This window comes from Streptomyces sp. NPDC043870 (assembly GCF_056435785.1).
On sequence record NZ_JBWKDT010000004.1, the window covers coordinates 204429 to 260476 of the forward strand.

General features: G+C 70.6%; 54 protein-coding genes, 1 tRNA gene, 1 pseudogene and 1 riboswitch (2 of these 57 cut by a window edge). Of the genes and pseudogenes, 19 read left to right on the plus strand and 37 right to left on the minus strand.

The genetic code is table 11. The annotated features are described in order from the left end of the window. Together AC0699_RS07340 and AC0699_RS07345 are read right to left on the minus strand one after the other, a co-directional pair. Positions 1–72: the beginning of an ABC transporter ATP-binding protein gene (locus tag AC0699_RS07340; RefSeq protein ID WP_478656776.1), read on the minus strand. The gene continues 1743 nt to the left of window position 1, outside the view; the window shows 72 of its 1815 coding nt (coding positions 1–72); the start codon lies at positions 70–72; its stop codon lies beyond the left edge, outside the window. Between the two features lie 507 nt (positions 73–579). Then, positions 580–653 (minus strand) — tRNA-Pro (locus AC0699_RS07345). Between the two features lie 125 nt (positions 654–778). Here AC0699_RS07345 and AC0699_RS07350 point away from each other — a divergent pair. Further along, entirely contained in the window at positions 779–1501 is a 723-nt protein-coding gene (locus AC0699_RS07350; RefSeq protein ID WP_478656778.1) for a transketolase, read from the plus strand. 38 nt (positions 1502–1539) lie between these two features. Further along, a complete protein-coding gene (locus AC0699_RS07355) occupies positions 1540–2451 on the plus strand; it encodes a transketolase family protein (RefSeq protein WP_478656781.1) in 912 nt (303 codons plus the stop codon). A 20-nt stretch (positions 2452–2471) separates the two neighbouring features. Here the strand turns inward: AC0699_RS07355 and tgmB are convergent, their stop codons facing one another. Further along, positions 2472–3410, minus strand: a complete 939-nt coding sequence (tgmB, locus tag AC0699_RS07360) for an ATP-grasp ribosomal peptide maturase (protein WP_478656784.1) — start codon at positions 3408–3410, stop codon at positions 2472–2474. Between the two features lie 15 nt (positions 3411–3425). Continuing rightward, positions 3426–3617, minus strand: coding sequence for a putative ATP-grasp-modified RiPP (tgmA, locus tag AC0699_RS07365; RefSeq protein WP_469766632.1), 192 nt, complete (start codon positions 3615–3617; stop codon positions 3426–3428). 677 nt (positions 3618–4294) lie between these two features. Between tgmA and AC0699_RS07370 the strand changes: the two genes are divergently transcribed. Then, the gene (locus AC0699_RS07370) at positions 4295–4645 is read left to right on the plus strand and encodes a DUF6191 domain-containing protein (protein ID WP_478657202.1); all 351 of its coding nucleotides are present in this window, start codon (positions 4295–4297) and stop codon (positions 4643–4645) included. Further along, positions 4642–5151 (plus strand): DUF3995 domain-containing protein, encoded by a 510-nt coding sequence (locus AC0699_RS07375; protein WP_478656787.1) that lies wholly within the window; start codon positions 4642–4644, stop codon positions 5149–5151. Before AC0699_RS07370 ends, AC0699_RS07375 begins: the two co-directional genes overlap by 4 nt. Before the next feature lie 47 nt (positions 5152–5198). Here AC0699_RS07375 and AC0699_RS07380 read toward each other — a convergent pair whose 3' ends face one another. Together AC0699_RS07380 and AC0699_RS07385 are read right to left on the minus strand one after the other, a co-directional pair. Next, a complete protein-coding gene (locus tag AC0699_RS07380; protein WP_478656790.1) occupies positions 5199–6182 on the minus strand; it encodes a BtrH N-terminal domain-containing protein in 984 nt (327 codons plus the stop codon). A gap of 168 nt (positions 6183–6350) precedes the next feature. After that, complete coding sequence (locus tag AC0699_RS07385) at positions 6351–6719, minus strand: MmcQ/YjbR family DNA-binding protein (RefSeq protein ID WP_478656793.1); 369 nt, start codon at positions 6717–6719, stop codon at positions 6351–6353. Positions 6720–7319: 600 nt separating this feature from the next. Here AC0699_RS07385 and AC0699_RS07390 point away from each other — a divergent pair. Then, complete coding sequence (locus tag AC0699_RS07390) at positions 7320–8516, plus strand: acyl-CoA dehydrogenase family protein (protein ID WP_478656795.1); 1197 nt, start codon at positions 7320–7322, stop codon at positions 8514–8516. A 91-nt stretch (positions 8517–8607) separates the two neighbouring features. Here the strand turns inward: AC0699_RS07390 and AC0699_RS07395 are convergent, their stop codons facing one another. The 6 genes from AC0699_RS07395 to AC0699_RS07420 all read right to left on the minus strand — a co-directional run bounded on the left by AC0699_RS07395 (position 8608) and on the right by AC0699_RS07420 (position 14325). After that, the gene (locus AC0699_RS07395) at positions 8608–9183 is read right to left on the minus strand and encodes a GAF domain-containing protein (RefSeq protein WP_478656798.1); all 576 of its coding nucleotides are present in this window, start codon (positions 9181–9183) and stop codon (positions 8608–8610) included. Continuing rightward, positions 9180–9815, minus strand: a complete 636-nt coding sequence (locus tag AC0699_RS07400; protein WP_478656801.1) for a GTP-binding protein — start codon at positions 9813–9815, stop codon at positions 9180–9182. The genes AC0699_RS07395 and AC0699_RS07400 overlap by 4 nt, the downstream gene beginning before the upstream one ends. Further along, positions 9793–10164, minus strand: a complete 372-nt coding sequence (locus tag AC0699_RS07405; RefSeq protein WP_478656804.1) for a DUF742 domain-containing protein — start codon at positions 10162–10164, stop codon at positions 9793–9795. The genes AC0699_RS07400 and AC0699_RS07405 overlap by 23 nt, the downstream gene beginning before the upstream one ends. A 2-nt stretch (positions 10165–10166) precedes the next feature. After that, entirely contained in the window at positions 10167–10601 is a 435-nt protein-coding gene (locus AC0699_RS07410) for a roadblock/LC7 domain-containing protein (RefSeq protein ID WP_478656807.1), read from the minus strand. A gap of 7 nt (positions 10602–10608) precedes the next feature. Continuing rightward, positions 10609–12588 (minus strand): sensor histidine kinase, encoded by a 1980-nt coding sequence (locus AC0699_RS07415; protein ID WP_478656810.1) that lies wholly within the window; start codon positions 12586–12588, stop codon positions 10609–10611. 477 nt (positions 12589–13065) lie between these two features. Continuing rightward, positions 13066–14325 (minus strand): MBL fold metallo-hydrolase, encoded by a 1260-nt coding sequence (locus AC0699_RS07420; protein ID WP_478656813.1) that lies wholly within the window; start codon positions 14323–14325, stop codon positions 13066–13068. A gap of 239 nt (positions 14326–14564) precedes the next feature. Between AC0699_RS07420 and AC0699_RS07425 the strand changes: the two genes are divergently transcribed. The 5 genes from AC0699_RS07425 to AC0699_RS07445 all read left to right on the plus strand — a co-directional run bounded on the left by AC0699_RS07425 (position 14565) and on the right by AC0699_RS07445 (position 20094). Further along, the gene (locus AC0699_RS07425) at positions 14565–15191 is read left to right on the plus strand and encodes a carboxymuconolactone decarboxylase family protein (protein WP_478656816.1); all 627 of its coding nucleotides are present in this window, start codon (positions 14565–14567) and stop codon (positions 15189–15191) included. 280 nt (positions 15192–15471) lie between these two features. Then, a complete protein-coding gene (locus AC0699_RS07430; protein WP_478656819.1) occupies positions 15472–16665 on the plus strand; it encodes a glutamate dehydrogenase in 1194 nt (397 codons plus the stop codon). 402 nt (positions 16666–17067) lie between these two features. Beyond that, positions 17068–18291 carry an amidase gene (locus AC0699_RS07435; RefSeq protein WP_478656822.1) on the plus strand — a complete coding sequence of 408 codons (1224 nt, stop codon included), beginning with the start codon at positions 17068–17070 and terminating at the stop codon, positions 18289–18291. A gap of 73 nt (positions 18292–18364) precedes the next feature. Then, the gene (locus tag AC0699_RS07440; RefSeq protein WP_478656825.1) at positions 18365–18985 is read left to right on the plus strand and encodes a TetR/AcrR family transcriptional regulator; all 621 of its coding nucleotides are present in this window, start codon (positions 18365–18367) and stop codon (positions 18983–18985) included. 230 nt (positions 18986–19215) lie between these two features. After that, entirely contained in the window at positions 19216–20094 is an 879-nt protein-coding gene (locus tag AC0699_RS07445; RefSeq protein ID WP_478657204.1) for a carbohydrate kinase family protein, read from the plus strand. On the opposite strand, the gene AC0699_RS07450 is transcribed toward AC0699_RS07445, so the two are convergent. Together AC0699_RS07450 and AC0699_RS07455 are read right to left on the minus strand one after the other, a co-directional pair. Next, positions 20085–21098 carry a DUF6745 domain-containing protein gene (locus tag AC0699_RS07450; RefSeq protein ID WP_478656828.1) on the minus strand — a complete coding sequence of 338 codons (1014 nt, stop codon included), beginning with the start codon at positions 21096–21098 and terminating at the stop codon, positions 20085–20087. The two genes, AC0699_RS07445 and AC0699_RS07450, sit on opposite strands and share 10 nt — an antisense overlap. Positions 21099–21197: 99 nt before the next feature. Next, positions 21198–21524 (minus strand): hypothetical protein, encoded by a 327-nt coding sequence (locus AC0699_RS07455; protein WP_478656831.1) that lies wholly within the window; start codon positions 21522–21524, stop codon positions 21198–21200. A gap of 275 nt (positions 21525–21799) precedes the next feature. Between AC0699_RS07455 and AC0699_RS07460 the strand changes: the two genes are divergently transcribed. The 5 genes from AC0699_RS07460 (at position 21800) to AC0699_RS07480 (ending at position 27059) form a co-directional block, all read left to right on the plus strand. Continuing rightward, positions 21800–22759 (plus strand): STM4015 family protein, encoded by a 960-nt coding sequence (locus AC0699_RS07460; RefSeq protein ID WP_478656834.1) that lies wholly within the window; start codon positions 21800–21802, stop codon positions 22757–22759. Then, complete coding sequence (locus tag AC0699_RS07465) at positions 22756–23913, plus strand: STM4014 family protein (protein ID WP_478656837.1); 1158 nt, start codon at positions 22756–22758, stop codon at positions 23911–23913. The genes AC0699_RS07460 and AC0699_RS07465 overlap by 4 nt, the downstream gene beginning before the upstream one ends. 68 nt (positions 23914–23981) lie before the next feature. Then, positions 23982–24806, plus strand: coding sequence for an STM4013/SEN3800 family hydrolase (locus AC0699_RS07470; RefSeq protein ID WP_478657207.1), 825 nt, complete (start codon positions 23982–23984; stop codon positions 24804–24806). Further along, positions 24803–26131 carry an STM4012 family radical SAM protein gene (locus AC0699_RS07475; protein WP_478656840.1) on the plus strand — a complete coding sequence of 443 codons (1329 nt, stop codon included), beginning with the start codon at positions 24803–24805 and terminating at the stop codon, positions 26129–26131. The genes AC0699_RS07470 and AC0699_RS07475 overlap by 4 nt, the downstream gene beginning before the upstream one ends. Before the next feature lie 7 nt (positions 26132–26138). Next, positions 26139–27059, plus strand: coding sequence for an STM4011 family radical SAM protein (locus AC0699_RS07480; protein WP_478656843.1), 921 nt, complete (start codon positions 26139–26141; stop codon positions 27057–27059). Here AC0699_RS07480 and AC0699_RS07485 read toward each other — a convergent pair. The 3 genes from AC0699_RS07485 to AC0699_RS07495 all read right to left on the minus strand — a co-directional run bounded on the left by AC0699_RS07485 (position 27020) and on the right by AC0699_RS07495 (position 31772). After that, a complete protein-coding gene (locus tag AC0699_RS07485; protein ID WP_478656846.1) occupies positions 27020–27811 on the minus strand; it encodes an SGNH/GDSL hydrolase family protein in 792 nt (263 codons plus the stop codon). The two genes, AC0699_RS07480 and AC0699_RS07485, sit on opposite strands and share 40 nt — an antisense overlap. Positions 27812–28002: 191 nt before the next feature. Continuing rightward, positions 28003–29001 carry a M23 family metallopeptidase gene (locus AC0699_RS07490; protein ID WP_478656849.1) on the minus strand — a complete coding sequence of 333 codons (999 nt, stop codon included), beginning with the start codon at positions 28999–29001 and terminating at the stop codon, positions 28003–28005. A 4-nt stretch (positions 29002–29005) separates the two neighbouring features. Beyond that, a riboswitch (cyclic di-AMP (ydaO/yuaA leader) is annotated at positions 29006–29160 on the minus strand. Positions 29161–29675: 515 nt separating this feature from the next. Continuing rightward, on the minus strand, positions 29676–31772 hold the full coding sequence (locus tag AC0699_RS07495) for an alpha-galactosidase (RefSeq protein ID WP_478656852.1): 2097 nt from the start codon (positions 31770–31772) through the stop codon (positions 29676–29678). Positions 31773–32080: 308 nt separating this feature from the next. Here AC0699_RS07495 and AC0699_RS07500 point away from each other — a divergent pair. The 3 genes and pseudogenes from AC0699_RS07500 to AC0699_RS07510 all read left to right on the plus strand — a co-directional run. Further along, positions 32081–32185: pseudogene (locus AC0699_RS07500) on the plus strand (sigma factor); the annotation flags it as partial. A gap of 82 nt (positions 32186–32267) precedes the next feature. Next, entirely contained in the window at positions 32268–32915 is a 648-nt protein-coding gene (locus tag AC0699_RS07505; RefSeq protein ID WP_478656855.1) for a sigma factor-like helix-turn-helix DNA-binding protein, read from the plus strand. A 302-nt stretch (positions 32916–33217) separates the two neighbouring features. Further along, on the plus strand, positions 33218–34033 hold the full coding sequence (locus AC0699_RS07510; RefSeq protein ID WP_478656857.1) for a tyrosine-protein phosphatase: 816 nt from the start codon (positions 33218–33220) through the stop codon (positions 34031–34033). A gap of 19 nt (positions 34034–34052) precedes the next feature. Here the strand turns inward: AC0699_RS07510 and AC0699_RS07515 are convergent, their stop codons facing one another. The 13 genes from AC0699_RS07515 to AC0699_RS07575 form a co-directional block, all read right to left on the minus strand. After that, a complete protein-coding gene (locus AC0699_RS07515) occupies positions 34053–34187 on the minus strand; it encodes a DUF6126 family protein (protein WP_469766608.1) in 135 nt (44 codons plus the stop codon). Between the two features lie 81 nt (positions 34188–34268). Then, a complete protein-coding gene (locus AC0699_RS07520; RefSeq protein WP_478656859.1) occupies positions 34269–34901 on the minus strand; it encodes a helix-turn-helix domain-containing protein in 633 nt (210 codons plus the stop codon). Positions 34902–34962: 61 nt separating this feature from the next. Next, positions 34963–36348 carry an aspartate aminotransferase family protein gene (locus AC0699_RS07525; RefSeq protein WP_478656861.1) on the minus strand — a complete coding sequence of 462 codons (1386 nt, stop codon included), beginning with the start codon at positions 36346–36348 and terminating at the stop codon, positions 34963–34965. 49 nt (positions 36349–36397) lie between these two features. Next, positions 36398–38299 carry a 1-deoxy-D-xylulose-5-phosphate synthase gene (gene dxs / locus AC0699_RS07530; RefSeq protein WP_478656864.1) on the minus strand — a complete coding sequence of 634 codons (1902 nt, stop codon included), beginning with the start codon at positions 38297–38299 and terminating at the stop codon, positions 36398–36400. 75 nt (positions 38300–38374) lie between these two features. After that, a complete protein-coding gene (gene hpnH, locus AC0699_RS07535; RefSeq protein WP_478656867.1) occupies positions 38375–39397 on the minus strand; it encodes an adenosyl-hopene transferase HpnH in 1023 nt (340 codons plus the stop codon). Positions 39398–39402: 5 nt separating this feature from the next. Then, a complete protein-coding gene (locus AC0699_RS07540; RefSeq protein ID WP_478656869.1) occupies positions 39403–40059 on the minus strand; it encodes a phosphorylase family protein in 657 nt (218 codons plus the stop codon). Beyond that, positions 40060–42048: a squalene--hopene cyclase gene (shc, locus tag AC0699_RS07545; RefSeq protein ID WP_478656872.1), complete on the minus strand. Its 1989-nt coding sequence runs from the start codon at positions 42046–42048 to the stop codon at positions 40060–40062. It lies immediately after the preceding gene. Between the two features lie 169 nt (positions 42049–42217). Next, positions 42218–43318: a polyprenyl synthetase family protein gene (locus tag AC0699_RS07550; protein WP_478656875.1), complete on the minus strand. Its 1101-nt coding sequence runs from the start codon at positions 43316–43318 to the stop codon at positions 42218–42220. Then, positions 43315–44748 carry a hydroxysqualene dehydroxylase HpnE gene (gene hpnE, locus AC0699_RS07555; protein WP_478656878.1) on the minus strand — a complete coding sequence of 478 codons (1434 nt, stop codon included), beginning with the start codon at positions 44746–44748 and terminating at the stop codon, positions 43315–43317. Before hpnE ends, AC0699_RS07550 begins: the two co-directional genes overlap by 4 nt. After that, positions 44745–44909 (minus strand): hypothetical protein, encoded by a 165-nt coding sequence (locus AC0699_RS07560; RefSeq protein ID WP_478656880.1) that lies wholly within the window; start codon positions 44907–44909, stop codon positions 44745–44747. The genes hpnE and AC0699_RS07560 overlap by 4 nt, the downstream gene beginning before the upstream one ends. Next, positions 44909–45847, minus strand: coding sequence for a presqualene diphosphate synthase HpnD (hpnD, locus tag AC0699_RS07565; RefSeq protein WP_478656882.1), 939 nt, complete (start codon positions 45845–45847; stop codon positions 44909–44911). The genes AC0699_RS07560 and hpnD overlap by 1 nt, the downstream gene beginning before the upstream one ends. Before the next feature lie 8 nt (positions 45848–45855). Beyond that, on the minus strand, positions 45856–46770 hold the full coding sequence (gene hpnC, locus AC0699_RS07570; protein WP_478656885.1) for a squalene synthase HpnC: 915 nt from the start codon (positions 46768–46770) through the stop codon (positions 45856–45858). Positions 46771–47154: 384 nt separating this feature from the next. Then, a complete protein-coding gene (locus AC0699_RS07575) occupies positions 47155–47820 on the minus strand; it encodes a TetR/AcrR family transcriptional regulator (RefSeq protein WP_478656887.1) in 666 nt (221 codons plus the stop codon). A gap of 91 nt (positions 47821–47911) precedes the next feature. On the opposite strand from AC0699_RS07575, the gene AC0699_RS07580 reads away from it, so the two are divergent. After that, positions 47912–50116 carry an MMPL family transporter gene (locus tag AC0699_RS07580; protein WP_478656889.1) on the plus strand — a complete coding sequence of 735 codons (2205 nt, stop codon included), beginning with the start codon at positions 47912–47914 and terminating at the stop codon, positions 50114–50116. Positions 50117–50226: 110 nt separating this feature from the next. On the opposite strand, the gene AC0699_RS07585 is transcribed toward AC0699_RS07580, so the two are convergent. From AC0699_RS07585 to AC0699_RS07615, 7 genes are all read right to left on the minus strand, one after another. Next, a complete protein-coding gene (locus AC0699_RS07585; RefSeq protein WP_478656892.1) occupies positions 50227–51027 on the minus strand; it encodes an ABC transporter ATP-binding protein in 801 nt (266 codons plus the stop codon). Next, positions 51014–51943 carry an ABC transporter permease gene (locus AC0699_RS07590; protein WP_478656895.1) on the minus strand — a complete coding sequence of 310 codons (930 nt, stop codon included), beginning with the start codon at positions 51941–51943 and terminating at the stop codon, positions 51014–51016. The genes AC0699_RS07585 and AC0699_RS07590 overlap by 14 nt, the downstream gene beginning before the upstream one ends. Positions 51944–52037: 94 nt before the next feature. Next, positions 52038–52910: a glycosyltransferase family 2 protein gene (locus AC0699_RS07595; RefSeq protein ID WP_478657209.1), complete on the minus strand. Its 873-nt coding sequence runs from the start codon at positions 52908–52910 to the stop codon at positions 52038–52040. Between the two features lie 13 nt (positions 52911–52923). Continuing rightward, positions 52924–53703: a CDP-alcohol phosphatidyltransferase family protein gene (locus tag AC0699_RS07600; protein WP_478656898.1), complete on the minus strand. Its 780-nt coding sequence runs from the start codon at positions 53701–53703 to the stop codon at positions 52924–52926. Next, entirely contained in the window at positions 53681–54742 is a 1062-nt protein-coding gene (locus AC0699_RS07605) for an iron-containing alcohol dehydrogenase family protein (protein ID WP_478656901.1), read from the minus strand. Before AC0699_RS07605 ends, AC0699_RS07600 begins: the two co-directional genes overlap by 23 nt. Beyond that, positions 54730–55482 (minus strand): phosphocholine cytidylyltransferase family protein, encoded by a 753-nt coding sequence (locus tag AC0699_RS07610; RefSeq protein ID WP_469766592.1) that lies wholly within the window; start codon positions 55480–55482, stop codon positions 54730–54732. Before AC0699_RS07610 ends, AC0699_RS07605 begins: the two co-directional genes overlap by 13 nt. Then, positions 55479–56048: the 3' portion of a DUF5941 domain-containing protein gene (locus tag AC0699_RS07615; protein WP_478657211.1), read on the minus strand. Its footprint extends 1158 nt past the window's final position; only the last 570 of its 1728 coding nucleotides appear in the window; the start codon falls outside the window, past its right edge; it ends in the stop codon at positions 55479–55481. Before AC0699_RS07615 ends, AC0699_RS07610 begins: the two co-directional genes overlap by 4 nt.

Consider the following 56048-nt stretch of genomic DNA (forward strand, 5'->3'; position numbering starts at 1 on the left):
TCCGTAGTAACGAAGTGCGAGGAGCACCGAGCCCCTGTTCGGTAAACCTTCGGGCGATTCAGTCGATCCCATCCCAACCCTGTGCTCTCGTGTGGCAGCTCGCCACGTGTTTCTCCGAGGAGATGCCGTTACCTCAATGGTCGTGCGGAGGTTCGGTTCGAGTGAGTGCCCTCGCTCAGATCATCCTGCGACGGGCCGGGCACGATGCCGGAACCCCGGCGCGGCTCGAGGCGACGACGACGCGGGGTACCGGTAGGCCGGCAATCGCAGTGTCCCGCGACGGCACCCGCGCAGTCCAAGCGTTTTTCTCGGTTTGGCAGCACGCCGTACGCATACGCAACCCCGGCCGGATCGGTCCCCGAGGAGGAGGCGCTCGTCGACCGTCAGGTGCCCGTCACCCGGACGAGCGGGCCCCTACGACACGCTGTGACCACGTCTCCACCGCTTGAAACGCTCCTTGACCGGGTCATGACGCGCTTCGGCCCAGTCAAGTGCACTGGTCCCCGACTGGTCCCCAGAACGATCAAGAGGCCGCTCCGGATTGCTCCGAAACGACCTCTGATCTGCGACTCTTTCGAGTCGGGACGACAGGATTTGAACCTGCGACCCCTTGACCCCCAGTCAAGTGCGCTACCAAGCTGCGCCACGTCCCGATGCCCGTCTGACCTGGGGTTTCCCTCGGCCGAACGCGCACGAGAACCATACCGCACTTCGCCCGGTGGTCACGAACCGATTGCCTGTTGACCTCAAGTGCGGTTGAAGTTGCACGGTGGGTGTCATGACGAACACAGCGCTCACCGATGTGCGGGGTTCCGCACGCGACCACCGGTACCAGGATCTGCACCGCCTCATGGGCCTGATGACGGGCGACGAGAAGCACGGGCCCGCCGTGACCTCGACGCTCGATGCCCTGTGGGTGCTCTACGACCGGGTGCTCCAGGTGACGCCGGGGACGGCCGGCACGCCCGGCCGGGACCGGTTTCTGCTCTCGAAGGGGCACGGGCCGATGGCGTACTACGCCATCCTCGCGGCGAAGGGATTCTTCGACGAGGAGCTGCTGACCGGCTTCGGCTCGTACGACTCGCCGCTCGGGCACCACCCCGACCGGTTGCTCGTGCCCGGCGCCGAGATCGGCAGCGGGTCGCTCGGCCACGGGCTGCCGCTGGCCGTCGGGACCGTGCTGGGGCTGCGGGCGCAGGGGCTCACCGATCCGCGGGTGTGGGTACTGATCGGGGACGCCGAGCTGGACGAGGGCAGCAATCACGAGGCCCTCGCATACGCCGGGCCCGCGGGGCTCGGGCAACTGCACACGCTGGTGATCGACAACGCGTCCGCGTCCTACGGCTGGCCCGGCGGCATCGCCTCGCGCTTCGAGGCCGCGGGCTGGTCGGCCGAGACCGTGAACGGCCGGGACCACGAGGCGCTGTACACGGCCTTCACCGCACCGCACCCGGGCCGGCCGCGGGCCGTCGTGGCCCGGGTCGAGCCCAAGAACGCCTGACGAGAACAGCCAACCATCGCAAGAGGGGGATATTGATCATGGATACGATGCGCGACCGCTTCATCTCGACCACGACGCGCCTGCTGGACGAGGACCCGCGGCTCGCCCTGGTCCTGGCCGAGATCAGCAGGGACGGCTTTCAGCAGGCCGAGCGCAAGCACCCGGACCGGGTGATCAACGTCGGCATCCGGGAGCAGCTGATGATCGGGGTCGGCGGAGGGCTGGCGCTGACCGGTCTGCGGCCGATCGTGCACACCTTCGCCAGCTTCCTGGTGGAGCGGCCGTTCGAGCAGGTCAAACTGGACTTCGGGCACCAAGGCGTGGGCGGGGTCCTGGTGAGCGCAGGGGCCTCGTACGACTGGCCCGCGGGCGGTTTCACCCATATGTCACCGGGCGATGTGGCGCTGCTCGACACCCTCGACGGCTGGACCGTCCATGTGCCCGGGCATCCGGACGAGGCGGAGACACTGCTGCGGCATGCCGCTGCCGCGGGGGACGACCGGGTGTACGTCCGCCTGTCCCTGCAGTCCAACGAGCGCGCGCGGACGGTCGACGGCTCCCGTTTCCTGACCGTACGGGAAGGCCGCGGCGGGACCGTGATCGCCGTCGGCCCCATGCTGGACAACGTCCTGGCAGCGACCGAGGGCCTCGACGTGACCGTGCTCTACGCGACGACCGTACGCCCCTTCGACGCGGCGACGGTGCGCCGCGCGGCCGGCGGCGGAGCGGCCGACGTGGTGATCGTCGAGCCGTATCTCGCGGGCACCTCGACGGCCGCCGCGAACGACGCCCTCGCCGATCTCCCGCACCGGGTGCTCGGCCTGGGAGTGGCCAGGCAGGAGCTGCGGCGGTACGGACAGATCGAGGAGCATCTGACGGCACACGGCCTGGACCCGGCGGGCCTGCGGACGCGCATCGAACGGTTCCTGGCCCCCGTCGGCCGGCGCTGAGCCGACGCTCCGGCCCCGCCTCACGTCTGCTCCCGCGCCGGCGGGGCCAGCCAGGAAGCGACCGCTTCCGCGATGGGCTGACCGGTCTCCAGTTCGATGAAGCCGAACTGGCCTCCCTGGTTGCACTCCAGGAACCACCAGACGCCCTCCTCGTCCTCGGCGAAGTCGAAAGCGGCGTAGGCGAGTCCGGCGAGGCTCACGTAGTCCCGAACGGCCCGGGCGATGCGCTCCGGGACGTCCGCAGCCGCCCAGGGGTGGCCGGAATCGCCGTAGCGCCCGTCCACCTGCCCGGACGCGGACGTCTTCCGGGCGGCGAACAACCGCCCGCCGACCGCGGTCAGCCGGATGTCGGCCTGCTTGGGGATGTACTGCTGAAGAAGCGTGGGTGCGGCCGCCACTCCGGCGAAGTCGGTGTCGGGGCCGATCCGGGTGGTGGGCAGAGCGACCGGCGGATCGCCGGACGGCGGGCCCGAGGCGGCCTTCACCACGATGTCCCGGTACTGCGCCGCGAACTGACGGGCCACGCGCGGGAATGTGGTGATGACCGTGGGCGGTACGGCGAAACCACTGCGGTGCGCCAGACCCAACTGCCACGGCTTGCAGCGGGCCTGCGCGGAGACGCAGGGGTGGTTCATCCAGCGCACGGTGGCGGAGTACAGCATTCCGTACAGGGCCTGCTCGGTCTCGGCGGTCAGCCACTCCGAGGGCTCGGGAGCGTGCGCCGCCGGATCGCCGGGTCTGCGCACCCATATGGAGCGCAGGGCTCCCATGCTCACCAGGCGCCCGTCCGTCGACAGATGGCCGTAGAAGTCACCGCGGACGTACTCGGCCGACAGCGCGGCTTCACCGGGAAGGTCGGCGGGATCGAGGCGCACCAGGGGGACACCGCGGTCGTGCAGCTTGGCGACCACCATGTCCGCCGTGACGTCCTCCCGGGACGTCAGGATCAGCACAGTCATCAGTACGCCGGGCCGTCAGTCGTCGAAGTGCGTCTTGGAACCGGCGGTGGACGTCGTCGTACCGGCGGCCAGGATCAGCTCGCGGTCGTCGATGGCAGGCCGCCCGTCCGGCAGCACATTCAGCTGGAGAGCGGAGTCGTACGTGTAGGACACGATGACCGCTGGACTCTCGGCCGGAAGTACGTAGTTGAGTACGAACGGTCGCATGAGTCTCCTTCGTCGACTGTCGGGGCACACGTAACAGTACGTGCCGATGTTGTAGGGCACTCATTACGTTCCGTCACTTTCGGCTGAGGTGGGCGTGAATGTCATCACAGCGGACCCGACCCCATCGAATAGACGGGCGAGGAATCGGGTGGGGTTCCCAAGTCGCGTCACAGAATGCGGCGTTGACTCATTCGGTTTCGGCGCCGACGGGAGCGCGACCAGCACCTTCCGGCGGATCAGAGGCCGGTCGGGGCGCATCGGAACGCCGCCGTCCGGACACATGGAGTGCACACAGGGCGCCCCTCACCGAGCCGGCCCCCCGGACTCCGCGGCCCCACGGCACTCAGCCATGCGGTGGATCTCCATGGCGGCGCCTCCGCCGCATGGGGGAAGCGGATCATCCGCCGGCCCGATCCCTGCGCGGTGCGGATCCAGAACAGTGATCCCATGGCAATCAGCGAGACGAGTCCAACGACCGCGGTCGAGGGGACCGACCGGCCCGTGCCGCTCCGGGCAGAACGCATTGCCCGCGAGATCTGCGCGAGCGGTCCATGCGCGGACCCATGCCCGGGGCCCCGAGTTCTCCCGGTCCGCACGTCCGATGAGGACGACGCCGCCCCTTCTGCCGTTTCCCGGCAGTCAACTGTGCTGAGGACGATGAGGGACCCTCTGTGACGATGTGGCTGATGTCGTTCCCGGCGTTCGCGTGTCTCCTGGTCTTGTTCGCCCTGGTGGAGAGCGCGTGGCGATGGTTCACGGGGCTGGGCTTGATCCCGTGGCTACGCAGGCGCACGGGGCGGTCGTTGTCGAACACGGCCTTCGATGAATTCACGGCGGTCGTGAACGGAAACAAGGCGGTAGAGCTGGAGCAGCGGCGGGTGGAGCTGCTGCAGCGGGACGACGAGAGCGACGGTGCACCGCCTCGCTCCAGCGTCGACCTGGCCAAGGGCACCGCGTTCATCGTGTTGCCACGGGAAGCGGACGGCCCGTGCGCTGACAGGCGCGATGCGCGTGAGGGCCGGCGGTGAGACGCCAACCGGAGGGAACGGGCGCAGAACCGTCCACGCTGTGGGGGCGTATCGCATGCTTGTGGGCGGCCGCGTTCGCCGGGTTGCACTTCTACTGGGCCGTCGGCGGTGATGTGGGGCTGAGCATCTCCGCCGGTCCGCTGGCCACCGAGCGCCCGTTGTGGTTCGTCGTAGCCGGTTTGTGGGGTATGGGTGCACTCTGCCTCCTCGGCGCCCTGCTGGCATGGCTGCTTGCCCGGTCCAGGCTCCGAGGCGTTCCCGCTCTGCTGGCAAGGTGGCTGGGATGGGGCGTCAGTGCCCTCCTACTGGCCCGTGGCGTCGGTATCGAGGTGTTGCTGCTGACCGACACAACGCACCTGGACACCTCCGTGAGCGTGGGGCAGCGGGCCTGGACGCTGGCACTCTGGAACCCCTGGTTCATCGCCGGAGGACTGGCCTTCGGCCTCGCCGCCCTTCGGTTCCGCAGGCATACCGACGCAGAACCGCCACCCCCGTCCAGACGCTGATTTGCCGAAAGCACTCCACGCTCCGCGCATGACCGGCCGGACAGGCCCTACAGCTGGCTGAGTGCCTGCATCGCATCGCGTTCGATGCGCGAGAGCTCGTGGAGGACGGAGCCGGCCTGTATGAGGCGCTTCGCGTCGCCGGATTCGCCTGCTGTCGCGACGAGTGCGGCCACCTGCGTCCAGAGGGTGGCGGCCTCGGTGTACAGGGTGTAGCCGGTGCGCAAGTGGCTGCTGTCGATCAGCTGGGCGCACTCGGCGAGGAAGTCCCGGTAGAGATTGCGGAACAGGGCGCCGCCGGTGCCGGCCTTCTCCATGAGGACGGCGGTCCGTGGCAGGTCTTCCCGCGGATCGTCGCTGCGCTGCAGCCACTTCGGCACTTGCTTGGCAGTCTTCTCGATGCCCCGGTGGCCCAGGTTCGCGATGGGCGGGTTCAGGAAGGCGTCGGCGCAGGTCTTGATCGCGGGGATGATCCGGTCCTGCGGTGGCGTCGGGCTGCTGGGCGCTGCGATGGTGAAGGAGCGGTGCCTGGCGGTCATGGGGCCGCGCTCGGCCCTGGCTCTGGCCAGGGCGGCGAGGCTGGTGGAGACGGCTCCGCCCTGCGGGTCGGTGTCCACCAGGTAGGCGTCCTGTTCGTCGTAGCCGTACATGGCCACGACGTGCCCGCCGAAGTGCGCCTTGGTGGTGAAGTAGTCCAGGTGGTAGCTGTCGAGTTGCAGGCCGACCGGCCGACCGGCGTCGATGGGTGCCGCCACGTTCTGCCATGCCTTGCGCGGGGAGGTGGTCTCCCCGATCAGCAGCCCGAGCCCGAGGGCGGCGGCCAGGTTCCTGGTGAGCTCGAACGGCTTGACCCGGCCTCCCAGGAAGGGAAAGCCCATGGCTTTGCTGTCCCAGTAGACGAACGACAGCCCGGAGCCGAGCCCGAACAGCATGGGCTCGGACAAGTCGAGTCCCTCATGCCGCAGAAGCACGCCCAGCGCCGTCGTCTCGCAGTGCTGCATGCCGCGGGCATCGATGTCTTTCACCATGGCCATGCCACTCATTCTCCTCCCTCAGCTGACGACAACACTGAAGATGGGCGTGCCAGACCAGCGCGTCCCAGGCATGATCCGCCGGACAGGCCCCTAGCTGCCACCTTCGGCTTCGCCTCCGAGCCGTACACAGGCACGCGCCCCACCCCGGTGTCCGTACGGTGGCGCGCCTCAGCTCGTCGGCGCCTCGCCCAGCTCCGGGTACGCGTCGAGCAGTTTGCGCGGGGCGGCCTGACGCCAGGAGTCGAGCAGGATCGCGCGGAGCTCGTCATCGTCCTCCAGCGCGCCGAGCCGCACCCGAAGCCAGGCGTAGTTGTCGTCGTGACCCCGGCGTATGAAAAACTTGTCCGGTTCGGAGGCGATCAGCTCGTCACGGTCCTCCTTGGGACACTTGACCCCGATCACCTGATCGTCGTCGTCGAGCGAGGCGAAGATCTTCCCGCCCTGCCCCGCCCTGAACGTGGGCATGCCCCAGGCGAGCTTCTCCACCGCACCGGGCAGCGAGAGCGCGATTCTGCGTACGTCGTCGGCGTTGGCCATGTGACGACCTTACGGCGCACCACTGACAATCGCCGCTCGCGGCGAGAATGGGTTGGCGCATGTACCGGACTCCCCCGGCCTCGGGGTGGAGGTGGACGAGTTGGTGGTGCGGCGGCTGGCCGTCGACGTACTGGAGCAGCGGGCCTGAAACGGCGCATTCTGAACGCCGACGCGCGGGCGTGACCGTGTGCGCCGGTGGGCACCCCGGTGCGCCGGCAGGACGGGAGCGGTCAACAGACCGCTGCAACAGGACTGTCGACCGGACTCTCGTGCCTCATGAACCCGTTTGCCCACCTCTGGGACAAGGCTCCTGTCCCTCAGTGCCATATGCCCACGAAACCTTTACCGATGGCATGCGGCAGAAAGAAGCCCCGTGGGAATGCCCTACGAATAGGACCGGACGGGCCGCTACCACACAGCACGCAGCCCCAATCAAACGTCAATGAAACGAATTTCAGCCAAAGTTGGCCACGGCACTGTACCGTCCGTAAGCGATCAACACCAGGAAGTGGTCGGCCTGTTACGGGACGAGACCACGCCGATGCACCACCTGCTCGAACGCAAGGACGAGCAGGCGTATCGCACAGGAGGGCTCCCGCGATGGACGGGTACTTCGCCAGTCGACTGCATCATCAGCTCCGGGACCGGGTCCGGCACTTCGCGGAAAGTGAGGTCCGTCCGCGGGTTCCCGCCATGGAGGCGGCCCGCACGGTCCACCGCGATCTGTCCCGGCTGATCGCCCGGCAGGGCTGGCTCGGAGCGACCATCAGCAAGGCGCACGGCGGAATGGGTGTCGGCCACCTCGCCAAGACCATCATCATCGAGGAACTTTCCCGGGTCAGCGGCGCGATGGGGGCCATGGTGCAGGCTTCCCAGCTGGGCGCCGCCAAGATAGTCCACTTCGGGAGCGAGGAGCAGAAGAAGACCTGGCTCCCGGCGATCGCGGCGGGCGAGTGCCTGCCCACGATCGCGGTCACCGAGGCCGATTCGGGCGGCCATGTGCTGGGCATGAGCGCCACCGCCGTACGTCACGGCGACGAGTACATCATCAATGGCCAAAAGGTGTACGTCGGCAACAGCCATGTCGGCGATCTGCACGGAGTGGTGGTCCGGACGGGACCGGGTTCCGGTGGACTCACCGCGCTTCTCGTCGAATCCGACCGGCCCGGGTGCCGTACCGGCGAGCAGAAGCCGACGATGGGCCTGCACGGCTTCGGCTTCGGCGAGCTGCTCTTCGACAACTGCCGTGTGCCCGTGGCCAACCGGCTCGGCGAGGAGGGCGACGGGCTCGCCGTGGCGTACTCCTCCAGCGTGCTCTACGGTCGCGCCAACCTCACCGCCGTCTCGCTCGGACTCCATCAGGCGATCCTGGAGGAGACCACGGCGTTCTGCGTCGAGCGCCACCGCTACGGCAAGCCCCTGCACGAACTCCCGTCCATCAAGCTGAAGCTGGGGCAGCTGCAGTCCCGGCTGATGACGGCGCGGCTCGCCGCGTACCACGCGGTGCATCTGCTGGACCAGGGGCTGGCCTGCGACGCCGAGCTGATGAACGCGAAGCTGGTCAATGTCGAGTCCGCCCTCGACTCCGCGCGGAACGCGATGGAGATCCACGCGGCGGCCGGGCTGTTCACCGACCGTGCCATCGAGCGGTATCTGCGCGACGCGCACCACATCTTCGCTCCCGCCGGCACCTCCGACGTCCAGCTGCTGCGGCTGGCCGAGGTCGCTCTCGGCACGCCGAAGGGACAGTGGTCGGAGCGTCTGGCGGACCTCACGCGGTCGGAAGCGTTCGTCTGACCCTGGTGGACGGCGACCCGGTCAGTACGGAGACCGGGACAATGAAGTCCCCGGGGAGCGCCGATGATGCCCCGGGGACGCCCGGCCCGCGTCAGCGCCGGGTGTCCTCACGGCGGTGGATCTGCTCGACCAGTTCCGCCGCGAGCGACTTGATGGTCTCCAGCCCCGGCCGGCCCCAGGCCCGCGGCTCGGTGTCCACCACGCAGATCGTGCCCAGGGCTATGCCCGTACGGTCGATCAGCGGGGCCCCGAGGTAGGAGCGGATGCCGATCTCGTCGACGACCGGATTGCCGGCGAACCGGGGGTAGTCGCAGACGTCCTCCAGGACGAGCGCCTTCCGCCGCACCACGACATGCGGGCAGTAGCCGTGGTCGCGGGCCATGAACCGGCCCACGTCCCCGCCCGCCGCGGCCGCCGCCGCGCCGAGGGCGCTGCCCGAGTGCGTACCCGCCGGAGTGTGCAGCCCCGCGAAGAACTGCCGGTTCTCGTCGATGAAGTTGACCATCGAGAAGGGCGCCCCGGTGACCTCCGCGAGCTTGTGGGCGAATTCGTCGAGGGCCGGGTCGGGCCGGTCGCCCAGCCCCAGCTGGCGCAGCCGCTGCACCCGCACGGGCGCCTCCCGGTCGACGGGTGTCAGCAGCAGATGGCCGGTCGGGTCGTACGTCATGACTGAGCTCCATAGCTCGGCGCCGCTGCCGGTGCCGGGGTGGTGGTGAGCAGATGATGGACGAGGGTGACCAGGGTCTGGATCCCGGAGCCGGCGACACGGGCGTCGCACAGGACGACGGGGACCTCCGGTTCGAGGCCGATCGCCGCCCGCACCTCCTCGGGCTCGTAGCGGTAGGCGTCGTCGAACTCGTTGACGGCGACGACGAATCCGATGCCGCGCCGCTCGAAGAAGTCGACGGCGGAGAAGGAGGCCTCCAGGCGGCGTGTGTCGGCGAGGACGACCGCGCCGAGCGCTCCTTCGGAGAGCTCGTCCCACATGAACCAGAAGCGCTCCTGACCCGGGGTTCCGAAGAGATACAGCACATGGCGGTCGTCGAGGGTGATCCGCCCGAAGTCCATGGCAACCGTGGTGGTGGTCTTGGACTCCACACCCTCCAGGCTGTCGGTCGTGACGCTGACCGTGGTCAGCAGCTCTTCGGTGCTCAGTGGCTCGATCTCGCTGACCGCGCCCACGAGGGTCGTCTTGCCCACCCCGAATCCGCCCGCGACCAGGATCTTGAGCGCGGTGGGGAACACGTCGGAGGGGTCGCGGGTCGCAGGGCTGTGTTCAGAGCCGTCGTCGTAGGCCATCGAGCACTGCCTCCAGCAAGGAACGGTCGGTGGGAGTGTCGTGGAAACGGGGCGCCCGGGCGGTGACCGCCCCACAGTCCACGAGATCGGACAGGAGCACCTTGGTGACGACCGCCGGCAGCCGTAAGTGCGCCGCGATCTCCGCCACCGAGGTCGGTCCGTCGCACAGGCCGAGGGCCAGAGCGTGCTCCGGCCCCAGCGGCCCGTGCGGGACCGCGCCGGTGGCCATCACCAAGGAGAGCAGGTCGAGGGCGGCCGTCGGACGGGTACGGCCGCCGCTCACCGTGTACGGACGGATGAGGCGGCCGGCCGCGTCGTCGATCCAGGGCCCGTCCTTCGGGGCCGGCACGGTCAGTGCCCCGTGACGCTCGGCGCCCCGGCGGGCCGTCTGGCCGGGGTGGCCAGGTACGGCCGTACGCTCTTGACGAGCATCGCCATCTCGTAGCCGAGGACCGCTGCGTCCGCCTCGCGCCCGGCCAGCACGGCGAGACAGGTGCCGGAGCCGGCGGTGGAGACGAAGAGCAGTGTGGAGTCGAGTTCCACCACGACCTGGCGGACCTCTCCTCCGTCCCCGAACCGGGCGCCCGCGCTGCGGCCCAGCGAGTACAGGCCGGAGGCGAGGGCGGCCATGTGGTCGGCGCTGTCGGCGTCGAGGCCGTGCACGGACCTCACCAGGCCGTCGGAGGAGAGCAGAACCGCGTTGCGGGTGTACGGCACCCGCTGGACCAGGCCGCTCAGCAGCCAGTCGAGATCCGAGGAATGGCCGGTCGGCACATCGCTCGCCATGGTGCATCTACTCCTTGTGGGTGTCGTTCAGTTGATGCGGTTCATGTTGATGCGGTTCGTTTCGATGCGCTTCGTCGGTCGCTGTGGGAGCACTCGGGGGCTGGGACTCGGCGAGGCCTATGCCCCGCTGGAAGGCCGCCATGAGACCGGGGTCGTGCAGCGCCTCGTCCTCCTCCTCGGGCCGACGCGGCGCGGGATCGCTGCGAAGTTGGGGCACCAGGTGCTCCTGGGCGCGCCGCTTGGGCAGTTGGGGGCGGCCCATGGTGCCTCGTACGACATGGGCCTCGGCGCCCGCCTGCGGGATGCCGTGCTGAGGAGTTCCGGACTGTGAGACTCCTGGCTGCCGAGTGCCCGGCTGCGGAGTGCCCGCTTGCGCCGGGGGGTGGCCGGCGCCGGGGCGGGCGGCGGCCGGGTTGGGGCGCTCGGGGTGCTCGCCTCGCACCGGGAGCGGCCCGGAGGTACTGCTGTCCACCGACGACGGCTGTTGCTGTTGCTGTTGCTGTTGCTGTTGCTGCTGCTGCTGCTGTTGCTGTTGCGGGATACCCGGCATGCTCGTCGCATACGTGAGCGTGCGCTGCGTGCCGGTGTGCGCCGTGTCGGAAGCGGCGTCGACCGCGGCGTGGGCCGGGGCGCCCACGGGTGCCGCGGCCCGCTCCCGGCCGGCAACTCCGCCCGCCACGGCGGCGGCCGCGACCGGCGGATGGCCCGCGTGCCGCTGGGCGGTTGCCTGTTCCGTCCCGGCGAGGCCGTCGGGTTCGGCGCCGAGCAGCCCCTGCGGCAGTACGAGTACGGCCTGGACGCCTCCGTAGATGTTGGACTGGAGGCGGACCGCGATGCCGTGCCTGCGGGCGAGGGCGGAGACCACGAAGAGTCCGATGCGGCCGTCCTGCAGCAGATGCGCCACATTGACCTGGTCGGGGTCGGCGAGCAGGGCGTTCATCCTGTTCTGCTCGGTGATGGGCATGCCCAGGCCCCGGTCCTCGACCTCAACGGCAAGGCCCGCCGTGACGTGCTGGGCGCGCAGCAGGACCGTCGTGTGCGGCGCGGAGAACAGGGTGGCGTTCTCCACCAGTTCGGCGAGGAGGTGGATGACGTCCGCGACGGCGTGCCCGCGCAGGGTGCCGTCGATGGGCGGCACCAGTTTGACCCGGGGGTACTGCTCCACCTCGGCGATCGAAGAGCGCAGGACCTCGGTCAGGGTGACCGGGTTGGACCACTGCCGCCGGGAGATGGCGCCGCCGAGGACCGCCAGGTTCTCGGCGTGCCTGCGGATGCGGGTGGCGAGGTGGTCGACGTGGAAGAGCCCCTTGAGCAGCTCGGGGTCCTCGACCTCGTTCTCCAGCTCGTCGAGGAGCTGGATCTCGCGGTGCACGAGGGACTGCAGCCGACGGGCCAGATTGACGAAGACTTCGACTTTCTGTTCGTTCCCGACGCTGCTGGAGAGCCGGGAGGCCTGCACCACAGCGGCCACGGCGGCGTCGTAGGACCGGCCCAGCTCCTGGGCGAGCAGATCGAACTCGTCCCCGCCGGAGGCGGCGACCGGCAGATTGTCGCGGGCCGGCGGGCGTTCTCCGCGCCGCAGACCGTCGACGACTGCACGCAGCTCCGCCTGGCCGCGCGCGCTGGAACGGCGCAGGCTGTGGCAGCGGTCGAGGACGGATCTGGCGGCGCGATCGGCGCCCAGTGCTGCCGCCACCACGGCGATGGCGGCGAGGGCAGCGGAGCCGGCAAGCGCGACCCACAGGGCGGCTGAGGGCCGCACCGAGGCGGAACGGATCGTGAAGAGCACCGCTGCGGCGCCGCTGAGTGACACGACGACGGCGGGCAGCACTGCGGTGCGCAGCAGTTGGGGGCGGATACGGGCTTCGGAAGGTGGCGGCGTGGACTGCGGCCGGCCCGCGGTGGAGAGGGAGCGGGCCCCTGACCGGCCGTGCCGCCCGCCCTCGCGGCGGTCCGGCCGCGCGGCGGGTGCGCGAAGTTGAGACATCAGCGTCCTTGGTACGTGGCCCAGGATTCGGTGTACCGATCGGTGTGCAGCGGCGCGACGGTTTGATGAGCCCACCGTTGATCACCGACCACACACGGTAGTCGTCAACCGTTCATGTCCGGTGGGCAGTTGACAAACTTCCCCATCGAGCGTCCCGCTCTGGTATGAGGCCTCGCACGGCAGGCCGAAATTGCTGCCTTGACGGGCGGGGGGAGTGCCCGGGTACGTCACGATCCTTTGCTTCAGCGAGCACGCACGGATCGCCAGACGTGCGTTGACGTCCGTCCGGGAACTCATGGTCCGGCTGCCGGCACGACTCGGCGGGCCGGACGAGCCGCCGTCCTGGAGCGGGCCCTGGCCACCACGGGCGCGATGCGTCGGCAGAGCGTCGCGGCTGACCACGCTCCTGGCGTGGGGCGTACACAGAGCTGCACTCCGCGCAGGCGCACGCGGCCGCGCCGCTCCCGGCGCCCGGCGCTACGCGGTCGGCGCGGCCTCCGGAGTGCCACTGTCCGCCGGAGTGCCGCTGTCCGCGGCCGGGGCGTCCGCGGCACCGGTTGCCGCCGGGGCCACGAGCCCCTCGGTGACGGCACCGGGCACCGCAGCCCCGGCGACGGGCGCATGGGCGACGGCCCGCCACCACGGGGCGGCCGGGATCAGTTCGGCCGTGGGCTCGAAGGGCTCTCCGGGACGCGGCAGCGCGATCCGCTGGCCCGCCTCGGCCGCCGCGGTGATCGTCCCCTCCCCCGGCTCCTCCCAGGGGTGGATGGCAAGATTGAACGTGGCCCAGTGGATCGGCAGCATCACTCCGGACGGCCGGCCGCCCTGAAGATCCAAATGCGCGTTCATACCCTCGGCCGGGGTCATGTGGATGTCCGGCCAGTACTCGCTGTACGCGCCGATCTGGATCATGGTCGCGTCGAACGGGCCGTGCTCGGCGCCGATTTCCTTGAAGCCGGGGAAGTATCCGGTGTCCCCGCTGTGGTAGACCCGGTGGCCCGAGGGTCCTTCGACGACCCAGGACGCCCAGAGCGTGTGCTGCTGATTGCGCAGGCCCCGGCCGCAGAAGTGCCGGGCCGGAGTGGCGGTCAGCCGCAGGCCGCCCAGCTCCGTCGACTCGTTCCAGTCCAGCTCGCGCAGGCGTCCTTCGGAAACGCCCCAGCGCTCCAGATGGGCACCGACGCCGAGCGGCACCACGAAGACGGTGTCCGTGGCGGCCAGCTGGCGGATCGTGGGCAGATCGAGGTGGTCGTAGTGGTCGTGGGAGATCACCACGACATCGACCGGGCCGAGCGACGCGAGCGGCAGCGGCACCGGGTGCAGCCGCTTGGGCCCGACGAAGGCGAAGGGAGAGCATCGCTGCCCCCAGACCGGATCGAACAGCACCCGTCGGCCGTCGATCTCGGCGAGGACGCTGGAATGTCCCGTCCAGGTGAGACGCAGCCCCGAGGCGGGGGGCTTGGCGAGGTCGCTGAGCGTGGTGGTGTGGAGGGGTACGGGGGCGGCGGGGGCGCGGCGCCTGCGCGCCTCCTTCTGGAAGTAGATCTTCGCGAATTCGAGGGTGGACCCCGATGGCCTGGTCCTGGCCCCGAGCGGGTTCTGGAACACCCCGTCGGCGAAGTTCGGCGAGCGGCGGATCCGCTCCATCCGCTCCCCTGCGGGATCGGCCCCGAAGGCGGCGGGTCGCAGCGATCGCAGCCTGGAGCGCAGCGGATGCGGGGAAGCAGCGCCGGTCACGGCACCTCCTGTGAACTTCGGGTCGTTCCATTATGGGCAGGGCGTCGGAACGTGAGGGCGCGTGACCCCACGGCATCCGCAACGAACGGAGCGGGAGAAAAATGCCGGGGGTGGCCGGCGGATTCCGGGAAACGCCCGGGAGATCCCGGGAAACGCCCGGGGATCCGGGAACACGCGCAGGAGGATCCGGGAAAACGCCCAGGGGATGTCACATCCGGGACCTGCCGTCCGTCGTACGCGTGCAAGACCGCAACGACTCGACGACCGAGGAGCCCGTCATGGCCCGTATCTCCCTCACCCCGCCCCGCACGCTCTTCTACCGCGCCACGGAGTGGTACTCGAAGCGGACGTACGGAAAGGTCCTGGAACCGGCGAAGGCGCTGGGCCACAACCCGAAGGTGCTGCGCGCCGACCTCCGCTTCGAGCTGGCCGTCGGAAAGTGGAACCAGCTGGACGCCGACCTCAAGGCGCTGGCCGTGATGGCGTCGGCCGCCTCGATCGGCTGCAGCTGGTGCATGGACTTCGGCCACTGGGAGAACCAGCAGCGTGGCATGGACGTACGCAAGCTGCGCGAGGTGCCGGCATGGCGCGACAGCGACGCCTACACCCCGCTGGAGCGCGACGTGATGGAGTACGCGGAGGCGATGACCGCGAATCCGCCGGTGGTCACGGACGAGCTGGCCGGGCGGCTGGTCACGGCACTCGGCGAGGCGGCGTACGTCGAGCTGACCGCGATGGTGGCGGTGGAGAACCTGCGCTCGCGGATGAACGCCGCACTCGGCCTCACCAGCCAGGGCTTCAAGGACCACTGCGAGCTGCCCCAGCGGGAGGCTGCGAGCCAGGCGGACCGGTCCGCCTCCCGCTGAATCACGGTTGCGGTCTCCTCCTGAGCACCTGCTGAGTCGCTGCCGTATTGCCTCCCGGACCCGAAGTCGCTGGTGGGTCCGGGGCTGCCCCGTCGCGGGGCGAGCGCCGGCGCCCTTCCGCGGGCGCCTGCACTCCGCCGCGGGCGCCTGTGCTCTTCCGCGGGCGTCGGCGTTGACACTGCGTGACCGCCTCCAGATACTGACCTACTGTTCAGTTCGTCGCCATGTCCGGAGGCGACGCGATCGGCGGGCGCACCGCCGGCCCCGAGGAGTCCACACGATGCCCCACCCCGCCCCCCTGATCTCGCTGACCTGGACTGACCATGTCACCGGCCGCCAGGGCCATCTCGTCGTCGACCGCCTCGTGCGCGGGGTGTCCAGCGGCGGGCTGCGGATGCGGGAGGGCTGCACGCTCGACGAGGTGGCCGGGCTGGCGCGGGGCATGACCATGAAGGAGGCGCTGCACTACCGCGCCGACGATCCGACGGTCCGCTACGTTCCGCTCGGCGGGGCGAAGGGCGGCATCGACTGCGATCCGCGGGACCCGGAGGCGTACGGCATCCTCGTCCGCTACCTGCGGGCGATGCGCCCGTACATCGAGAGCGTCTGGGCCACCGGCGAGGACCTCGGCCTCACCCAGGACCTCGTCGACAAGGCGGTCGCGGAGGCCGGGCTCGTCTCGTCCGTACAGGCCGTGTATCCGTTGCTCGACGGCGAGGCGGCGGCGCGGCAGCGGCTGGCCGACGCGTTCGCCGTCGAGGTCGACGGCATCGGTCTCGACGAGCTGGTGGGCGGCTGTGGGGTCGCCGAGTCGGTGCTCGCGGCGCTCGACAGGGCGGGCGTCGGCCACGCTGGGATCCGGGTCTCCGTGCAGGGCTTTGGCACCATGGGCGGAGCGACCGCGCGCTTCCTGTCCCGGGCGGGGCTGAGGATCGTCGCCGTGGCCGACATCAAGGGGACGATCGCCAATCCGGACGGCCTGGACGTGGAGGCCCTGCTCGCCGCGCGCGACGCGTACGGGACGGTGGACCGCGCGGCGCTGCGGCCGGGCGACACCGAGCTGTCCGGCGACGCTTGGCTGTCCGCCGACGCGGAGGTGCTGGTTCCCGCGGCCGTCTCGTACGCCGTCGACTCCGCCAACCAAGCGCTGGTCAGGGCGCGCTGGATCGTCGAGGCCGCCAACATGCCGGTCCTGCCGGACGCCGAGGAGCTGCTCGCCGGTCGCGGCGTCACCGTACTGCCGGACGTCGTCGTGAACTCCGGAACGAACGCGTGGTGGTGGTGGACCCTCTTCGGCGACATCGGCGCGGATGCGGACGAGGCGTTCGCGTACACCCGCCGCTCGATGCGCGACCTGGTCGGCCGGATGCTCGCGCGGGCCGAGGCGGACGGTACGACGCCGCGCGCCGCCGCGCACGCGATCGTGGCCGACCGGCTGCCGGTGATCGCTGAGCGTTTCGGCTGGTACAGCTGAGCGATGCGGCGCGATGCAGTGCGATGCCGTGCGATGCCGTGCGATGCGGCGGTACGGTGCGGGCGCGGCGGACGCCGGTGCGGCCGGCGTCCGCGACCGGCCCGCGCCGGCGAGGCACCGGAGGCCCTGCCTCATCCGGCGGCGGCTGCGTCGTCGTGCCGTCCGAGAGCCCGGACCAGAAGGGGATTGAGGCCGTCCGCCCGCAGACCGGTCCGACGGACGTCCGCAGACTGGGGTCGACGGACGTCCGTCCTTCGTCCACCCGGGTGGTGCGGCCGCCTGCGACGCCCGGGGAGTGCTTCGATGTGAGCATCGTCAGGCATCGTTGCCCGCCCGGAGCCCGACGGTGCCGTCGGCGCGACGATGCCCCGAGCCCGACGATGCCCGGCGCAGGGAGGCCTTATGGGGACGCAGGACATGTCGGTGTGGCGGGTGCGCGGCGAGCCGCTGGTGGCCGGTTCCGGCAGCGGGCCCCTGTACGGCCTGCGGCTTGCGGTGAAGGACGTGCACGCCGTCGCGGGGCACCGGACAGGCGCCGGGAATCCGGCCTGGCTGGCCGAGGCGGAACCGCAGCCCGCACACTCCTGGGCCGTGAGCGCGCTGCTGGCAGCGGGAGCCGATGTGGCCGGGATCGCGCAGACCGACGAGTTCGCCTACAGCCTCAACGGGACGAACGTGCACTACGGCACTCCGCCCAACCCGGCGGCGCCCGGCCGTGTCCCGGGCGGCTCCTCCAGCGGCCCGGCCGCCGCGGTCGCGCTCGGTGAGGCCGACGCCGGCCTCGGAAGCGACACCGCGGGATCCATCCGGGTCCCCTCGTCGTACTGCGGGCTGCACGGCTTTCGGCCGACCCACGGCGCCGTCCCCGTCACCGGGATGCTGCCGCTGGCGCCCTCGTTCGACACCGTCGCCTGGCTCGCCCGGGACGCGGCGACGCTGGCACGGCTGGGCGAGGTGCTCCTTCCCTCCGCCGGGGGTGACGTAGCCCGACGCCCGTTCCGTACGGCCCTGGTGGCCATGGATCTCCTCGGGCTCGCCGACGAGGAGGTGCGGGAAGTCTTCGGGCGGGTGGCGGCGGAGGTCGCGGAACGAGCCGCCCTGCGGATCGAGGAGGTGCCGTCGCTGGGAGGCGATCCGGTGGCCAGGGCTGCGGCCTTCGCCACCGCCCAGGCCGCGGAGGTGTGGGAGTGCGACGGCGCATGGGTGAGCGCGCACCCGGGCACTCTCGGGCCGGGGCTGGAGGCGCGCTTCTCCCGTGCGTCCGCAGTCACGGCGGAGAGGCGGGCCGCCGCCGAACTCGTGATCCACCGGTCCGGCCGCGCGCTGCGAGCGGCCCTCCCCGAGGACACGGTGCTGCTCCTGCCCGCCACCGGCGGGCCGGCACCGCGGATCGACGAATCCCCGGAGCGGAAGGCCGCCACCCGGGACGCCGCCTTCCGCCTCACCTGTCTCGCCAGCACCGCCGGCCTTCCCTGCCTGGTGCTGCCCAGGATGTCGGTGAACGGGCTCCCCGTCGGCTTCGCGGTGGTCGCGGGGCACAGTGCCGACCGTCAACTCCTCGAACTGGGGCTGGAGCTGGGGCAGGGGTGGGGGCAGGAGCAGGGTCAGGGGCCGGGCAGTCGATAGGCCAGGACGGACAGGCTCGGGCAAGATCCTGTACGGGGCCCCTCGCGACGGGGCCGTGTGTAGGGTGACCCGCGTGGCGAGAGTCCGGTTGAGTGTGGCGGAGCGGCAGGAGGAACTGCTGCGGGCCGCCGTCGAGCAGATCCAGGCCCGGGGCGTGGCCTCGTTGCGGATCGCCGATGTCGCCTCGGCCCTGGGGGTGAGCAACGCCCTGGTGCTGTACCACTTCTCGACGAAGGAGAAGCTCGTCGCGGCCGCTTTCAGCTATGCCGCCGAGGGCGATCTCGCGCATCTGCGCAAGCTCCTGGGGCGGCGGACTTCCGCACTGCGACGGCTGCGTACCGCGGTCCGCTGGTACGCACCGACGGGACAGGCCAAAGGGTGGCGACTGTGGATCGAGGGCTGGGCGGCTGCCCTGCGCGAACCCGCTCTGCGCGAGGTGGCCCGCGATCTCGACCAGCAGTGGAAGGCGCAGCTGACCGCGGTCATCGCGGAGGGTGCGGCGGCGGGCGAGTTCCACTGTGAGGATCCCGCGTCGTCGGCCTGGCGGCTGACGGCTCTGCTGGACGGGCTGGCCGTGCAGATGACGTCGTACGGGGGATCCCTCAGCCGTGCTGCCATGCTGGAGTGGACGGACGAGGCGCTCGCCCGTGAACTGGGGCTCGACCGCGAGGCGCTGACACGGCAGAGTGCGTAGCGCACCGAAGGCGCATGGGAGGGGAAGCGGTGTCGGCGCAGCGGACGGATCAGCCGGACCAGGACACACGCGATACCGAGAACGGACAGAACGCACCGGACGAACGGTTCACTCAGGACGCACGGGACGAACCGTTCGCTCAGAACGCGCAGGACGAACCGTTCGCTCAGGACGTGCAAGACGCGCAGGAAGCTCAGGACGCTCAAAGCCCGCGGGACGCATTGGACGTGCTGGTCGTCGGCGGAAGCGGGGTCGACACGGTGGTCCGCGTCGGCTCGCTCCCCGTCCCCCTCGCGGACTCGGTCGGAGTCCCCCCGATCGTGGAGTCGGCAGGCCACAGCGGCGGCAATGTGGCCCTCGGCTGCCGGGCCCTCGGGCTCGGTGTCACGTTCCTGGACTTCATAGGTGAGGACCGGCCGGGCCGGCAGGTCCGTGAGCGGCTCGCCGAGGGCGGCGTGCACTTCGAGCACCTGATCTCCCCTTCCGGTACGCGGCGCGCGGTGAACCTCGTCGACCCGACCGGCCGCAGAATGTCCTTCTACGACGCCCGCGACCCCGCCGATCTGCGCATGCCGCGCGGCTTCTACCTGCCCCATCTGCGGCGGGCCCGGCACGTCCATCTGTCGATCACGAACTTCGCCCGGTTTCTCTACGACGACATCGCCGAGCTCGGCGTGCCCGTCTCGACCGACCTTCACGACTGGGACGGAGTGGAGGACTACCACAGGGAGTTCGCCCTGCGTTCGGACGTGGTCTTCCTCAGCGCGGCGGGTGCCGGTGAGCGGATCGCGTCGGTGATGCGGGAGATCCTGCGGGAGGGGCGGGCGGAGGCGGTCATCGCGACGGCCGGGGCGGGCGGGTCGTATCTGATGACCCGCGCCGGCGGACGCACGCCCCGTCCGGTTCCCGCGACGGTGCCGCCCACGCCGGTGGTGGACTCCAACGGCGCGGGGGACGCGTACGTCTGCGGCTTCCTCCACGGGCGGCTGGCCGGCCGCGGCATAGAGGACTGCGCACGGCTGGGCGCGGTGGCCGGGGCATACGCCTGTACGGGCCAGGGCAGTTCGGCACTGATCGGTGCGGCGGACCTGGCGGCGGCTCAGGTCTGACGAAGCGGTTCGTACACCGATGCGTCGAGTCCGAAGGTCCAGGCGACGCCCTCCTTCGCGGTACGGGTGGTGGGTGGCACCCGCAGCCAGTACGTCTTGTGGGTACCGTCCGGCTCCGGCGTGGAGTTGACCACTTCCACCATCGTCACGTCCTCGTCGTCATCCAGAGCGATACGCCACAGCACGCCGGTCTCGTCGCGGTGTACGGGCCGGGCCTTCGACTCGGAGAGGTAGCGGTCGTAGCCGTAGAACTCGAGCATGACGCGCCGCAGTTCCGCGTTCTCCTCGGTGCGTATGCGCTGCGGGGTCAGCGAGGTCAGTCCGGCGAGGAACTCGGCGGGGACCGGCATTCCGCGCCAGGCGTGCAGCGCGAAGCCGTCGGGGAACGCGAGCGCCGGACCGTCGCCGCGGTCGAGCCGGCCCGCCTCGTCGCGGTGCAGTTCGACGGGGCGCTCGCAGATGACCACGGCCTTCTCGAACGGCCACCACCAGCCCGCGTGTTCGGCCACCTGGGCCAGGCCCTCGAGCCGGTCGCCGCGTCCGTCGAACGCGGCGAGCCAGGCCGCGTCGTGCTGGCCCAGCACCGCATCGAGCAGCACGAGCCGGATGGCGGACCGATCGGTCGCCGTCTCCGGTCCCTCCTCGGCGAGGGCCTCGGCGACGCCCGTGCGTATCCGCTCGGCGAGGGCACGCGTGGTGTCCCACAGCAGGGCGCCGGTCCTTCCCCACAGTTCGGTCCAGCCCGCCGGGCCGAGTTCGTCGTGCACCCGGCGGCGCTCCTCGGCCCAGGGGACGGTCCTGATCTCGTCGCGTACCGAGCGACCGGCGTCCGCCAGCGCCCGCACAGCCGCCACCCCCGCCTTGGGCGAGTCCGCCCACACGAAGCGCTCCGGCGCCACGAGCCCAGCCGTGCGGTAGGCGAGCCGGACCCCTTCCTCCGCCGCAGCCCGGCCCGCCGGACCCGTCGCCGCTGCCACGGCCCGCCACTTGCCCATGTCCTGCATCTGAAGCCCCGTCCCCTGTTCCTGTTGCCTGTTCCCTGTTCTCCTGCTGTGCCCGGGGGTCGTTCCAGCCAGGTGCCGGTCCCGGGTTCGTCGGCTTTCTCAGTCCGCGACGATCCGCACCGCGCCCGGTACGTACTCCCGCTGCCGCACCACCCGGTACCAGCCCTTGGGCAGCGGAATCGGCGCGTGCTCCTCGTGCACCACCCTGCCGCCGTCGGGGAGATGGAGGAGCATCGGCCCGAACGCCCCCGCTTCGCGGATGAGCCGGCCGGGCCCGGTCACGGCGTGCGCGTGGCCGGTGACTTCGCCGAGCGCCAGCACGAGTCGCCCGCGGCCGTCCCTCGGTTCACCCGCCGCGTCCTCGGCATGCGCCGGAACGGCGTCTTCCGCGACGGGCACGATCAGCACGTCTCCCTGCCGGTACATGGCTCTCCCCTCGACGGCCGGCACCGAGTGCGCCGGACCTGACATCGAAGTTAGAGGCAGGGTCTGACAGTGGGGGTGTCGCCGGCGCCGCCGCGGTGGGACACCGGGTTCGGCCCGGCGCCCGGGCAGGAATCAGGCCGTGACCGGCAGCGCCGTGAAGGGCCGCAGCACAGGGCATCCCCAAGGCCGCCCCGAGGCAGGCGTTGTCAGTGCGGCTTGGTAGAACTTCTCGCACATCAGCCGATCAACACCGTCCGGTGAGTGGAGCATCCGTCATGAGCACTTCGGGCTATCTGCAGGACCTGTACGGCCTGCCTGCATTCGATTTCCCCGACGCCGACGCCGACGCCAAGGTCGACGCGCTTCCCGACCCGGCTTCCGTCGCCTGGCGCATCGCCGTCGACGCGTACGAGAGCGAGGAGGAGTGGGAAGCGGCGTTCGCCCGCTTCACCGTCGCCGTGGACACCACGAAGGTGCGGGCGATCATCGTCGGCGCGTGGAGCGATGTGTACGACTCGGACCCCGGACCGGTCATCTCGGCCCTGCTCGGCGCCGGCGAGCGGCTGCCCGCACTGCGCGCCCTGTTCCTCGGGGACATCACCTCCGAGGAGTGCGAGATATCCTGGATCAACCAGACCGATGTGACGCCTCTGCTCGAAGGATTCCCGGAGCTCGAGGAGTTCGGCGTCCAAGGCGGCTCGGGCCTCGCGTTCCCCGCCCTGCGCCATGAGAAGCTGCGCACGCTCCGGGTGGAGACCGGTGGCCTGCCCGTCGAGGTGGTGCGCGGCATCGGGGCGAGCGAGCTGCCCGCGCTGGAGCACCTGGACCTCTGGCTCGGCGTCTCCGGCTACGGCGGCGATGCCGAGCTCACGGATCTGGAGCCGTTCTTCGCCGGCACCAGGCTGCCCCGGCTCAGGCATCTCTCGCTGCGCAACAGTGAGATACAGGACGAGATCGCCACTGCACTGGCAGGTGCCCCGGTCGTCGCGCGCCTCGACACCCTGGACCTGTCGATGGGCACGCTCGGCGACCAAGGAGCGGCGGCGCTCCTCGAGGGCCAGCCGCTCACCCACCTCAAGAAGCTCGACCTGCACCACCATTTCCTCAGCGATGCGATGGCCGAGCGCATACGCCAGGCCCTGGAGCCGGCCGGAGTGGCCGTCGACCTCGACGAACAACAGGAGCCCTGGGACGACGACGAGGACCTCGGCCGGTTCACCGCGGTGGCCGAGTGACACCGGCTGCACCGCAGCGCTTCGCCGTCGTCGGCAACCCCGAGAACCGTCGTGTCGCGTTCTTCCAGCGTGCCGTGCGCGCGGCGGGGCTGCCTGACGCGCGCGTAGTGCCGTGGCTGGACGTCCTGCACGGCCGTGCCCGCTTCCTGCCGGGCGAGACCGTACGGATCGACTCCCCGGGTGAGAACGGGGACGTGGACCTGCTGCTGCGGGGAGCCGAGGACCCGGCCCGGGTCGAGGGCACCGGCCTCTGGTACACGCGCTTCACCGAGGCCGTACGCGAGGTGGCGCAGGGCGTGGCGGACGCGGGCGGGACGCTGCTCGACGACGCGGACGATCTCGCCGTGCTGTTCGACAAGCGGCTGTGCCATGAGCGGCTCGCGCTGGCCGGGGTGGCGGTGCCGCCGTCATCCACCTCGGGGGCAGCGGCTCCCGCCGTGCGCGGCTGGGACGATGTCCGGGCGGTACTCGCCGAGCCGGGTCACCGCCGCGCTTTCGTGAAGCTCGCCCATGGCTCCTCAGCCTCCGGTGTGCTCGCGGTGGAGGCTGCCGGAGGGGGCCGGATCCGGGCGACCACGTCGGTCGAACGGACCGCGGACGGGCGGTTGTTCAACTCCCTCCGGCTGCGCCGCTACACCGGGGAGCCGGAGATCGCCGCGATCGTGGACGCACTCGCGCCCGATGGTCTGCACATCGAGCGCTGGCTGCCCAAGGCCCTCCAGCACGGCAGGGCCGCCGATCTGCGCGTCGTGGTCGTCGCGGGCCGGGCCACCCATGTCGTCGTACGGACCAGCCGCTCCCCGCTCACCAATCTGCATCTCGGCGGGCTGCGAGGCGATCCGGCCGAGGCCATGGCGGCCGTGCGCGCTGCCGGCCGAAGCTGGCGCGACGACGTGCTGGGCCTGTGCGAGCGGGCCGCCGCCCGCTTCCCGGGGACGCTGTGCGTCGGCGTGGATCTGCTTCCCGCCACCGGCTGGCGGCGCTTCGCCGTCGGCGAGGTCAACGCGTTCGGCGATCTGCTGCCCGGTCTCACCGGGCTGCCGGGCAGCGGCGCCGAGGGGCTCGACACCTATGCGGCACAGGTCGCCGCCGCCATCCGCCCGCACCACAAGGAACCACCATGCACGCAGCCCTTCGCACCGAGCCCCGCATGACCGACTCGTTCGACGCAGTCGACAGGATCGACACGGCCGCCACAACCGACGCAGCCTGCGTGCTCGACATGTCGGAGGTTGTCGGCACCGACGATCTGCTGCTCATCACGCTCGACACCCTGCGCTTCGATGTCGCCTCGGAACTCGCGGCGGCCGGCCGGATACCGAACCTGGCACGCCATCTCCCCGGTGGCGTCTGGGAGAAGCGTCATGCTCCGGGCAGTTTCACCTACGCCTCGCACCAGGCGATCTTCGCCGGGTTCCTGCCGACCCCGGCCGCGCCAGGTCCGCATCCGCGGCTGTTCGCCGCGCGATTCGCGGGCAGTGAGACGACCGCCGACGGCACCTTCGTGTACGACACCCCCGACCTTGTCTCCGGACTCGCGGCTGCCGGGTACCGGACGGTGTGCGTCGGCGGGGTCGGCTTCTTCAATCGGCAGGGTGCGCTCGGCTCCGTGCTGCCCGGGCTCTTCCAGGAGAGCCACTGGGAGCCGGAGTTCGGGGTGGCCTCCCCCACGTCCTTCGAGGCGCAGGTGGACCGCGCCGAGCAGGTCGTCGCCGCGCTCCCGCATGATCAGCGGCTGTTCCTGTTCGTCAATGTGTCCGCGCTGCACCAGCCCAACTGGTTCCATCTGCCGGGTGCGACACGTGAGGCGGGGGACTCGCGCGAGACGCATGCCGCCGCGCTGGAGTACGTCGACCGGCACATCGGCAGGCTGCTCGCGGCGGCCGGCAGCAGGCGCCGCTGTTTCGCGATCGTCTGCTCCGACCACGGCACGGCGTACGGCGACGACGGCTACACCGGCCACCGGCTGGGACACGAGGCCGTCTGGACCGTTCCGTACGCGCAGTTCTTCCTCCCGGAACCCTGCTCCACGGAGGGCACCCGATGAACGCCGTCCGCCCGTACCAGAGCTACGTCTACGCCTATCCGCACAAGACCGCGTACCGGCCGCTCGCCGACCGGCCCCCGCTCCGTGAGCTGTGGGCCGGTGAGCGCAAGGACGCGCTGTCCCTCTATCTCCACGTTCCGTTCTGCGAGGTCCGCTGCGGCTTCTGCAATCTGTTCACGCGGATCGGCGCTCCCGACGAGCTGACCACCCGCTACCTCGACGCGCTGGAGCGGCAGGCGGTGGCTGTCCGTGACGCGCTCGGGGACACGGATCCGGTCCGGTTCGCGGCGGCGGCCTTCGGCGGCGGCACGCCCACGTTCCTCACAGCCGGGGAGCTGGAGCGGCTGTGCGACATCGCGGAGAAGCGGATGGGCACCGATCTGCGCACGGTGCCGCTTTCGGTGGAGACGTCACCGGCCACGGCGACCGCCGACCGGCTCGCCGTACTCGCCGCCCGCGGCGCGACCCGGCTGAGCATCGGAGTGCAGAGTTTCGTCGACGACGAGGCGAAGGCCGCCGTCCGCCCGCAGCGGCGCGCCGATGTCGAGGCCGCGCTCGCCCGGATCCGGGACGCCGGGGTCCCGGTCCTCAACATCGATCTGATCTACGGCATCGACGGGCAGACCCCGCAGACCTGGCGTCGCTCGCTCGACGCGGCGCTCGTCTGGCGGCCCGAGGAGTTGTATCTCTACCCCCTCTATGTCCGGCCGCTGACGGGTCTCGGCCGCCTCGGCGCGGACGCCGACACCGCCTGGGACGACCAGCGTCTCTCGCTCTACCGCCAGGGCCGTGATCATCTTCTCGCCCACGGCTACGAGCAGGTGTCGATGCGGATGTTCCGCCGCACGGACCAGCAGGACGCGCTGCCGCGAGGCGCGGACGACTACGCCTGCCAGACCGACGGCATGATCGGCCTCGGCTGCGGGGCCCGCTCGTACACGTCCGGGCTCCACTACTCGTTCGACTACGCCGTCGACATGCGCGAGATACGGACGATCATCGACGACTACACCCGGGCGGAGGACTTCACCCGTGCCCAGGTCGGCCGCCGCGTGGACCGGGAGGAAGCACGCCGCCGTCATCTGCTCCAGTCGCTGCTGCAGGCGCAGGGGATGGAAGTGGCGGACTACCGGTCGCGGTTCGGCAGCGGGCCGGCCGACGACTTCCCCGCCGAGCTGGCGGCCTTCGCCGATCGCGGCTGGCTGGAGGAGAGCGGCGGGCTGCTGCGGCTGACGGCGGAGGGGCTTGCGTACTCGGACGCACTCGGGCCGGAGCTGTTCTCGCCCGCGGTACGGGCCGCGATGGCCGCGTACGAGCTGAAGTGAGACACGGATGGATCTGACGGTTCTGTACCGGGGCCCACTGGCCTCCTGCGACTACGACTGCCCGTACTGCCCGTTCGCCAAGCGGCGGGACAGCGGGGAGCAGCTGCGGGCCGACCGTGCGGCGCTCGAACGGTTCGCGGGCTGGGCGGCGGGGCAGTCACAGGACCGCCTGTCGGTGCTGTTCACCCCGTGGGGCGAGGGGCTGGTCCGCTCCTGGTACCGGAGGACGCTGGTGGAACTGTCCCGGCTGCCGCACATCCGCCGGGTCGCCATCCAGACCAATCTGAGCTGCCGCACCGAATGGCTGGCGGACGCCGATCCGGACGCGCTGGCGCTGTGGTGCACGTACCATCCCGGCCAGACGCCCTACGACCGCTTCCTCGGCAAATGCCGTGAACTGGCCGCGCGCGGGATCCGGTTCAGTGTGGGCATCGTCGGCTTCGAGGAGCATCTGGAGCAGGCGCGGCGGCTGCGGGCCGATCTGCCGCCGCATGTCTATCTCTGGGTCAATGCGGCGGAGGGGCGTGACTACACGGACGAGGAGGCCGTCCGCTGGACGGCCCTCGACCCGCTCTTCCCGTACAGCCGCCGTCCGCACCGTTCGGCCGGCCTGCCGTGCCGGACGGGCGAGTCCGTGATCTCGGTGGACGGCGACGGGACGGTGCGGCGCTGCCACTTCGTACGAGCCGAGCTCGGCAATCTCTATGACGGCTCGTACCGGGCGGCGCTGCGCCCGCGCGCCTGCCCGCTCGCGGTGTGCGACTGCCACATCGGCTATGTCCATCTGGAATCGCTGCCGCTGTACGACGTGTTCGCGGGCGGGGTGCTGGAGCGGATCCCCGCCACGGGATCCCCCGCCACGGGCACTGCCGCGGGGGCGGGGAACGCTCAGAGCGGAAGCAGGTCCGGGCGCTTCGGCTCCACGTGATCGCCGGATGATTCGCCCCGCAGCCGCCGGCCGATCCACGGTACGAGGTACTCGCGCGCCCAGAGGACATCGTCGCGGCGGACTTCGAGCGTGCCACGCGGCGGCAGTGGCGGCCACGGCTGGTCCGGGTCGGCCGGCACGTCGATGCCGAGCACCTGGGCGGCACGGAGCGCGACGCGCGTGTGGCCCTCGGGCGAGAGATGCAGCCGGTCGTCGTCCCAGGCGCGCCTGTCCTGGACCGACTTGAGCGACCAGAGGTCGAGTACGGGGCAGTCGTAGCGGTCGGCGATGGCGCGGACATGCGCGGTGTACGTGGCGATCTTGCCGCGCAGATGGCGGAGCACGGGTACGCCGCGGGTGTCGAAGCCGGTGGTCACCATGACGGTGCCGACGGAGGCGGTGAGGTCGGCGACGGCCCGTTCGAAGCGTTCCGCGACGTCGTCGGGGTCGGTGCCGGGCCGGATGATGTCGTTGCCGCCGGCGCAGAACGTCACCAGGTCGGGGGCGAGTTCCTTCGCGCGCGGGACCTGTTCCTCGACGATCTGATCGAGGAGCCTGCCTCGTACGGCGAGGTTGGCGTAGCGGAAGGTGTGTTCCGGTACCCGGTCGTCCAGGAGGACCGCGAGCCGGTCCGCCCAGCCGACGAACTGTCCCTCGGGTCCCGGGTCTCCGACGCCCTCGGTGAAGCTGTCACCGATTGCCGCATAGGACCCGATTGCGCTGTTTGTTCTTGATCGCGAAGCGTCTGCCACGTCGAGCCATCTTTCCTCGCGGGAAGTGACTTACGCCACCGTAGGGAGGGGTTGACGCGGGGTGATATAGGCCACCCGGCCAGTTTTCCGCAAAGCGGGAATACCCGGAAGGGGCCGGAACGCACGCGTCCGCCGGCCCCATGATGCGGGGCCGGCGGACGGAGAGACGCCGTGTCAGGTACGGACGTCGGTCAGATCGAGACTCCGTGCTGGCGGAGGTAGGCCAGCGGGTCGATGTCCGAGCCGTAGCTCGGGCTCGTGCGGATCTCGAAGTGCAGGTGCGGGCCGGTGGAGTTGCCGGTGGAGCCGGAGAGGCCGATCTGCTGGCCGCCGGTGACGCTCTCGCCGGACGCGATGGAGAGCTGGGAGAGGTGGGCGTACTGCGAGTACGTGCCGTCGTTGTGCTTGATGACGACCTCGTTGCCGTACGCGCCGCTCCAGCCGGCCGACACAACGGTGCCCGGGCCGACGGCCTTCACGGACGTACCGGTGGCGGCGATGAAGTCGACACCGGTGTGGTAACCGCTGGACCACATGGAACCGGCTGTCTTGTACGCGGTGCTGATACCGCCGCGGACCGGCGCGAAGAAGCCGGAAAAGCTGGTCTGCGCGGCGGCGTTCGCGGCGGAGGGCGCGGCGGGGGCCTCGGCGGCGGCCGGAGCGGCCTGGGGGCGCTCGGCGGTGCGGGAGGCACGCTCGGAGGAACCGGACGGCTTCTCGCTCCTGGCCGGAGCCTTGGCCTTCCGCTCGGGCTTCGCCTCGCTCCGGACCTTCGCCTCGCTCCGGACCTTCGCCTTGCCCTGGACCTTCGCCTTGCCGCCGAGGGTCAGCTCGAGCCCCGGATGGATCAGCGACGGGTTCTCGCCGACGGCGGCGCGATTGTCGGCGTACAGCTTCTTCCAGCCGCCGCTGACGCTCTGCTCCTGGGCGATCTTCGACAGGTAGTCACCGGCCACGACGGTGTACGTCGCAGGCGCCTTGGGGGCCTTCGGCGCCTGCGGGGCGACGGACTTCTTGGCTACGGCTGCGATGCGGCCGGGGGCGGCGGAGGGCGCCGACTTCTCGGCGGCGTGCGCACCGAAGGCGCCGATGAGCGGAAGTGCGATGGCGGCCCCGCCCGTTCCGGCGGCGACGAATCCACGCGTGATCGGGCTGGTCCTCGGACGGCGATGCTTACCCTTACCGGGCATGGCGAATTCCTCTCCGCCGCCTGCGAGGTGAGCTGTCGGGTTCGGGCTGGAGATGCCCGGCCGCGCATGGCGCGCGACTTCACCCCGAGCCGTCCGGGATTCCGGAACGGCGTACTACCTGGGTCCCCCGCTCCTGCCACACGTGGGTGGGTGCGATATTCCGGACGGCGGCAGGATTAGGCGTTCCGACCGGATTGCGGTGACCGTAAGCGAGCCGGGTCGCGCGAACAAGCCATCTATTCCCCCGGGAACCCTTCCGCCTGATTTCGACCTGGATTTCCCGGTCACGCTCCGTAAATCCCGGATCTTCGATTTCCTTTGCGACAAGGGAGTTCACATGTCCGGCATCGCCACAGAACGTCACAGATATGATCCCGCTCACGAACCCGAGCCCATCTCCCCCTTAACTCGGGCGCGTTATGCGATACCTACCAATTCGGACAGATCGACCATCAGGCCAGATTCACGCCAACCGCGCACGCAGGCAAGGGGCGCAATCGCCGCACCCTTGCGTGAGAATTGCGCTGCTCGCCCCGTATGTACCTTTTGCCCCATGGGTGGCGTGGCAAGGAAACACTGCGAGGCTGCCCACCAAGTGGGCAGTGAACTCCAGGAGTTCACGAATCGACCGCCCGAAGCTCCCGCTTCCAGGCGCTGATCGCACCCGGGCGCGGTCAGCTGCGCCGCAGCCGGATCACCGTCGCGTCAAGATCACCGCGGAGGCCCGTGTGCAGCCCGTGGTGGAGCAGGACGGACCCCCGGTGAACGACACCGGTGTCCCGGCACTCGTACGCCGCCGACGGTTCGAGGCCCCGCAGACGCAGGCGCGGGGGCCGCTCACCGTAGTGCTGGGCCTGCAGCCATGCCAGGACCACGGCCTCGTCGCCACGCACGTACTGCACGGCGCTCAGCCCGCCCTCCGGCGGCCGCAGCCGATAGAGATCACCATGCTGCACGACCGGCCTGATCTTCTTGTAGAGCTCCACCCAGCCGCGCGCCTCGGTCAGCTCGCCCTCGCTCCATCCGGTGAGGTCGCCGCCGATGCCCAGTACCCCGGCCATGGCACTCACGAAACGGAACCTCAGTGAGCTGATCCGCCCGTTGAGCTGCACATTCGGGCTGTCGGTGACCCATGCGGCCATCACCCGGGCCGGATGCAGCTGGCCGAAGCCGTACTGGATGGCCAGACGATCCAGCGGATCGGTGTTGTCGGAGGTCCACACCTGGTCGGTCCGGGAAAGAATCCCCAGGTCGATCCGGCCGCCACCGCCCGAGCAGGACTCGAAGACCACGGCCGGGTGCGCGGCCCGCAGCCGGTCCAGCAGGGCGTACAGCGCATGGACGTGCTCGACCCACAGCTTCTGCGGGTACGGCTCCCCGGGCCAGCCCGCGTCCGTGAAGCAACGGTTGAAATCCCACTTCACATAGTCGATGGGGGCCGCGGACAGCAGCCCGTCCAGCTGCTCCCAGAGGTGGTCCTGGACATCCCCGCGGGCGAGATTCAGGACCAGCTGATTGCGGAATTCGGTCCGGGTGCGGCCGGGGTGGTGCTGCACCCAGTCCGGGTGCGCCCGGTAGAGATCGCTGTCGGCATTGACCATCTCCGGTTCGACCCAGATCCCGAACCGCATGCCCAGCGCGTGCACGTCGTCGGCGAGCGGTTTCAGCCCCTGGGGGAAACGGTCCGGGTTCGGCGTCCAGTCCCCGAGCCCGGCCCGGTCGCTCGTCCGCTTCCCGAACCAGGCGTCGTCCACGACGAAGAGCTCCACCCCCATCGCCGCGGCCCGGCGGGCCAGCGCCCGCTGCTGCTCCTCCGAGACGTCGAAGCCGGTGGCCTCCCACGAGTTGTAGAGGACCGGACGGGAGGCCCTGGCGTCCGGAATGACATGGGCGCGCTGCCAGGCGTGCCAGGCCCTGCTGGCCGCGCCGAATCCTCCGTCGGTCCACAGCCCGGCGAACACGGGCGAGGTGTAGGACTCACCGGGCGCGAGGAGCAGCAGTCCGGAGTCGTCGTAGCCGGCGCCGCCGCTGATCTGCACCTGGCCGTCGGGGAGGTGCTGAACGGCGATCCGCCATGATCCGGACCAGCCGAGCGCGCAGCCGTACACCTCCCCGTGCTCCTCCGTAGCCTCCCCGTCGTCGACGGCGACCCAGGGCAGGTGCTGGTGCCCGGTGTGCCCGCGGCGCGACCCGAGCACCTTCTCGCCGTAGGTGAGCCCGGACCGTACGAGCAGGGACTCGGCCGCCCAGCGGCCGTGCAGCTGGGAGAGCCGGCGGCGGTCGCGGCGGGGCAGCGTCCAGACGGCCGCGTCGGCGCGCAGCAGCTCCAGTTCGGGACCGTCTCCGGCATGGGTCACGGTGATCCAGCGCTCGATCACATCGGAACCGTCCCGCATCCGGTAGTGGAGGGTCAGCGCGAGGCCGTGCACGGGGTCGCTGAAGCACAGCCGCAGCTCGTCGCCGCCGTCATCCACCAGCCCGTCGTCGAAGCGCCACTCGGTGCCGCGGACCTCGTCCGTACGGACCGAGAGCGCGGGCCGCACGAAGCGGGGGCCGCCTTCGACGGGATACTCCTCGTGCCCGTCGAGTGGTGACTCGAACGGCCAGTAGGGCGGGAGGGGTTGGGAGGCGAGGTTCTCGGCGTCGGCCGGGCGGATGCGCGGCCCCCAGTGCAGATGGAGGAGCTCGTCCCGGTCGGTGACGAGCAGCGCATAGCTGCTCGTGCGGCCGGACAGAACCCAGATGCGACCGCTGCCCATCGTCTCGATCATCCCGACCCCTCAAATTCGCACACGTCCGCACATCATCGCGCGCGATCCATCACCTGGGCAACGGCCTTGCAGCTGCCTTCAGGTGCACTGAGGGACGGCGACGCGGAGGTCCAGGAGCTGCTGGGCATGCACCGGCACATGGTCCTCGGCGAGTCCATACACGATGGAAGTGCCACGAGGTGCGGGAAGAAGGTGACGCGAAGGCGGTGGCCGGCGACCTGATGCCCCGGGCGCGGGCCGGGGACGGCGAGGCGTTCCGGGAGCTGACCGAGCCGTACCGCCGGGAGCTGCAGGTGCACTGCTACCGGATGCTCGGGTCCCTCCAGGACGCCGAGGACGCCCTGCAGGACACGCTGCTGGCTGCCTGGCAAGGCTTCGCAAGGTTCGAGGGGCGCTCCTCGCTGCGTACCTGGCTGTATCGGATCGCGACCAACCGGTGCCTCAATGCGCGCCGGTCGGCCGCCCGACGCGCGGCCAAGGAGTGGGACGTGCCCAATGTCGAACCGCCCGAGCCGACCCGGCCCGGAGGCCCGCTACGAGCAGACCGAGTCCATTTCCCTGGCCTTCGTGACCGCCCTGCAGGTCCTGCCGCCACGCCAGCTCGCCGTGCTCATCCTGCGCGACGTCCTCGGATTCCGCGCCGGCGAGGTGGCCGACATGCTGGACTCGAGCGTCGAGTCGGTCAAAAGCGCCCTCAAACGAGCGCGCGCGGGCTTGCAGCACCGACGGCCCACGACCGACGACCGCGAACCGCCGCCCGCCGGCGAGTCACCCGCCGAGGAGGCGATCGTGGCGAAATTCGTCCGCGCGTGGGAGTCCGCCGATCTCGATGCGCTGGTGGCCCTGCTGACCGACGACGTCTTCGCGTCGATGCCGCCGATGCCCTTCGAGTACCAGGGCCGAGACGTCGTGGCCCGCTTCTGCGCCGGCATCTTCCGCGCAGGTCGCAGGTTCGACCTCGTTCCCACGCGAGCCAACGGTCAACCGGCGTTCGGCGCCTACCTGCACGCCTCGACCGGCATCCGCCGCGGGACCGGCCTCTACGTCCTCACCCTCACCGGCGACCGGATCTGCGCCATGACCCGCTTCGACAGCAGCGTGCTCCCATGGTTCGGGCTGCCGCGATCACTCCCGAACCGGTAGCCGGCTTCCCAGCGACGGATGTGCGCGGCAGCGAAACACGCACCGGCGGATGTGCCGGTGCAGTCGCCGGCATCCAACGTGCTGTTCCGGGGTGACGACCGACCCGTATCCCACGCCGAAGAGTCCGCAACCGGAGACGGGCAGACCCACCGGCAGGACGTCCTGTCTCGACCTGCTCGTCGTGCCCAGCCCCCGGGAGGCCCTTCCGGCGGAGCCGAAATGATTGCCTGAGGAATCGATGTCGTATGGTCAGGAACGCGCCATTGTCGGCGAGCGCCGACCGCAGACACGGAGGAGCCACCGTGACGCAGCAGCTGCCTCAGATCCCGTCGACCGAACCCGAGCTGTCCGGGGTGCGCAACTTCCGGGACGTGGGCGGACTGCCGACCGTTGACGGGCGCCTGGTGCGGCACGGGCGGCTCTTCCGCAGCGGCCATCTCGCGCACGCCACCGACAGCGACGCCGTCTTCCTCACCTCGCTCGGGCTCCACACGATCTTCGACTTCCGCAATGCCGCGGACCAGAAGCTGGAAGGCCCGGACGTCGAACTGCCCGGTGTGCGCAACCTCAACATCCCGCTCACGGACCCGGCGGACGGCGCCGAGTTCTGGAAGATGGTCCGCGAGGGCGACCTCGACCAGCTGAGGTCGATCCTCGCCGACGGCAAGGCGGCCGCACGCATGGTCGCGTCGTACCGCGTGATCATCAGGGAGCGCACGGCCGAGCACAGCCGTGTGCTGCACGCGCTGGCGGAGGACAGCGTCCCGGCCCTGATGCACTGCGCGGCGGGCAAGGACCGCGCGGGTCTGTCGATAGCGGTCTCCCTGCTGGCGGTCGGTGTCGAGCGGGACGCCATCGAGGCCGACTACCTGAAGTCGAACGACCCGCACCGCCGCTACAAGGTGCGCCGCGGCGACAACGCGCCCTCCGGGATGTCGCCGGAGGTCATGGAGCTCCTCAGCCCGCTCTTCGACGCCCGTTCCGAGTATCTGGCGGCGGCGTTCGAGACCATCGAGGAGACCTGGGGCAGCACCGAGCGCTATCTCGCCGAGGGCCTCAGGATCACGCCCGAGACGCGTGAGCGGCTGCGCGACCGTCTGCTGGACGGATCGGTCTGAGACCCTGCCGTGCGGCGGGTCACTGGCCGCCCACGGTGAACAGCAGATAGAGGAAGGCCGCGAAGAGGTGGCCTGCCACCAGATAGGCGAAGAGCCGGACGATCAGTCCGACGGGGAACGTGGATTCCTGGCTCGATGACGGCTTCCGGGGCATGGCGGTCTCCTCAGGCGTGCGGGAGTACGTGTCACGGTGGCAACACGTGCGGTGTGCGGATGAGGCGTGCGGGTGTGCGTGTCAGAGGTGCGGGTGTGTGTGCGGGTCGGGGCTCTGCAGCAGCGTGTGGACGAAGAGCAGCTCGGCCCCGCCGTGCGAGGCGGCGGCGATACGGTGCGGTGTGAGCGAATCGAAGTGGGCGCTGTCCCCGGGGTCGAGCTCGTGAACCGTGTCGCCGAGGCCGAGCCGCAGCCGCCCTTCGAGTACGTACAGCCACTCCTCGCCCGGATGCACCCGCACCAGTTCCCCCTGGGCCCCGGAGTACGGCACGCGCACCCGTAGCGCCTGCATGGCGCGCCCGCGGCCGCCGGCCTGCCGGTACGTCCAGCCGTCGGCCTCCGCGGGGCCCATCCGGCCCGCGCGGATGATCGCGTCGCGCTCCGGCGGGATCTCGCCGAGCAGCGCGGCGACTGTCGTACCGTAGATCCTGGCCAGCGCGAGCAGCATCGGCAGCGACGGCTGCCGGTTGCCCGTCTCCAGCCGGGACAGATGGGCGGGCGAAAGGCCCGCCCGCTGGGCGGCGGCCTCCAGGGTGAGACCGCGGCGGCGGCGCAGCTCGCGCAGCCGGGGTGCGACATCGGGCAGCCCGTCCGCTGCCTGTCCGGCGGATCGTCCGGCAGGTTCTCCGGCGGGATGTCCGGCGGGAAGGTTCATGCCTCCATTGCGCCAGGATGTTTCCTCTGGGGCAAATTTTTTGCCCCAGAGGCAAAAGCACTCAGCGGTTGGCCACGGCCTGCTTGACGAGGGTCTTGCCGAAGTCCCACATCAGCCCGCTCCCGCCGTGGGCGTCGTCCATCACGGCGCTGAAGGCCTCGACGAACCGGTCGACCTCCTGCTCACCGATGATCAGCGGCGGAATCAGCTTGATCACTTCCAGCTGGTCGCCGGAGACCTGGGTGAGGATCCGGTGCCTCTGCAGCAGTGGCACGACGACCATCTGCGCGAAGAGTCCCTTGCGGGCCGCCTGCAGCACCGTCCAGCGGCTGCGCAGCTTCAGGGAGGACGGCCGGCCGAATTCGATCCCGATCATCAGCCCGCGCCCCCGGACGTCCTGCAGCAGATCGTAGCGGTCGACGAGCGCCGCGAGCCGCGTCCGCAGCAGTTCTCCGGTCACCCGTGCGTTCGCGACGATCTGCTCGTCCTCGATCACGGAGAGGACGGCGAGCCCGGCCGCCATGGCCTGGGCGTTGGAGCCGAAGCTCGCCGAGTGCACCAGCACCCGGTCCATCGACGAGTAGACCTTCTTGAAGATCCAGTCCTTGCCGAGGGTCGCGCCGACCGGCACATAGCCGCCCGACAGCGCCTTCGCGACACACACCAGGTCCGGCTCGACACCGTCCTCGTGCTGGTACGCGTGGAAGTCGCCGGTCCTGCCGAGCCCCGTCTGCACCTCGTCGGCGATCAGCAGCGCCTTGTGGCGGTGCAGCAGTTCCTGGGCCGCGTACAGGAATCCCGGCGGTGCCTCGTGCACACCCTTGCCCTGGATGGGCTCCACGACGAAGCCCGCCACGTCGCCGCGTTTCAGCTCCCGCTCCAGCGCGTCGAGATCGCCCAGCCCGATCGCGGTGTCGGGGAGCAGCGGGGCGAAGCCGTCCCGGAAGCCCGCCTCGCCGTTGACCGAGAGCGAACCGGTGGTCAGCCCGTGGAAGGCGTGCCTGCAGTAGACGATCCGCGGTTTCCCCGTCGCGCAGCGGGCGAACTTCAACGCCGTCTCCACCGCTTCCGTGCCGCTGTTGCCGAAGAACACCCGGTCCAGATGAGGGGTGTGGGCCAGCAGCTTCTCGGCGAGCAGTCCCGGCAACGGCGGGCAGTCGAAGCGGGTGAGATCGGCGAGCGAGGCGTCGAGGACGTCGTGCAGCGCCTTGCGGACCACCGGGTGGTGCCGGCCGAGGCCCAGCACCCCGAAGCCGGCGAGCATGTCGAGGTAGTCGTTGCCGTCCTCGTCCCAGAAGTACGCGCCCTCACCGCGCTCGTACACCTTGTCGAAGCCGATGGTGTGCAGCATCCGGGGCAGTTGGTGGTTGAGATGTCTTGTGTGCAGCTCGTACCGTTCACGGCCACGCTCCGCGAGCAGCCGCCCGAGATCGAACTCCTTGCTCATCGTCCGTGCTCCTGTGCTCCTCGGTGTCCGTGCAACTCGGCATGCGTGCTCACAGCCCGTGCTCCCGCGGCTGTCCGGTCTCCTCGCGGCGTGCCAGGGCCGCGCTGATCCGCCCCGCGATCTCCGCCGGCGTCAGCCCGATGTCGGCCAGCACCTCGCCGCGCTTCGCGTGGGCGAGGAACTGCTCGGGGATGCCGAAGGTCCGCAGCGCTACGTCGGCCCCGGCGTCCCGCAGCGCCTGGCCGACGGCCGAACCGACGCCGCCGGTCCGGCTGTTGTCCTCGACGACCGCGACCAGGCGGTGCCGCTCGGCGAGCAGGGCGAGCTGCTCGTCCACCGGCTTGACCCAGCGCGGGTCGACGACGGTGCAGCGCACTCCGCGGTCCTCCAGCAGACCGGCCGCCTGCAGACAGACGGAGGCGAGGGCGCCGACCGAGACGAGCAGCACCTCGGCGTCGTCGCTCCGGTGCAGTACGTCCATCCCGCCGACCCGGTCCAGGGCGGGCAGCGGCTCCCCCACCGACTCCTTGGGGAAGCGCAGCACGGTCGGCGCGTCGGTCACGTCCACGGCCTCGCGCAGCTGGGTCCGCAGTTGGACGGCGTCGCGCGGGGCGGCGATCCTGAGCCCGGGTACGACCTGGAGCACGGACATGTCCCACATCCCGTTGTGGGAGGGCCCGTCGACTCCGGTGACCCCGGCCCGGTCCAGGACGAACGTGACTCCGCACCGGTGCAGCGCGACGTCCATCAGAAGCTGGTCGAAGGCGCGGTTGAGGAACGTGGCGTAGACGGCGACGACGGGGTGCAGACCGCCGGTGGCGAGTCCGGCGGCGGAGACGACCGCGTGCTGTTCGGCGATGCCCACGTCCCAGACCCGGTCGGGGAACCGCTCGGCGAACTTCGTCAGCCCGACGGGGTGGAGCATGGCCGCGGTGATCGCCACGACGTCGGGCCGTTCGGCGCCGATCGCGGCGATCTCGTCCCCGAACACCGAGGTCCATGACGGGCCGGCCGCCGGGGTCAGTGGTTCGCAGGTCAGCGGGTCCATCACCCCGACGGTGTGGAAGCGGTCGGCCTCGTCCCGCTCCGCGTGCTGGTAGCCGCGGCCCTTCTCGGTGAGGCAGTGCACCAGGACGGGCCCGTGGAAGCGTTTCGCGCGGCGCAGCGCCGACTCGACGGCGGCGATGTCGTGGCCGTCGACGGGGCCGACGTACTTCAGCCCCAGGTCCTCGAACATGCCCTGCGGGGCGAAAGCGTCCTTGAAGCCCTTCTTGGCGCCGTGCAGCGATTCGTACAGCTGCTTTCCGACGACGGGTGTGTGCTGGAGCACGTCCTTGCCCCAGGCGAGGAAGCGCTCGTAGCCGTCGGTGGTGCGGAGTGTGGCGAGGTGGTTGGCGAGGCCCCCTATCGTCGGGGCGTAGGAGCGCTCGTTGTCGTTGACGACGATGATCAGCGGGCGGTCCTTGGCGGCGGCGATGTTGTTGAGGGCCTCCCAGGCCATGCCGCCGGTGAGCGCGCCGTCACCGATGACCGCGACGACGTGGTCGTCCTTCCTCAGCACCTCGTTGGCCTTGGCGAGGCCGTCGGCCCAGCCGAGGACGGTGGAGGCGTGCGAGTTCTCGACGACGTCGTGCTCGGACTCCTCGCGGGAGGGGTAGCCGGACAGGCCGCCCTTGCCGCGCAGCTTGGAGAAGTCCTGCCGGCCGGTGAGGAGTTTGTGGACGTAGCTCTGGTGGCCGGTGTCCCAGAGGATGCGGTCGACGGGCGAGTCGAAGACCCGGTGCAGGGCGATGGAGAGCTCCACCACCCCGAGATTGGGTCCCAGATGGCCACCGGTTCTGGCCACGGCATGGATCAGGAAGTCCCTGATGTCCTCGGCCAGTTCGTCGAGTTCCGCTTCTGACAGCGCCTTGAGATCACGCGGCCCCCGGATGTGCTCCAGAAGTGTCACGTTCGGGCCCCCTCTCTGATCTGTTGAACCGGATGGCGGCGGGCAGGGCCCGGGGGCCGTCCCCGCCGCCTCCACTCACCCGCGGTTTCCGGAGACCGTGTCCCGTGCCGCGCGCAGCGACTCCTTGAGGGAGCCCATGGTCGCGAGGACTGCGGTCGGCTCGTACCCGCAGTGCGCCATGCAGTTGGCGCAACGCGGGTCCCTTCCGCGGCCGTACTTGTTCCAGTCGGTCTCCTCGACGAGCTCCTTGTACGTGGGCACGTACCCGTCGCTCATCAGATAACAGGGCCGCTGCCAGCCGAAGAGCGAGTAGTTGGGGATCGCCCATGCGGTGCACGGGAAGTCGACCTTGCCTTCCAGGAAGTCCAGGAAGAGGGGCGAGTGGTTCAGCCGCCAGCGCCGCCGGTTGCCGCCGGCGAAGGCCTTCCTGAACAGCTCGCGGGTCTGCTCGACGCCGAGGAAGTGCTCCTGGTCGGGCGCCTTCTCATAGGCGTACGCGGGCGAGATCATCATCTCGTCGACCTTGAGGTCGTCGTTGAGGTAGTTCAGCACCTCGACGACGGTCTGCGGGGTGTCGGTGTTGAAGAAGGTGGAATTCGTGGTGACCCGGAAGCCGCGCCGCTTGGCTTCCTTGATCGCCTCCACCGCTTCGTCGAACACGCCCTCCTTGGCGACCGACTCGTCATGGCGCTCGCGCAGCCCGTCGATATGGACGGCGAACGCGAAGAACGGCGACGGAGTGAAGTCGTCCATCTTCTTCCGCAGCAGCATCGCGTTGGTGCAGAGAAAGACGTATTTCTTACGTGCCACCAACTGCCGGACGATCTCGTCGATCTGAGGATGCATCAACGGCTCGCCGCCCGCGATCGAGACCATCGGGGCACCGGACTCCAGAACCGCGCCGACCGCCTGGGCGACCGGCATGCGCTGCTTGAGGATTCCGGCCGGGTGCTGGATCTTCCCGCAGCCCTCGCACTTCAGATTGCACGCGAACAACGGCTCCAGCTCCACGATCAGCGGAAACTTCTCACGCCTGCGGAGCTTCTGTTCAAAGAGGTAGGTCCCGACCCTGATGGTCTGACGGAGCGGCATGGCCATCTAGCTCACCTCCTGGGGAGCAGCAAAGAACGGTGCCATTCGTGGAAAGCCGGAAGGACGGCGCGGAGGACCCGGAAAGCCGATATTCCACCGCGCACCGTGCCGATACGGACCAGCTCGTGCTCAGGAGCGTCCACGACCACCCGGACGGCCGCAACCGGGCGCGGTCCCGCGGTCAGCGCGCTGTGGAGCGTCGCGGCGGACTCCATGTCCACCGCGATCGCTCCGGTCGCGGCCAGCTCGGCCCGCTCCGGGCCGCGTACGACATGGTCGGAGCCGGTCAGCGGGCCGGTGTGGACGGTCCGCCCGGGCACTGCCAGGGCCAGCGCCCGCACGAGCGTCTCCGTACCGGTGCAGGGTGAGACGCCCCAGGGGCCCCGGGTCTCGTCGGCCACGACCACATCGCCCGGGTGCATGCCCGCGGCGAGTCCGGCGCAGAAACCGGACGCGACCACCGCCGCGTCGCGCGTGTGCTCTTCCCGGAGCAGGCGCTCGAGGGCACGTTGCGCGTTCTTCGGGCCGATGCCCGTACGGAGTACGGTCACCGGGCCCGGGGCGCCGCCGCGGCCGGCCCCGCGCAGGGCGAGACGCTCGATGCCGAGCGCACACGCGATCAGCAGCGGCGGCGCCGCGGAGCCGGACGGCTCCGTGGAAACGTCCATTCAGCCCCCGTTCCGGCCGGCGAACGGTTCCCCGTGCAGATAGCGGCCGAGCGCGGTGAGCGGGAAGACCTGCCGGTACAGGTGGTAGTTGATGGAGAAGTCCCACGGGAAGCCCGTACCGGTGAAGTACGGCTCGTCCCACGAGCCGTCCGGGCCCTGCGTCCCGGTGAGGAAGACGATGCCCCGCTCGACCGCCTTGCCGTCCCGCTCCCCCGCCGCGAGCAGGGCCAGCAGCGCCCACGCGGTCTGCGAGGCGGTCGAGGCACCGTGGCCGATCCACGTCGCCTCACGGTACGAGCGCAGGTCCTCGCCCCAGCCTCCGTCGTCGTTCTGGACGGATTCGAGCCAGCTGACGGCGCGCCGGATCGCCGGGTGCGAGGCGGGCAGACCGGCCGCGGTCAGCGCCGGAACGACCGACCCCGTGCCGTAGATGTAGTTGACGCCCCAGCGCCCGAACCAGGCTCCGTTCGGTTCCTGTTCGCCGAGCAGCCACTCGATGCCGCGGCGGGTGCTCGGGTGGTGGGCCCGGCCCTCGTGGGCCAGCATCTCGACGACATGTGCGGTGACGTCGGCGGACGGCGGGTCGATGACCTCGCCGAAGTCGCAGAACGGCAGCCGGTTGGGGAACGGGCTGGTGTTGTCGGCGTCGAAGGCCGCCCAGGCGCCGTTCTTCGACTGCATCCCGAGGGTCCAGCGGCCACCGCGCGCGATCGCGGCCTCGACCCGCGACGGGTCGGGGTGCCTGACCCGGCGCAGCGCCAGGATGACCTCGGCGGTGTCGTCGATGTCGGGGTAGTTGTCGTTGTGGAACTCGAACGCCCAGCCGCCCGGGGCGAGCCGTGGTTTGCGTACGGCCCAGTCGCCGGGCCGGACGATCTCCTCGGCGAGCATCCAGTCGGCGGCCTTGACCAGCGCGGGGTGGTCGGCTGGCAGTCCCGCGTCGGCGAGCGCGATGGTGGCGAGGCAGGTGTCCCAGACCGGTGACTGGCAGGCCTCGATCATCCGCGCGCCGTCCTCGCGCCATACGGCGAACCGGTCCAGTGAGTCCAGGCCCGCGCGCAGCACCGGGTGCTGGAGGTCGTAGCCGAGCAGGTGCAGGGCGATCACCGAGTAGACGGCGGGGGGCTGGATCCCGCCCCAGCAGCCGTCGTTCTCCTGCCGCTCGATGATCCAGCGCGCCGCGCTGCTCATGGCCGCGCGGCGCAGCGGGCGCAGCGCGACCTTGTGATAGCGGTGCATCGCCTTGTCTAGGCGCTGGAAGACGCCGTCCCAACTCGCCGCTGGGGCAAGGGGCTGCGGGGGGTTGGGGCGGTGCCGGTCGGTGTGCAGCTCGTCGAGCGGGAACGGGGCGGGACGGACCGGACGCTTGGCGGAGACGATGGTGAGCGGCACGATGGTCTGCCGCGCCCAGCAGCCGAAGTCGTAGATGTTGAGCGGGAACCATGAGGGCAGATAGATCAGCTCGGGCGGCAGTTCCGGCAGGTCTTCCCATTTCCACCAGCCGAAGAGCGCGAGCCAGATGCGGGTGAAGACGCGGCCGGCGGCGATGCCGCCCTGCGCGCGGATCCAGCTCGCGGCGCGCGCCATGTGCGGGTCGTCCGGCCGGTCGCCCGCGAGGCGCAGGGCGACATACGCCTCGATGGTGGTGGAGAGTTCGCCGGGACCGCCGTAGAAGGTGGCCCAGGTGCCGTCCTCGCGCTGCTCGCCCCGGATGAACAGGGCCGCCGCGTGGGTGGTCTTCTCGTCCTGGATGCCCAGGAACTGACGGAGCAGCAGGTCCTCGGCATCCATGGTGACATTGGTCTCGAGATCGGCCTTCCACCAGCCCTCGGCGTCCTGTTTGCCGAGCAGATACTCGACGGACCGCCGTGCCGCGTGTCCGGCGGCTGTGTGGGGGTCGGTCGGGTCGGGACGGGTGTCGGTCGTTTCGCTGGCCGCGGCTGCGCGGGGTTCCGAAGCCCCTGCGCTTCCGTCGGTCGTCGCTGTCATGGCTTCCCCTTCGTGCAGTCGGATGTGCTGCTTTCGGGTCTGCCGTCGGCCGGTGCCGTGAGTGGCACCGGCCGGCGACTGCGAGCTCATATGCGGTTGATCGTGATCATCTCCGTCAAGTGACCAACTGTTCCGTACGAACCGTGATCATCTGCCCGTAGGACTGCGATCATCTCTTGCGTACGACGACGAAGTCGGCAAGCGCGACGAGCTGCGCCCGCACGCGCTCGGGCATCTCGACGCGGTCCAGCGCCGCGATCGCCGTTCCGTGCTGCCTGCGAGCCTCCTGAGAGGTCCACTCGCGGCCGCCCGCCTCATCGATCAGGGCCGCCCGGGTGGCGAACTCCGCCTCGGAGAAGCTGTCGAACTCACTGCTCTTGGCATCGGCCGCGAGCAGTTCGCCGAGGCGCTCGGAGGCCGGTCCGCCCGCGGCGAGCGCGGCGACGACCGGCAGGGACTTCTTGCGCTGGCGCAGATCGCTCCAGGTCTGCTTGCCGGTGGCCTCCGGGTCGCCCCAGATGCCGAGCAGATCGTCGACGGCCTGGAAGGCGAGCCCGAGGTGGTAGCCGTACGCCTCCAGGGCATCGGCGGTGCGGTCGTCGGCGCCGCCGAGCACCGCGCCGATGGACACGGCGCAGGCGAGCAGCGCACCCGTCTTGTTGCCCTCCATCTCCAGGCACTCCTCGACGGTGACCCGCTCGCGGTGTTCGTAGGAGATGTCCTGCGCCTGGCCGTCGATGAGCTTGCGGGTCGCGGTGGTGAGCCGGCGGGTCGCCCGGCCCGCCTCCACCGTGCCGAGCTCCAGCAGGATCTCGTTGGCCAGCGCGAACAGCGCGTCGCCGACGAGGATCGCCTGGGCGGGGCCGTGCACCTTCCAGACGGTGTCGCGGTGCCGGCGCTGCTCGTCGCCGTCCATCAGGTCGTCGTGGAGGAGCGAGAAGTTGTGCACCAGCTCCACCGCGACGGCGCCGGGGATGCCGACCACGGGCGCGGCACCGGCCGCCTCCGCGGAGATCAGGGCCAGCGCGGGGCGTACGGCCTTGCCGCCGTCGCCGTCGGCGGGGCGGCCTTGGGCGTCGATCCAGCCGAAGTGGTAGGCGGCGACGGTGTCCATGGGCGGCGCGAGCCGGTCCACGGCAGCGCGCAGCACCGGGGTGGACAAGGTCCGCCCGCGCTCGAGCAGCGCGGTCACGTCCGCGGTGTCGACAGCCGGGTTCGCCGAGGGCGCAGTCGGCACTTTCTCTCCTCTGGTTCCAGGCTTGACTCTCATGCCGCCTCCTTGAGCGGATGTTCATGGGGGCGGCCGAGGGCGGTGAGCGCGGCGCCTGCGGCGCTGAAACCGCTGCGCACGGCGCCCTCCATGGTCGCGGGCCAGCCGGTGGCGGTCCACGATCCGGCCAGGTACAGGCCGGGGGCACGGGTGCGCGCGGCCGGCCGGAGCCTGCCGACGCCGGGGGTGGGGGCGAACGTGGCGGTGCGCTCCCGGGTGACGAAGAAATCCCGTACCTCCGCGCCGCGGGCCGCGGGCAACAGCCGCTCCAGCTCCGGGAGGTAGCGCTCGCGCAGCTCGGCGACGGGGGTGTCGATCTCGTCGTCCGCGGCCGACTGGGAGAGGGCAAGATACTGTCCCGCCCGTCGCCCACGACCGCCCTTGCTCGAGGGCTCCTCGGGCCCGCCCCTCAAGAGTCCTGAGGCGTGGGTGCGGTCGAAGACCCACTGGACGGGGGTGCCGAGCGCGGCGAAGAACGGGCGGCGCAGCACCGTGCGGTCATAGATCACATGGACGTTGAGGATCGGCGCGGTGCCGATGTCGAGCAGCCGGTCGGGCTCGTCGATGGCGCCGTCGGGCAGCAGGGCGTGGGTCTCGCGCTGCGGAACGGCGAGGACGACGGCGTCCGCGTCGAGCCGCTCGGCACCCGCCGTGACGTTCCAGCGGCCGTCGCCGGCGGGGGTGACGGCGCTGACGCGGGTGCGCAGTTCGGTGCGGACTCCGGCGGAGTCCAGGGCCTTGCGGGCCAGGGTGTCGTGGAGGTCGCCGAGCGGGACATGGGCCCAGCCGATGTCGGCGGCGCCGGACTCGGAGAGCAGTCCGGTCTTGAAGACCATCGCGGCCAGGCCCATCGACGCGTTCGGCGCGGTGGCGTTGAGAGTGGCCACGCCGACGAGGTCCCAGAGGGCCTCGACGGCGCGCCGCGACTGGCCGTGGCGGCCGAGCCAGGTGGCGAAGTCGATGCCGTCGAGAGCGGGGTCGGCGGGGTCGAGCCCCTTGAGAGCGAGGGCTGCGCGCCCCACGCCGGCCCGCTCTGCGAGGGAGAGATGCGGGTACGTGGCCAGACTCGCCGCGAGGTGAAGCGGTACGGGCAGGGCGGTGCGGCGCAGCCGGCCGAGCCGCGGCCCCTGGGGATGCGCGGCGTCGAGCACGGGTACGTCGAGGCGGGGCTGCAGCGGTGCCAGGTGGGCGCCGTCGACACGGTCGAGGAACCAGCGGTAGGCGGTGCAGCAGCGCAGATACACGTGCTGGCCGTTGTCGACGGTCAGGTCGCCGCGCCGGAAGGAGAAGGCGAGGCCGCCCAGACGCGGGCGGTTCTCGACGAGGGTGACCTGCAGTCCGGCGTCGGCGAGCTGGAGCGCCGCGGTGACGCCGGCGAGTCCGCCTCCGACGACGACCGCGTGCTGCGATTCCCTGTCGTCGTTCGTCACGTGCCCTCCCCCGCCGGTGTGATGCAGTCGCTTTCGGAGGCCGATGCTGTGAGGGACGCGACACCGTGGCTGAGGGTTGCGCGCGGATTGTCCCGCTTGTCGTCAGGCTCGTCGTACGGCCTGTTGCGCGGCTTGGTGTCCTGCTTGGTGAAGTGGCGCATCAGGCACGCCTCCTGACGGACTGCCGGGAGATGTGCCGGGCGTCGAGTCCCGACAGGCCCCGGACTGCGACGTAGGCCTTCTCCCGGCCGGGCAGCGAGACACGGCCGCGCAGCACGGCCTCGGGGTCGCGCTCGATCCGGTCGAGCAGGCGCCGGTAGATGCCGGCCATCGCGGCGACACAGGCGCCGCTGCGCCGGTCGAGCATGGGCAGCAGCCGGTAGCCCTCCGCGAACAGCCCCCGGGCGCGGCGCGCTTCGAAGTGGACGAGGCCGGTGAAGTCGGCGCCGGACGGCGGCGCGGCGCGGTGGAAGCCCACCGAACAGCCGAACTTGGCGAGGTCGTCGGCGGGCAGGTACGTACGGCCGTTGCTCGCGTCCTCGCGGACGTCCCGGAGGATGTTGGTGAGCTGGAGGGCAAGGCCGAGGGTGTCGGCGTACTCGGGGGCGCGCTCGGCGCTGCGCGCGCCCGGCAGGGTGCCGAACACGCCGAGGGAGAGCCGGCCGATGGCCCCCGCGACACACCGGCAGTAGGCCTTGAGGTCGTCCCAGGTCTCGTACGTCTCGCCACGGACGTCCATCTGGACGCCGTCGATGAGCTCGTCGAGTCCGTCGAGCGGGATCGGGAAGCGGCGCGCCGCGTCCGTGAGCGCCACCGCGACCGGGTCGGTGTCGTCCTCGTCCACCGCGTCGTCGCGGATCCTGCCGAGCAGCTCACGGGTCGCTTCGAGCCGGTCCCGCTTGGCGCTCTCGGTGAGGGTGCCGTCGCCGATGTCGTCGACCCGCCGGGAGAACGCGTAGAGCGCCGACATGGCCTGCCGCTTTTCCGCGGGCAGCAGCCGGATGCCGTACGCGAAGTTGCGCGCCTGCTGTCCCGTGACGGCCTCGCAGTAGCTGTACGCGGCCTGCACCGGCGCGGACATCTGTGTGTGTCCCTCCATGCTCCGGCTCACCCCTCTCTCGGCGCTTTTCGCAACACAGCTCCTACTTCACGCACCAGCTGGGGCTTGGTGGGCTTGGGCGGTCCGGGGAGTACGTCGTGTCCGGCGGCCGCGACCGCGGCGAGCGCGGCGCGCCCCCCGCCCACGAATCCGGCGAGCAGCATCCTCAGCCTGCCGTGGACGCTACCCACGAGGGGGAGGCCTTCATCCAGCAGGGCCCCCGCGCGTTCGCACTCGTACGCGACGAGGGAGCGCACCGGTTCGCTCCCCGTCGGCGCGGCGAGATCCTCCTCGGTGACGTGGAACCGCTTCATGTCCTCGGCCGGGAGGTAGATGCGGTCGCGCTCCAGGTCCTCCGCGACGTCCTGGAGGTGCTCGACGATCTGGAGCCCGGTGCAGACGGCGTCCGAGCGGCGGATCCGCTCGGGGTTCGCGGTGCGGGTGATCGCGAGGACGAGCCGCCCGACGGGGTTGGCGGAGAGCTCGCAGTAGGCGACGAGATCCTCGTACGTCTCGTAGCGGCGTACGTGCTGGTCCTGGCGGTTGGCCTCGATGAGCCCCAGGAACGGCTCAGGGGTGAGGGAGCAACGGCGCACGGTGGGCACCAGGGCGTTCAGCAGCGGGTGGCGCGGGGTCCCGTCGGAGAAGACACGCCGGAGGTCGGCCTCGAAGGCGTCGAGCATCAGGAGGCGGTCGTCGGTCTGTGCGGGGTCCAGGCCCAAGTGGGCGGCGTCGGCGCCGCCGGGGGCCAGGTCACCGTCGCCGATGTCGTCGACGAGGCGGGCGAATCCGTAGACGGCCATGAGGTCGTCGCGCCAGGCGCGCGGCAGGAAGAAGGGGGCCACCGGAAAGTTCTCGTCGGCGGCCTTGTCGAGCGTGGTGCGCGTGGAGGCATCGGGGCGCACCTGCCGGGTACCCGTCACCGCGGGCTGCCCGGTGCGGGGACGGCACTACCCACGCGGAGCTGGAGATTTTCCGTCATTGCCGTCACATCTCCCGTTCTACACTGCCGACCCAATACATCCTATTTCGGACACGCCGCCGGTCCGCCCGAGGGCATGACCGCCCGGTGAGCGGGATTCTTCTAGGGGGTATCGCCCCACTTGCCATGAATCAGCACCGGTACAGCTTACGTTGTACAACGCCCTGGACCCTCCCGGGGTGCTGCGCGCATTACAAGAACAATGCGATACGGGATCAACCTCCCCAGAAGGAACAGGGGTTGACGGATGCTCGACGACGGACGGAAGGCCGCCCGGCCCGGGACACCGGACCCCGTCCCCGTACGCCGCGGGGCGGCCGCACGGTCAGGCTCCCCTGAGGCCGGCGACGACGTTCGCCACGGTCCGCTCGATCACCGCGCCCCGCTGCTCCGGCGGCAGCCCGCGCAGCGGGCCGTCGAGAAGCAGCAGGGACAGGCCGTGCACCGACGCCCATGCGGCAGCCTCGGCACCCGGCCGGTTGCGCTCCGGCATCCGACCGGTGGCGACCAAGGCGTCCAGCGCGGCAGTGAGCAGGGCGAACGCACGGTACTCGGGCCCCTCGCCGACCGGGGCCAGCACGTCCCAGCCCTCGGCGCCGCCGGAGAGTCCGGGGTTGCAGAAGGCCGACCGGTACAGGCCGGGCTGCGCGAGGGCGAAGTCGATGTAGCCGCGCCCCAAGGCGGCGACCCTCAGCTCGGCCGCCTCGCCGGGATCACCGGAGCGGGGCGCCTGCGCGGCGGCGCGCTCCATGGACTCGGCGAGCGCCTGCTGGCCATGGACCTTCACGGCGTACAGCAACTCGCCCTGACCGTCGAAGTGGCGGTACGCGGCGGTGGGCGAGACGCCGACACGCCGGGCCGCCTCCCTCAGGACCACCCTCTCCGGGCCACCTTCGGTCGCGAGGTCGACGGCGGCGGCGATCAGCGCGTTGCGCAGGTCGCCGTGGTGATAGCCGGCCTTGCCGCCCGCCGTGCCCGATGTTGTCGCCATGCCTTCATCCTGCACGATGTTGACAGCATTAACATGCCCTGCCAGAGTCGAGTTAACGCCGTAAACATTCTCAGGGGACACAGGGGACCGGATGCTCACCAGGATCGCCGCGCTGGCACTGCGCCGTGCGCGCCTCGTACTCGTACTGGCCGCCGCCGCGGTGGCCGTCATGGCCGTGCTCGGGACAGGAGCCTTCGGAAAGCTGCTCGGCGGCGGGTTCGACGACCCGGACGCACCCTCCACCCGGGCCCAGACCCTCATCGACGAGAAGTTCGGCGGCGAGACCGACCTCGTCTTCCTGATCTCCTCCGACGGCTCGACGGCGGGCGGCCTCTCCTCCCCCGCCGTCGAGGAGCGCGGGCGCACCATCGCGCAAGGGCTCAGAAGCGACCGCACCGTGACCAATGTGGTCTCGTACTGGGACGACAAGAGCCCACGGCTCGCCTCCGAGGACGGCGGCCAGGCCCTCGTCGCCGCCCATGTCACCGGCTCGGACGACGAGCGCGCGGACCGGGCCGAGAGGCTGATCGACAGCTACGCGGGCGACCGGGACGGGGTCTCGGTACGGGCCGGCGGGACGGCGGCGATCGGCAACGACGTCACCTCACAGGTGGCCGAGGACCTCGCGGTCGCCGAGGCCATCGCCGTCCCCGTGACCCTGGCCCTGCTCGTGCTCGCCTTCGGCAGTCTGATCGCCGCGCTGCTGCCCCTGGTCATCGGGCTGATCGCGATCGCCGGAACCTTCGCCGAGCTCTTCGTGCTGGGATCGCTGACCGATGTCTCGGTCTTCTCCGTCAACCTCACCACGGCGCTCGGCCTCGGCCTCGGCATCGACTACGCGCTGCTGCTGGTGAGCCGCTTCCGTGAGCAGCTGGCGGCCGGCGACGAGGTCCCGGACGCGGTGGTCACCACCGTCCGCACGGCGGGCCGGACCATCGTGTTCTCGGCCGCCACCGTGGCCGCGGCGCTCGCCGCGCTGCTCGTCTTCCCGCCGTTCTTCCTCCGCTCCTTCGCCTACGCCGGTATCGGCGTCGTCGTGGTCGCGGTGCTCGCCGCCCTGTTCGTCGTGCCGCCGCTGCTGGTCCTGCTGGGGCACCGGGTCAACAAGGGCCGGCTGCCCTGGGCGACGTCGGTGCAGAGGCCCGACGCACCCCTGTGGGGGCGTCTCGCGGGGACCGTGATGCGCCGGCCGGCGCTCACCGCGCTGCCCGTGCTCGCGGTCCTGCTGCTGGTGGCGAGCCCACTGCTCGGTGTCACCTTCGGCACGCCGGACGAGCGGGTGCTCCCCGAGGACGCGGCGAGCCGTCAGGTCGCCACCGCCGTCCAGCAGGACTTCGCGGGCGACGACACCGGCTCCGTACAGGTCGTGACCACGGGCCCTGTCGCCCCCGGTCCGCTCGCCGCGTACGCGGGCGAGCTGTCCCGGCTCGACGGCGTCGTACGGGTGGACGCGAGCAGCGGTACGTACACGGAAGGCGCGGCCGGCCGCGCAGCCCCGCAGAGTGCGGCACTCGGGCGCCCCGACGCCCAGCGGCTGGTCGTCGTCACCTCCCTCGCGCCGAAGTCGGACGCGGCGCAGGACCTCGTGCACGACATCCGTGCCGTGCCCGCGCCGGACGGCGCCCAGGCCCTGGTGGGCGGCGACGACGCCAGGCTGGTCGACTCGAAGTCGGCCATCTCCGACCGGCTGCCGCTCGCCGTCGGCATGATCGTGGTGTCGACGTTCCTGCTGCTCTTCCTGTTCACGGGCAGTGTCGTGCAGCCGCTGCGCGCGCTGGTGCTCAACGCGATCAGCCTGTCGGCCGCGGTCGGCGTGATGGTGTGGGTCTTCCAGGACGGCCATCTGGCCTCGCTGCTCGGCTTCACGCCGCAGCCGCTCGACACATCCATGACCGTGCTGCTCTTCTGCGTCGCGTTCGGTCTCTCGATGGACTACGAGGTCTTCGTCACCAGCCGGATGAAGGAGCTGCACGATGACGGCGCGGACCGTACGACGACGGTGACGGCGGGGCTGTCCCGCACCGGGCGGATCGTGAGCATGGCCGCCGGGCTGCTCGCGGTGAGCTTCTTCGCGTTCGGCACCAGCGAGATCACCTTCCTGCAGATGTTCGGACTCGGCAGCGGGCTGGCCATCGTCATCGACGCGGTGGCGGTGCGCGGGGTGCTCGTACCGGCCGCGATGCGGCTGCTGGGGCGCCGGGCCTGGTACGCGCCGAAGGCGCTGCGCAGGGTCCATGCGCGGGTGGGCCTGCGGGAGGCTCCCGCGGAGCAGCCGCGTACTCCCGCCGGTGTCTGAGCGCCGCGCGCCTGGCGAAAGCGTCACGGCCCCCACCGGAGTGATCCGGCGGGGGCCGTGTTCTGCTGCGGAATGCCCAGGGATGCCGAGGGATGCCGAGGGAGCGGGAACTACTTCCCGGTCTCCTTCTCGTACGCCTTGAGGACCTCGGCCGTCGGGCCGTCCATCAGCAGTTCACCCTTCTCCAGCCACAGGACCCGGTCACAGGTGTCCCTGATCGAGCCCAGGCTGTGGCTGACCAGGAAGACCGTGCCCGCGTGCTGCCGGAGCTCGCGGATACGCTCCTCGGAGCGGATCTGGAACTTGCGGTCACCGGTGGCCAGCGCCTCGTCGATCATGAGGACGTCGTGGTCCTTGGCCGCGGCGATCGCGAACCGGAGCCGGGCGCCCATACCGGAGGAGTACGTGCGCATCGGCAGGGTGATGAAGTCACCCTTCTCGTTGATGCCGGAGAAGTCGACGATCTCCTGGTAGCGCTCGCGGACCTCTTCGCGGGACATGCCCATGGCCAGGCCGCCGAGGATGACGTTGCGCTCGCCGGTCAGATCACCCATGAGGGCCGCGTTGACGCCCAGCAGGGACGGCTGGCCGTCGGTGTAGACCTTGCCGCTCTCGGTGGGCAGCAGGCCCGCGATGGCGCGCAGCAGGGTCGACTTGCCGGAGCCGTTGGTGCCGATGAGACCGATGGCCTCGCCGCGGTAGGCGGTGAAGGAGACACCGCGTACGGCATGCACCTTGCGGATGCCGCGGGACTCTCCGCGCTCGCGCTTGAGTATCCGGCTCAGCGCGGCGGTCGCACTGCCCTTGCCACCGCTTCCGCCGCTGACGCGGTAGACGATGTGCACGTCGTCGGCGATGACGGTGGGCACACGGGCATCGGTCAGGTCACTGGTGCGGTCAGCCACGGCCATAACGCTCCTCAGCCTTCCAGAAGTAGATGAACCCGGCCGCACCCAGCAGCACTGACCACAGCAGTCCGGCGAGCCAGACGTGCGAGGGCAGGTTGGACGAGTCGTACCCGTCGATCACGGCGAAGCGGATGAGGTCCATGTAGATCGCCGCGGGGTTGTACATGAGGACGTCGGCGATCCAGGCCGGCTGGTCCGCGAGCATCACCTTGATGGAGAACATGACGCCGGAGCCGTACATCCAGGTACGCATGACGAACGGCATCAGCTGGGCGAGGTCGGGGGTCTTGCTGCCCAGCCGGGCCATGATCAGCGCAAGGCCGACGTTGAAGACGAACTGCATGGCCAGCGCCGGTACCACCAGCAGCCAGCTGAGCGACGGGTAGCTGCCGAACCCGACCGCGACGAGCACCACCACGATCATGGAGAACAGCAGCTGCTGCAGCTGCTGCAGCGCGAAGGAGATCGGCAGCGAGGCGCGCGGGAAGTGCAGGGCGCGCACCAGTCCCAGGTTGCCCGAGATCGCCCGCACACCGGCCATCACCGACGTCTGCGTGAAGGTGAAGACGAACACACCCGTCACCAGGAACGGGATGTACGTCTCCTTCGACATCCCGCGTCCCGCGTCGAGGATGAGGCCGAAGATCAGGTAGTAGACGAAAGCATTGAGCAGTGGGGTCGCCACCTGCCACAGCTGGCCGAGCTTGGCCTGGCTGTACTGCGCCGTGAGCTTCGCCGAGGAGAAGGCCAGGATGAAGTGGCGGCGGCCCCAGAGCTGCCTGACGTACTCGACGAGCCCCGGTCGGGCACCGCTCACCGACAGGCCGTACTTGCCGGCCAGCTCCGCCGGTGTCAGTCCGGCGTCGGGAGATGGCGGAGCGCTCGTCGCGATCGCACCGTCATGGGTTGTGTCACTCACAAGTTGAAACTTTCGTGTTCAAGATGCGCGGCAGATGGGCGCTCAGTTGGCGGCCAGGACCCGGGTGCGCCCGATGCTCTCAGACCTGGGCCTGTCAGACGACAGGCGGTCGGCCCAGTCGGGTCAGCCGCCATACCGTACGCCACTTCATGGGGCGGCGGGGCCCGCACGGAGTGGTCCAGCCCTCCTTGAATCCGGAGAACCAGGCCTTGAGCGCCGGAACGGTGGGCCGCCTCAGGAGAGTGAGGAGAATCCACACCCCGAGGTAGACCGGCACCAGAGGCGCGGGGAGGTTGCGGCGTGCCAGCCACACCCGGTTGCGGGCCACCATGCGGTGATAGACCGCGTGCCGCGACGGCGGCATGGTCGGGTGGAACAGCACCATGTCGGAGCGGTAGTCGATCATCCAGCCGGCGTCCAGGGCACGCCAGGCGAGATCGGTCTCCTCGTGCGCGTAGAAGAACTCGTCCGGGAGTCCGCCGACCTGGGCGAGGACCTTCGTACGGACCGCGTTGGCGCCGCCGAGGAAGGTCGTCACACGCGAGGAGCGCATCGGGTCGGAGGCCCGCAGCCGCGGGACGTGGCGCCGCTGGGTGAGTCCGGTCTCCGGGTCCGCGATGCGGAAACTGACGATGCCGAGGCCGGGATCCTCCGAGAACGCCCGGCGGACCAGTTCGGCGGTGTCCGTGTTCGGCAGCAGGCCGTCGTCGTCGAGGAACAGCAGGACGTCGACGTCGGTGCCGGACGGGCCGAAGGCTTCGATGCCGACGTTGCGGCCGCCGGGGATGCCCAGATTGTCCGGCAGGTCGACCGAGCGGACTCCGTCGGGGAGGCCGGTGACCGGTGCGCCGTTGCCGACGACGACCACCTCGACCGGGTCGCCCTCCTGCTTGGCGACCGAGTCGATCAGTGCACGCAGATCGTCGGGCCGGTTGCCCATGGTGATGATGACGGCGCCGAGCTTCAGGGTGTTCATCCGCTCACCTCAGCCTGCTGGACGCGAGGACGGACACCAGGTGGAGCACGGTCTGCAGCATGGCGATACCGGCCAGCACCGCGACGCCGAGGCGGGAGAAGAACAGGTCGCCCCGGACCTGGTCGAGGATCGCCAGCACCAGGATGAGCAGGGAGGCCTCGATGCCGAGGACCAGCCGGTGGAACTTCAGCGCGGCAGCGGCCCGGCGGGCGAGCGCCATACCGGACGAGCGCGGCTCGGCCGCCGCTTCCTTGACCGGCTCCATCCCGGCCTGGTGCCGGGCGACGCCGACCAGGTCGGTCTCGGCCTTGATCAGGATCGCGCCGAGCGCCGCGAGCGTGCCGAGGAAGGCCCACAGCCAGTCGATCTGCCCACTGCCCCACAGGTCGGCGGAGCGCAGGCCGAAGCCGACCAGGACCGCCGCGTCGCACAGGTAAGCACCGACCCGGTCCAGGTAGACACCGGAGAGGGAGTACTGCTTCTTCCAGCGGGCGACCTCGCCGTCCACGCAGTCCAGCAGCAGGTAGAGCTGGACCATCACCACGCCGAGGACGGCTCCCCAGATGCCCGGCACCAGCAGGGCCGGGCAGGCCAGGACGCCGGCGAGGGTCATCAGGTAGGTCAGCTGGTTCGGCGTGACCTTGGTGCCGACCAGGACGCGGGTGATGCGCAGGGAGATCTCGCGCATGTACAGGCGGCCGCCCCAGTGCTCGCCGCTGCGCCGGTCCTTCACTCCCGCGGGGTGAACGACCGGGCGCAGCTCAGCTACGGATGGTTTTGGCATAGTCGGCGTACGCGTCCCTGATCTGATCGGTGGACAGGTCGAGGTGCTCGAGGATGGTGAAGCGTCCGGGGCGGGTCTGCGGCGCGTACTCCACGGCGTCGACGAACTCGTCGACGGAGAAGCCGATCTCCTCGGGGAACACTGGCAGGCCGTGCTTGCGGAGCACCTCGGCGAAGAGAGCGGACTCCTCGTGGGCGCCGCGCAGGTGCATCGCGAAGGCGGCGCCCATTCCGACCTGCTCGCCGTGGCTGGCGGCCCGCTTCGGGTGGAGCAGGTCGAAGGCGTGGCTGATCTCGTGGCAGGCACCGGACGACGGCCGGGAGTCACCGCTGATCGACATGGCGATCCCGGAGAGCACCAGCGCCTCGGCGAGGACGGTGAGGAACTCGTCGTCCCCGACGCCTCCCGGGTGGCGAAGGACAGCCTCCCCCGCGGTACGGGCCATGGCGGCGGCCAGTCCGTCGACCGGCTCGCCGGTGATCCGGTGGGACAGCTCCCAGTCGGCGATCGCCGAGATGTTGGAGATCGCGTCCCCGATGCCCGAGCGCACGAAGCGTACGGGGGCGTCGCGGACCACGTCGAGGTCGATGACCATGGCGATCGGCGAGGGGACGCCGTAGGAGCCGCGTCCGTTGTCGTTGTCGAGGATGGAGATCGGCGAGCACAGGCCGTCGTGGGCGAGGTTCGTCGCCACGGCGACCATCGGCAGGCCGACGCGCGCGGCAGCGTACTTCGCCACATCGATGATCTTGCCGCCGCCGAGACCCACGACCGCGTCGTAACGCTTGCCCTTGATGTCGTCGGCGAGCTTCACCGCGGAGTCGATCGTGCCGTCGGTCACGTCGTACCAGGCAGCGCCGGGCAGCACGGGGGCCAGCCGTTCGCGCAGCGCCTGGCCGGAGCCGCCGCTGATCGCGATCGCGAGCTTGCCGGAGCCGGAGATCCGCTGGTCGGCCAGGAGACCGGCCAGGTCGTCCAGCGCGCCCGGGCGAATGTCGACGACGACCGGCGACGGGATGAGCCGGGTCAGTACTGGCACGCGATCTCCCGGCCCTTGGCGAGGTCGTCGTGGTTGTCGATCTCGACCCACTTCACGTCGCCGATCGGCGCCACGTCGATCCGGAAGCCGCGGTTCACGAGCTCCTGGTAGCCGTCCTCGTAATAGAGGTCGGGGTCGCGCTCGAAGGTGGCCTTCAGGGCGTCGGCGAGCTCCTCGGCGGCTTCGGGCTCGATGAGGGTGACGCCGATGTACTCGCCGGTGGCGGTGGCCGGGTCCATCAGCTTGGTGATCTTCTGCACGCCCTTGCCGTCGGCGGTGATCACCTTCATCTCCTCGTCGGCGAGGTGCTTCACCGCGTCGAGGGCGAGGATGATCCGCCGGCCCTCGCCGCGGGCGGCGAGCAGCGTCTTCTCGACGGAGACCGGGTGGACGGTGTCGCCGTTGGCGAGGATCACGCCCCGCTTGAGGACGTCACGGGCGCACCACAGGGAGTAGGCGTTGTTCCACTCCTCGGCCTTGTCGTTGTCGATGAGGGTGAGCTTGAGGCCGTACGTCGCCTCGAACTCGTCCTTGCGCGCGTACACGGCTTCCTTGCGGTAGCCGACGACGACGGCGACCTCGGTGAGGCCGATCTCACTGAAGTTCTTCAGCGTCAGGTCGAGGACCGACAGGGCTGCCCCGTCCTGTTCCGGGCCTACCGGCACGAGGGCCTTCGGAAGCGTGTCGGTGTAGGGACGCAGACGCCGTCCGGCACCGGCTGCCAGTACGAGGCCGATCATGCGGGTTCTCCTTCGTCATGTACGGCGGGTGCTCCGGAGGACACCCAGAAGCGGATGGACTCCACGAGCACCACGAGTGCCACGGCCACCGCGAGGACCGTCAGCGCGATCGTGAACTGCGGGGCGCCGAGCAAGGCGGCGAGCAGTGCGACCGCAAGGGTTCGTCCCTCGTGCCCGCCGACCGCACGGACCAGCCAGTGCGGGGGCGCGCCGGTGCCGCCGCGGATGCGGTACACCGTGTCGTAGTGATGGTAGGCGACCGCGGCCACCAGCCCGAAAGCCGCTGGAAGGGCACCGTTCACATCGGCCCGGACGGCGAGCAGCAGGATCGTTCCGTATTCGGCGGCGCGGAAGACCGGGGGCACGAGCCAGTCGAGGGAGCCCTTGAGGGGGCGGGCGACGGCGAGGCCCGAGGTCAGGGCGTAACCGAAGGCGGCGACGACCGGCCAGGGGCTGCCGTACGGCGTGAGCCAGGCGGTGGCGGTGACCGCGACCGCGCCCAGCGCGGCGATCGCCACGGGGGCGATCGCCGGCAGCCTGCGGGCCACGCCCTTGAACGCTCCCGC

Bases quoted from the DNA above. Each gene is read 5' to 3' on its own strand.
- AC0699_RS07350 (WP_478656778.1), top strand. From the start codon at position 779: ATGACGAACACAGCGCTCACCGATGTGCGGGGTTCCGCACGCGACCAC.
- AC0699_RS07355 (WP_478656781.1), top strand. From the start codon at position 1,540: ATGGATACGATGCGCGACCGCTTCATCTCGACCACGACGCGCCTGCTG.
- tgmB (WP_478656784.1), bottom strand. From the start codon at position 3,410: ATGACTGTGCTGATCCTGACGTCCCGGGAGGACGTCACGGCGGACATG.
- tgmA (WP_469766632.1), bottom strand. From the start codon at position 3,617: ATGCGACCGTTCGTACTCAACTACGTACTTCCGGCCGAGAGTCCAGCG.
- AC0699_RS07370 (WP_478657202.1), top strand. From the start codon at position 4,295: ATGTGGCTGATGTCGTTCCCGGCGTTCGCGTGTCTCCTGGTCTTGTTC.
- AC0699_RS07380 (WP_478656790.1), bottom strand. From the start codon at position 6,182: ATGGCCATGGTGAAAGACATCGATGCCCGCGGCATGCAGCACTGCGAG.
- AC0699_RS07385 (WP_478656793.1), bottom strand. From the start codon at position 6,719: ATGGCCAACGCCGACGACGTACGCAGAATCGCGCTCTCGCTGCCCGGT.
- AC0699_RS07390 (WP_478656795.1), top strand. From the start codon at position 7,320: ATGGACGGGTACTTCGCCAGTCGACTGCATCATCAGCTCCGGGACCGG.
- AC0699_RS07395 (WP_478656798.1), bottom strand. From the start codon at position 9,183: ATGACGTACGACCCGACCGGCCATCTGCTGCTGACACCCGTCGACCGG.
- AC0699_RS07400 (WP_478656801.1), bottom strand. From the start codon at position 9,815: ATGGCCTACGACGACGGCTCTGAACACAGCCCTGCGACCCGCGACCCC.
- AC0699_RS07410 (WP_478656807.1), bottom strand. From the start codon at position 10,601: ATGGCGAGCGATGTGCCGACCGGCCATTCCTCGGATCTCGACTGGCTG.
- AC0699_RS07415 (WP_478656810.1), bottom strand. From the start codon at position 12,588: ATGTCTCAACTTCGCGCACCCGCCGCGCGGCCGGACCGCCGCGAGGGC.
- AC0699_RS07430 (WP_478656819.1), top strand. From the start codon at position 15,472: ATGCCCCACCCCGCCCCCCTGATCTCGCTGACCTGGACTGACCATGTC.
- AC0699_RS07435 (WP_478656822.1), top strand. From the start codon at position 17,068: ATGGGGACGCAGGACATGTCGGTGTGGCGGGTGCGCGGCGAGCCGCTG.
- AC0699_RS07450 (WP_478656828.1), bottom strand. From the start codon at position 21,098: ATGCAGGACATGGGCAAGTGGCGGGCCGTGGCAGCGGCGACGGGTCCG.
- AC0699_RS07455 (WP_478656831.1), bottom strand. From the start codon at position 21,524: ATGTACCGGCAGGGAGACGTGCTGATCGTGCCCGTCGCGGAAGACGCC.
- AC0699_RS07460 (WP_478656834.1), top strand. From the start codon at position 21,800: ATGAGCACTTCGGGCTATCTGCAGGACCTGTACGGCCTGCCTGCATTC.
- AC0699_RS07470 (WP_478657207.1), top strand. From the start codon at position 23,982: ATGTCGGAGGTTGTCGGCACCGACGATCTGCTGCTCATCACGCTCGAC.
- AC0699_RS07475 (WP_478656840.1), top strand. From the start codon at position 24,803: ATGAACGCCGTCCGCCCGTACCAGAGCTACGTCTACGCCTATCCGCAC.
- AC0699_RS07480 (WP_478656843.1), top strand. From the start codon at position 26,139: ATGGATCTGACGGTTCTGTACCGGGGCCCACTGGCCTCCTGCGACTAC.
- AC0699_RS07490 (WP_478656849.1), bottom strand. From the start codon at position 29,001: ATGCCCGGTAAGGGTAAGCATCGCCGTCCGAGGACCAGCCCGATCACG.
- AC0699_RS07495 (WP_478656852.1), bottom strand. From the start codon at position 31,772: ATGATCGAGACGATGGGCAGCGGTCGCATCTGGGTTCTGTCCGGCCGC.
- AC0699_RS07505 (WP_478656855.1), top strand. From the start codon at position 32,268: ATGTCGAACCGCCCGAGCCGACCCGGCCCGGAGGCCCGCTACGAGCAG.
- AC0699_RS07515 (WP_469766608.1), bottom strand. From the start codon at position 34,187: ATGCCCCGGAAGCCGTCATCGAGCCAGGAATCCACGTTCCCCGTCGGA.
- AC0699_RS07520 (WP_478656859.1), bottom strand. From the start codon at position 34,901: ATGAACCTTCCCGCCGGACATCCCGCCGGAGAACCTGCCGGACGATCC.
- AC0699_RS07525 (WP_478656861.1), bottom strand. From the start codon at position 36,348: ATGAGCAAGGAGTTCGATCTCGGGCGGCTGCTCGCGGAGCGTGGCCGT.
- hpnH (WP_478656867.1), bottom strand. From the start codon at position 39,397: ATGGCCATGCCGCTCCGTCAGACCATCAGGGTCGGGACCTACCTCTTT.
- AC0699_RS07540 (WP_478656869.1), bottom strand. From the start codon at position 40,059: ATGGACGTTTCCACGGAGCCGTCCGGCTCCGCGGCGCCGCCGCTGCTG.
- shc (WP_478656872.1), bottom strand. From the start codon at position 42,048: ATGACAGCGACGACCGACGGAAGCGCAGGGGCTTCGGAACCCCGCGCA.
- AC0699_RS07550 (WP_478656875.1), bottom strand. From the start codon at position 43,318: ATGAGAGTCAAGCCTGGAACCAGAGGAGAGAAAGTGCCGACTGCGCCC.
- AC0699_RS07560 (WP_478656880.1), bottom strand. From the start codon at position 44,909: ATGCGCCACTTCACCAAGCAGGACACCAAGCCGCGCAACAGGCCGTAC.
- hpnD (WP_478656882.1), bottom strand. From the start codon at position 45,847: ATGGAGGGACACACACAGATGTCCGCGCCGGTGCAGGCCGCGTACAGC.
- AC0699_RS07575 (WP_478656887.1), bottom strand. From the start codon at position 47,820: ATGGCGACAACATCGGGCACGGCGGGCGGCAAGGCCGGCTATCACCAC.
- AC0699_RS07580 (WP_478656889.1), top strand. From the start codon at position 47,912: ATGCTCACCAGGATCGCCGCGCTGGCACTGCGCCGTGCGCGCCTCGTA.
- AC0699_RS07585 (WP_478656892.1), bottom strand. From the start codon at position 51,027: ATGGCCGTGGCTGACCGCACCAGTGACCTGACCGATGCCCGTGTGCCC.
- AC0699_RS07600 (WP_478656898.1), bottom strand. From the start codon at position 53,703: ATGCCAAAACCATCCGTAGCTGAGCTGCGCCCGGTCGTTCACCCCGCG.
- AC0699_RS07610 (WP_469766592.1), bottom strand. From the start codon at position 55,482: ATGATCGGCCTCGTACTGGCAGCCGGTGCCGGACGGCGTCTGCGTCCC.